Genomic DNA, 45544 nt, shown 5'->3' on the forward strand with positions numbered 1-45544 from the left:
TTGACAAGCACCCCCAGACCGTCAGCACAATCAAGCTTCGGGGTGCCCCACGCACGCCCGTGCGCAATGTCGCCGCCAGGCGACGAGCCGAACCCCCTACCGAGACTCAGCAAACCACCGAACCCACCGCCGCTGCCAAGGCGTCTCAACCGCCCGCGGATGATGCTCCGCCCGAACCCACTCCACAGCCTCCCGAGCCCCCACCCCACCCAACGTCACCAAACAAGCCAACACAGTCCCACTACGCCCAACCCCACCAAGACAAGCCACCTCCACCGCCTCCCCCGCAACCGCCCGCGCATGCAACCCCAAAATCTCCCGCCGAGCCCCCTCCCGATCCCTCGGCAACAGAAAGTCCGGCCACAGCACCCACCGCCGCTCCCACCCCAACGACGAGTCGTACTTAACCCGCATCCGCCGCGACCCCAAATACAACCCAAACTCCGGCTCCGGCCCCTCCGGCTTCGGCTTCCCCAACCCCCGAGCCCGCACCCGTGCCCCATCAGGAAGCACCAAAGTCCCCACCAACGCAGAATCCATCACGCCATGATCCCCCTATCCACCGTTCGACGGACCCAAGCCAGACCCGACAGGGCTAGGCTGCCCCAGGTGAGTGAAGACCCAGCCACGCCGGGCCCGGACCAGATGCGCGTGTCGGACGCCGATCGGGAGCAGGTCGCGCAGGTACTGCACCAGGCGCTGTCCGAAGGCCGCATCACGATCAACGAACTCGAAGAGCGGCTTTCCAGCGTCTACTCCGCGAAAACGTTCGCCGACCTGAAACCGGTGACCGCGGACCTGCCCGGCAGCGCCGCGGTCGCCACCGCCGCTTCGGCCTCGCTGCAGCCCGCCCCCTCGCGCGCGCTCGGGCTGCCGGACAGCCGCGTCGGCGGGCATCCCGGCTCGGCCGTGTCGATCGGCGTGATGTCCGGGGCCGTGCGCAAGGGCAGTTGGGTCCTGCCGCAGCAGCACACGACTTTCGCGTTCTGGGGCGGTGCCGAGATCGACCTGCGCAGCGCCCGGTTCGCGGAGAAGTCCTCCACGATCACCGCCGTCGCGATCATGGGCGGGATCGAGATCACCGTGCCCGACGACATCAACGTGAACGTCACCGGCATCGGCTTCATGGGCGCGTTCATGCTGGAGGACAAGTCCGGCGCGCCGCCGGCGCCGCCGACCGCCCCGACCGTGACGATCAACGGCATCGGCTTCTGGGGCGGCGTCGTGGTTTACCGCAAGCCGGCCAAGGACGTGAACGCGCCGCAGATCGAGTCCTGAACCCGGCTGCACACGGCACCGACAAAAACCGCCGCCGCCTGCCCGCGGCTGTGGACAACCGCGAGCCCGTGACCAGCTGTCCACAGATTCCGGTGAGCGCTCCGGCGCCTGCTGTCGCGCACCTACACTCAGCGGTATGACAGCTACCACCAGCCCGGCAGCGGCGCCGGAAACCCCGTCGCCGCTGACGGACGTCACTCGCGACGAAGCGAGCCTGCGGCGGTTCCTGCACGGGCTGCCCGGTGTCGACCAGGTCGGCGTCGAGCAGCGCGCGGCGGGGCTCGCGACCCGGAGCATCAAGAAGGAAGCCAAGCGGTGGGCGATCGACACCGCGGTGTCGATGGTCGACCTGACCACGCTCGAGGGAGCCGACACGCGCGGCAAGGTCCGCGGCCTCGCCGCCAAGGCGATGCGGCCGGACCCCGAGCGGCAGGACTGCCCGCGGGTCGCGGCCGTGTGCGTGTACCCGGACCTGGTGGAGACGGCCGTCGAAGCGCTCGCGGGTAGCGGGGTGCGGGTGGCGAGCGTCGCCACCGGCTTCCCGGCGGGCCGCACGAGCCGCGAGGTGAAGCTGGCCGACACCCGGATGGCCGTCGAAGCCGGCGCGGACGAGGTCGACATGGTGATCGACCGCGGAGCCTTCCTCGAAGGCCGCTATCTGGAGGTGTTCGACGAGATCCGCGCGGTCAAGGCCGCCTGCGGTTCGGCGCATCTGAAGGTGATCCTCGAAACGGGCGAGCTGGCGACGTACGACAACGTGCGCCGCGCGTCCTGGCTCGCGCTGCTGGCCGGCGGCGACTTCATCAAGACGTCCACCGGCAAGGTGTCGCCCGCCGCGACGCTGCCGGTCACGCACGTGATGCTGCAGGCGGTGCACGACTGGCACGAGCGCACCGGCGAACTGCGCGGCGTCAAGCCCGCGGGCGGGATCCGGACGACGAAGGACGCGATCAAGTACCTCGTCGCCGTGCACGAGGTCGCGGGCGAGCAGTGGCTCACGCCGGAGCTGTTCCGGTTCGGCGCGTCGAGCCTGCTCAACGACCTGCTGCTGCAGCGGCGCACCCAGGTGGACGGCCACTACAGCGGCCCTGACTACGTGACGGTGGACTGACATGGGCATCTTCGAATACGCGCCCGCGCCGGAATCGCGCGCTCTGGCCAATCTGAAAGAGCATTACAAGCCGTTCATCAACGGCGAATTCGTCGACGGCTCCGGTGAGCCGCTCAAGACGGTCAACCCGGCCACCGAGGAGATCCTCGCCGAGGTCGGCACCGCCTCGGCGTCCGATGTGGACACCGCGGTGAAGGCCGCGCGCAAGGCGTACACGTCGGTCTGGTCGAAAATGCCGGGCACGGAACGGGCGAAGTACCTGTTCCGCATCGCGCGGCTGATCCAGGAACGCTCGCGCGAGCTGGCGGTGCTGGAGACGCTGGACAACGGGAAGCCGATCAAGGAATCGCGCGATTCCGACGTGCCCACCGCGGCCGCGCATTTCTTCTACCACGCGGGCTGGGCGGACAAGCTCGGCTACGCGGGCTACGGCCCGGACCCGAAGCCGCTCGGCGTCGCGGGCCAGGTGATCCCGTGGAACTTCCCGCTGCTGATGCTGGCGTGGAAGATCGCGCCCGCGCTGGCCACCGGCAACACCGTGGTGCTCAAGCCCGCCGAGACCACCCCGCTGAGCGCGCTGGTGTTCGCCGAGATCTGCCAGCAGGCGGAGCTGCCGCCGGGCGTGGTGAACATCCTGCCGGGCGCTGGCGACATCGGAGCGTCCATTGTGGAGCATCCGGACGTCGACAAGATCGCGTTCACCGGCTCCACCGAGGTCGGCAAGCTGATCCAGCGCACCGTCGCGGGCACCCGCAAGAAGCTGACCCTGGAACTCGGCGGCAAGGCGGCGAACGTGGTGTTCGACGACGCCCCGCTGGACCAGGCGGTGGAGGGGATCGTCAACGGCATCTTCTTCAACCAGGGTCACGTCTGCTGCGCGGGTTCGCGGCTGCTGGTGCAGGAATCGGTCGCCGAAGAGGTGCTGGAGAAACTCCGCTACCGGGTTTCGACGCTGCGGCTCGGCGACCCGCTGGACAAGAACACCGACCTCGGCGCCATCAACTCGGCCGAGCAGCTGGCGAAAATCCGCGGCCTGGTCGAATCCGGCGACGCGGAAGGCGCGCAGCGCTGGACCAGTCCGTGCCCGGTGCCCGACCGCGGGTTCTTCTTCGCTCCGACGGTGTTCTCCGAAGTCCACCAGTCGATGCGGATCGCGCGCGAGGAGATCTTCGGCCCCGTGCTGTCGGTCCTCACCTTCCGCACCCCGGAAGAGGCCGTGGCGAAGGCGAACAACACGCCGTACGGGCTGTCCGCGGGCATCTGGACCGAGAAGGGTTCGCGGATTCTGTGGATGGCGAACCAGCTCCGGGCAGGCGTCGTCTGGGCCAACACGTTCAATCGCTTCGACCCGGCCGCCCCGTTCGGCGGCTACCAGGAGTCCGGTTTCGGCCGCGAAGGCGGACGCACCGGTTTGGAGGCCTACCTCAATGTCTGACCGGATTTCGGTGGCGAAAACCTACAAACTCTATCTCGGCGGGAAATTCCCGCGCTCGGAATCAGGCCGGGTCTACCCCGTCACCGATTCCAAGGGCGCCTTCCTGGCCAACGCGGCCCACGCGTCGCGCAAGGATCTGCGCGACGCGGTGTCCGCCGCCCGCAAGGCGTTCCCGGGTTGGTCGTCGGCAACTGCATACAACCGCGGCCAGGTTCTCTACCGGGTAGCCGAGGTCATGGAAGGCCGCCGCGCCCAGTTCGCCGCCGAGGTGGCCGCCTGCGAAGGCGTCGCCGCGAAGAAGGCCGAGTCCATTGTGGACGCAGCCATCGACCGCTGGGTCTGGTACGCGGGCTGGACGGACAAGATCGCGTCGGTCCTTGGCGCCGCCAACCCGGTAGCCGGCCCGTACTTCTCCTTCACCACCCCAGAACCCACCGGGGTCGTCGGGGTCCTGGCACCGCAAGAGTCCTCGCTGCTCGGCCTGGTGACGGTCCTGGCTCCCGTCCTGGCCACCGGCTCGACGGCAGTCCTGGTCTCCAGCGCGGACCGCCCGCTGCCCGCCATCACCCTGTCCGAGGTCCTGGCCACCTCCGACGTCCCCGGCGGCACCGCCAACATCCTCACCGGGCGAGCCGCGGAACTGGGCCCCTGGCTGGCCTCCCACGGAGACGTCAACGCCCTCGACCCGACCGGAGCCACCCCCGCCGACCGCGTCACCCTGGCACAGGAAGCCGCCGGGACGGTGAAGCGAGTCCTGTCCGTCCCTGACACCGAACCGGACTGGACCGCGGAGCCAGACCTGTCCCGCCTTCGGCGGTACCTGGAAGCAAAGACTGTCTGGCACCCCATGGGGGTCTGACTCCCCGATTCACCCCTGCCCTCCGTTCCGGCTAACCCCCGGAACGGGGGGCATTGTCTTTCCGGCAAGACAAACCCTGCGGCAAACACGTTTTCGTGCCTAGGTTGGGCGGCCAATCAGGAAGGATGTACGATGAGCCGCCTTGCGCCCCGCAAGCCGCAGCACCGCTTTTTCACCCGGATATTTCCGCGGTCACGCCCTCCATTAACATTCAAATTCGCGCAATTTCTCCACACTCTCGCCGATTTCCTGAGAGTCCGTTCGACCCCCACGACTTATCGTGCCCCATCGGTTACGGTGAATAGCGCCGCGAGGCACCGAACCGACCGTTGCGCGAAATGTCCATCGTGTCTTGGGGAGGGCGAGGACATGGACCAGCCTGCCGCGAACGCAGGGAAAAACTGGTTGCCGGACTTCACCATCACCGACGGCACCGGAGCATCGCCCGGCCCCGGCTTCACCATGAGCCGCGACGACGCCCGCAGCATGCTCAACCTCGCCAGGCAGGCGCGCAAGCAGTTCGGCGGAATGCGTAACCACGCGATGTACTTGGCCAGGCTGACTCCGCCCGCGGACGAGCCAGCGAGCAACGACTACAACAGGCGCTTGACCGGCGATGGCTCCCAGGAGGGCGCGTTCAGGGCAGGCCTGGCGAACGTCGACCTCATGCGCGGCTACGCGAACGAGCTTGTCCGGAAGCTAGAGCAAGCGCTCGAGATCACGGAAAGTTCCGACGAAACCGCGGCCGCTGAGGTGAAAGCGGCCGGTGACCCGACGGGGTTCGCCGGATGAACCGCCCATCACCAGCCTGGCTGCTCGTCATCGGCGGCGCGGTCGTCACCGCCGCGGGCTGCTCAGGAGGCAACGCTCCCGCGATTCCCGCTTCCTCGGCACCGTCGCCGGCCGCGGCTTCCCTGCCCTACGCGGGAGCGCCGAAGGTGGATCGGCCGCTGCCGCCGTCGGTGTTGTCCGGCGACCCCTGCCGCAACTCGCTGACCGCCGGGCAACTCAAGGAAATCCTGGGCGCCACCGATCCGCCCAAATCCGAAAACCTCCCCGCCACCGGGCCAGCCTGCCGGTGGGACCATCCAGAATCCGGTGCCGGGTTGAATGTTTTCTACGACATCCGCACCCACCAGGGCCTGAGCTCGGTCTACCAGAACACCAAACCCAAGACGACCACCTGGCGGCCGATTCCCTCGATCCAGGGATTCCCCGCAGTCGCGTTCTCGTCCTACACCGGTATTGGCTTTGACGATTCCTGCGACGTCAGCGTGGGCATCGCGGACGACTACACCGTCGATGCCGCGCTGAACCTCGGCAACGGCAAAGCCGGAAAAGCCGACCCGTGCGAGCTGACGACCAAGGTCGCCGACATGGTCATCGCGAATCTTCGGCAGCGAGCGGGTTCGTGATGGGTTTCCTGGAAATGATCGAGGACGTCGGCCACTGGGTCGGCGAGCACATCGACGATCTCGGCAAGTTCTACTCCGTCGCCCTCCGCGGCGACACCGGCGCCCAAGCCATGTCCGCGCCTGAACTGGCCGAGAAGGTGCTCGCCGGGCCGGGAACCGCTGCCTGGCACGAGGGCGCCGGGCAAGCCGTTCAGCTCGGCAGCCAGCATCACGAGGCCAGCGACTTGGTCGCCCGCATGAGCACCGGGCTGGAATCCGCGTGGACCGGCCGAGCCGCCGATGCTGCGCAGACCCGGATTCGCGCCTTGACGGAGATCGCGTCCGTGTCCGCGGCGATCTACACCACCAACGGGGCCAATCTGTCCGACGTCGCGCACGGGTTCGATGCCATGAAAACCTCCCTGCAGCCGATGCCCGGCCAACCGCCGCACTTGACCTTTCTCGATCGGGCTGCCCCTTGGGAGACCGACGCGGAGAAGGAGATCAACCAGTACAACGCGGTGGCCCAGCAGAACCTCGACCGCTACCAGGCTTACGTCCAGCACGCCCGCGCCGGCAGCCAGCAGCTGCAAACCGACTACGGGCGGCTCGACGACTTCGGCGGCCGGAGCACCACAATGGACGCCAAGCCGAAGCCGCGGCAAGGGCCCGAGAAAGCGCCGCATTTCCCCCAGCCCCGACACTCAGGACAGCCGCCGGACGCTCCTCCCCCGGCCTCCGCGCCACCGGTGAGCGGAGTGTCGGCGCCGCCGCCGGGGCCCGGCATAACGCAAGTGCCCGCCGAAAAATCCGGACCGAGCACGGCACCGCCGTCGAGAACCGGCGATCAGACGACGGCCTCCGGATGGACGCCGGATCCATCGACCCCCGGGATTCCGCCGACTGCCGCACCTCTCACCGGAACATCCGGAACATCCGGAAGCGACAGCAACGCGTGGTCGCCTGGGCCAGTCGGGATTCCCACGCAAGGCGGACGCGGGACCGCGGGCAACGTCGGCGGCCGTACCGGCGGAACCGCTGGAGGGGAAAGCAACCGCACCGGCATCCCCCGCAGCCGAACGGACGGCCCGCCCCGGCCAGGCATCGGCAGAGGGACCGGCGCAGGAGAAGAACCACGCGCCCCAGGCAACACACCGCGCGGCATAACCGGCGCCCCCGGATCCCGAGGCACCCCAGGCATGGCCGGAACAACCCCGCCCCGCGACAAAGACAAAACCGAAGACCCCCAAGAACACCGCCGCAAATACGGCCTGGACACCGACTCCGCCTTCTCCCTCACCGACGACGACGGCGAACGCACCGTCGACCCCCGCACCGGACTGCCTCCGACGCCTCCGACCATCGGCGGCTAAGGAGGCCCGCCGAGATGCCGATCCTCGAGAGACCGGTCCGGATGCCGCGGTTGGCATTTCTCGCCGTGTGGAGCCACGAGAAACTCGGCGACCCGCCCGTCGTGGTCGAGCACGCGCCGATGTTCATGACGGACGAGTTCTCCGAGAAGCTCCGCGTCCAGTCGTACGGCCTCCTCTCGAGGTTCGGGCTCGCGGCGAGCGGCGCGCCCAGCCCGCGGCTGCGCGACACTCTCGAACTGCTCGCCGAAGCGCGGCGCGAGGTGTACTCCTGGAGCGATTTCGGCAACCGGCGCGGGGACAACGGGGCGATTCTCGTCGCGGCGGCGGGGCGGGAGGCGGTGCGGCTCGTGACGGACAACCGGTCCGTGCAGCTCGAACCTGTTTCTCCGCGCGACATCGGCGGCAGTCTGGTCGATCTCCTGCCCTGCTGCGATCCCGCGAAACTCCGGCCGCTCAAGGTGCCCAAGGACTACTACGACAGCGCCTCCGCCGACCCCCTCGCTGAATCGTCGGCCAGCGCGGACGAATTGCGGCACCTGATGCGGGCCCGGCGCGACGCGGTGCACCTGATGCACGTCGCCGTCCGCGGGCCGGACGGAAGCCGGACGCACAGCACTCCGCTGTCCGCGATCGATCTCACCGGACGCGGGCGCGTGCTGAGTTTCGTCAGTCCCGACGGCGCCGGCGGGCTGCAGATCAACGTCTACTCCGGCACCCGCGCCCATCTCGTCGACGCGCTGACGCTGACGCTCGCCGAACTCGGCTGAGCGCGGACCCATCCGGCGGCAACATTTCGCGCCAACCCTCTATCCTTTCGCGAAATTCTCTGCCAACATGTGCCATTGGGGAAATTTCGACGCCCCGTGTCCGGCACAGGCGCTGTCAGCATGTCAGGAGGACTCCGCATGACCCTGCATCCCGCTCAGCCCGAAGAAGCACTCGCCCTCGAGTTCCTCGGAACCACCAGCGCGGGCGGCAACTGCCCCAACGCTTATCGCACCAACCGCGGCACGTACGTCGTCCAGGGGTACCGGGTCACCGACGCCCACGCGCTGCGGCAACTGCGCGAACGCGGCCTGCCGGACACCGAGACGGCCGTCGAAATCCCCGTCGGCCTGCTCAAGTTCTTCCCGCAGGAAGGCTGAGCACGACGACCGGCGCAGGCAAGGCAAGGGCATCTCGGCGATTCAGACGCACTAGCCGCCCAGGATTTCTCGAAACTCGACCCCAGGTGTGGGAAGATGCCATCGGGTTCGAGGAATTCCGCATGCGATAGCGAGGGCGAGTGCCTACCAGTTTCGAGAAACGCCGGGCAGAGCTTGGCGACCGCCTGCGCCGGCTCCGGGTCGACGCGGGCTACGAGACCGGAAAGGATTTCGCCAAGGCCATCGGCTGGAACGCGCCCAAGGTCAGCAAAATCGAAAACGGCAGGCAGACCGTCGGCGACGACGACCTCGACGCCTGGATCGCCGCCGTGGGCGGGCCGCCTGAGCTGGCCGAACAGCTGCGGGAGCAACTCGTCGGGGTCCGCGACGCGCACGCCAGCTGGAAAGACAAAGTCCGGGACGGACATCGCGCCAGACAAGAGGAATCCATTGCCAGAGAGGCCCGCGCGCTACGAATTCGCGCGGTCGACCTCCGAATTGTCTCCGGATTACTGCAAACTCCAGAGTACGCACGGCATACGCTGCTCGCCCACGCCCGGATCCACGGCGGCGGACAGGACATCACCGAGGCGGTCCGGGCCCGGATGCAGCGCCAGCAGATCCTCTACGAACCCGGCCGGACCATCGAACTGCTCACCTCCGAGGCCGCGCTGCGCTATCCGAACGCGCCGCACGAGGTGATGATCGCGCAGGTGCACAAGCTGCTCGCACTGCTCGGCACCCCGAACATCCGCTTCGGCATCATCCCCGCGGACGTCGTCCTGCCCTACCCGGTCACCGCGGACTTCTGGGTGGTCGACGACGTCGCGATGGTCGAAACCCCGGAGGGCGAGCACATCGCGAGCGACGCCGACCCGTACCACGAGGTCGCGGATCTACTGTGGACAGTCGCGGCCGAAGGCGACGCCGCCAGGGCGGTGCTGCTGCGGGTCCTCGATTCCCTCACCCGCGCAGCACCGCCCAGCCAAGCCCAATAATCCTTTACGCCGCAGGCGCTTCGCCGGCGGTCAGCGCGCCGACGTCGATGGTGTGGCTGTCCGCGCTGGCGTCCACCGCGCCGAAGGTCCAGTCCACGGTCACGTTCGGGTCGATCGGGTCCCCGTGCGGGTTGGAGTCGGCCGGAGCGGTCATGGTCACCGCGTTCGGCGTCTGCTGCTCGTCGTCGGACCCGATCGCGGTCCAGTGCAGCGGCGCGTACGCCGACGAACCGTTCGCGATCAGCACCGGCGGCGCGTCGGCCGGCGCCTCGTTGTTGACCAGGACGTCGTGCGCGCCGACCAGGTTGACGTCGGCCCGGCCGGACAGGACGCACCGCTCGCCCTCGTTCGCGGTGAACTGCAGCGCCGCCTGGCGCTGGCCCGCGCCGGCCCCGCCGTAGACGAGCTTGGCGCTGAACTGGTTCGCCGTGCACGGAAGCGCCGAAGAGTCCGGGCTCGCGGTCGTAGCGGCGGCCGTCCCGGCGAAGGCCGCGGCAGCGCCCCCGGCGACAGCGACGGCGATGGCAATACGGCGGATGTTCTTCATGATCTCGTCCCCTCTCGCGTTTTCCGGCGGCTCCGCACCGGCTTTCACGAGATAAGACGTCCCCGCCCGGTTCCCGATGGCCCGTTGTGTGATCACCCCTATCGGAGCAACCCCGGACGGCCCGCCGCGTCCGAAGAAAGGGTCAGATCAAGTCGTCTTTGCCGAGCGGCCGCCCCGGCAACGGGGTGACCGGACCCGCGCGCAGGCCGTCGATCATGATCGCGATGCTGCGGGCGGTCGCCAGTTCCGGCGTCTTCAGCCGGTGCGCGGGCAGCTGCCGCACGATGCGCGCGAACAGCACCGCGACGTCGCCCGCGCCCACGTCCTTGCGCAGCGCCCCCTCGGCCTGCGCCCGGACCACCAGGTCGTCGACCTCGAGCAACACCGCTTCGCGCAGGTGGGCCACCTCGGGATCGTCCTTGAGAATTTCGTGCGCCCGCTGCGAAAGCATCGCCAATTGCATCGACAGCTGCAGTTCCGCGCCGTGGTAGAGCAACTGCACCAACGCTTCCCACGCGGACGGCGCCTCCACCGACAGCCGCTTGGCGTTGTCCAGCACGCCCGCGAAGTTGTCCACCGCCACCGCGCGGATGAGCGCGTCGCGGTCCGGGAAGCGCCGGTAGAGGGTGCCCACGCCGACGCCCGCCGCGCGCGCGATCTCCTCCATCGGGACCTCGGGACCGTGGCTGGCGAAGATGACGCGAGCGGCGGCGATGATCTGGTCGCGGTTGCGTTGCGCGTCCGCCCGCAGCGGCGTCTCGGGGTCTGCACTCATAACCCGGCCTTCCCTCTTCCGGTTGGCGCGCATTCTCGCATGCCCGGCCAACTGCGCAAACGTGCCCGCAAGCCGGGCGGGACAGCAATTGTCACCCCGTTGCTAGTGGACGGCGATCCTCCACTTCGGTACCTTGGGCACTGAACCGGAATGTAATCTTCCACATTCATTCCGTAACGGGGCAAACCCACCACAGGGGGTTCAGATGACCGAAGTCGCCCAGCCCAGCCGCACCCGGCCGGAGCAGGCCGCTTTCCCCATGAAACGGACGTGCCCGTTCGCGCCGCCGCCGGACTACGACCGTTTCCGCGACGCTCGCGCGCACTACGTCGAGCTCGAACACACCGGTCAGCGCGCCTGGGTGCTGAACCGGCACGAGGACCTGCGGGCGATGCTGAACGACCCGCGGTTCAGTTCGGACCGCTTCAACCCCGGCTTCCCGGTCCTGTTCAAGGACGGCCAGCAGCGCCGTCCGAAGCTGCGCCCGTCGCTGATCGCGATGGACGCGCCGGAACACGGCCCGGCGCGGCGCAGCGTCGTCGGCGAGTTCACCGTCAAGCGGATGAAGGCGTTGCAGCCGCGCATCCAGGAGATCGTGGATCAGCACCTCGACGCGATGCTGGCCGGCGACCAGCCCGCCGACCTGGTGTCGGCGCTCTCGCTTCCGGTGCCATCGCTGGTGATCTGCGAGCAGCTCGGCGTCCCGTACTCCGACCACGACTTCTTCCAGAAGCACAGCTCGCGGCTCCTCAACCGGGAAACCGGCGTCGAGGAGCGCGGCAAATCGGTCGAAGCGATGCAGAACTATCTGTCCGACCTGGTGTCTGCGAAGGAAACCGCACCGGCGGACGATCTGCTCAGCCGCCAGATCGCGAAGAAGCGCGAGGAGGGCACCTACGACCACGACGACCTCGTGTCGATGGCGTTCCTGCTGCTCATCGCCGGGCACGAGACCACCGCGAACATGATTTCGCTCGGCACCGTCGCCTTGCTGGAGAACCCGGAGGCGCTCGCCGCGATCAAGGAGGATCCGGGCAAAACCCTCGACGCCGTCGAGGAATTGCTGCGCTACTTCACCATCGCGGAATTCGCCACCACTCGCGTCGCGCTCGAGGACGTCGACATCGCGGGCGTTACCATCAAGGCCGGAGAAGGCGTGCTCGGCCTGAGCTACGCGGCGAACTTCGACCCCGACGTCTTCCCCGAGCCCGAGCGGCTCGACATCACCCGCGGCGGCAGGCACCACGTCGCGTTCGGCTTCGGCGCGCACCAATGCCTCGGCCAGAACCTCGCGCGGATGGAACTGCAGATCGTGTTCGACACGCTCTTCCGCCGCATCCCGACGCTGCGCCTCGCCGCGCCGGTCGACCAGTTGCCGTTCAAACACGACTCCGGCGTCTTCGGGCTGTACTGCCTCCCGGTGACCTGGTGAAGGGGAAACGATGACTGCCACTGAAGAACTCAGCATGCCGGTCGCCCGCACCTGTCCGTTCGCCCAGCCGGAGCAGTACGTCCGGATGCGCGAGGAAAGCGCGCTCCACCGCGTGCAGATCCCTGGCGGCAAGCAGGCCTGGGTCGCCGCGCGGCACGAGGAAGCCCGGCAGATCCTCGGCGACCGCCGGTTCTCCTCCGACCGGTTCCTGCCCAATTTCCCGTTCCTGGCCGAGGGCGGGGCCGCGATCCTCACCAACTCCAAGCAGAAAGCCATGATCGGGATGGACGCGCCCGAGCACGGCGAGGCCCGCCGGGAGGTGCTCGGCGAGTTCACCGTGAAGCGGGTCGAGGCGATGCGGCCGCGGATCCAGGAGATCGTCGACGGCCTGATCGACGAGTTGCTCGCCGGGCCGAAACCGGCGGACCTGGTGGAAAAGCTGTCGCTGCCGGTGCCGTCGCTGGTGATCTGCGAACTGCTCGGCGTCCCGTACGGCGATCACGACTACTTCCAAGAGCGCACCATGGCGCTCATCCGCCGCAGCACCAGCATCGAGGATCGCAAGAAGGCGTCCGAGGAACTGCGCGGATACCTCAGCGGTCTCGTCGCGGCGAAGGAGAAGGACCCGACCGACGACCTGCTCGGCAGGCAGATCGTCAAGCGCCGCGCGGAAGGCAATTACGACCACGACGCGATGATCGGACTGGCCTTCCTGCTGCTGGTCGCCGGGCACGAGACCACCGCGAACATGATTTCGCTCGGCACCGTCGGGCTGCTGGAGAACCCCGGGCAGCGCGCGACGATCGAGGCCGACCCGGGCAAGACACTCCTCGCGGTCGAGGAACTGTTGCGCTACTTCACGATTGTCGAAGGCGCGACCGCGCGGGTCGCGACCGAGGACGTGGAGATCGGCGGCGTCACCATCAAGGCGGGCGAGGGCGTGCTCGTGCTGGGCTACGCCGCGAACTGGGACCCGGAGGTGTTCGAGAGCCCGGAGAAGCTCGATCTCGAACGCGGCGCGCGCCACCACGTCGCGTTCGGGTTCGGGCCGCACCAGTGCCTCGGGCAGAACCTCGCGCGGATGGAGCTGCAGATCGTGTTCGACACGCTCTTCCGCCGCATCCCGACGCTCACGTGCACGCTCCCGGCCGCCGAGCTGCCGGTGAAGAAGGACGCCACGATCTTTGGCCTGTACCAGTTGCCGGTGACCTGGTAGAGATCAGAGTGCTCCCACCACAAGCCAGGAAGAGGCCATCATGAAGATCATCGCGGACACCGGCAAGTGCGTCGGCGCCGGCCAGTGCGTGCTCACCGAGCCCGCGCTGTTCGACCAGAGCGAGGACGACGGCACGGTCATCGTCCTCAACGACACTCCGGACGGCGAACTGATCGAGAAGGCGCGCGAGGCCGTGAACATCTGCCCGAGCCAAGCGCTTTCGCTGGAGGAGTGACCCTCACGACGCGAGACGCACGGCGGTCACCTCGGCGGTCGAGTAATTCGTCGTCAGGTGGCCGCCGCGCGCGTCGATCGCGGCGGCGACCTCGGCTAGCACCTGGTCGCGCTGCTCCGGCGTCGCCACAGTGACGCCGCCCTGGGTGGCGAGCAAATCCAGCCACTCGTCGCGGCTGTAGTCCTGCGTCCAGTCGTAGCGCCGGAACTCGGCCTCGGCGAAATCGCCGGTCTCGGCCAACCCGGCCGCGGCTTTGTCGAGCATCGGCTGATAGGCGTCGGGGCTGGGGCTCTTCAGGTAGTTGCCGCTGAACGGCGAATCCGGCATCGCCCGGCGCAACGCGTCCGCCAGCGCGTGCGAAATTTCTTCCGGCGGCATGAAAACGTGCCAGAACGCGGCGAACCGGCCGCCCGGACGGAGCACTCGCGCGGCCTTCGCGGCTCCCGCGACCGGGTCGACCCAGTGCCACGCCTGCCCGGACACGAGGGCGTCGAACATCCGCCCCGCCGGGTCCCAATCCTCGAATTTCGCGACCTGGACCGGGAAACCGCGCCGGGCGAACTCCGCCATCCGCGCGTCCGGCTCCACGCCGAGCACCACGGCGTCGCGGGCGCGAAATTGCCGCCCCTCGATGCCGGTTCCGCAGCCGACGTTGAGAATTTCGTTCCCCGGGCTGGCTTCGAGGACGGCGGTCACCAGTTCGTCCGGGTAACGCGGGCGGGCCCGGTCGTAGCGCTCGGGATCGACGCCGAACGACTCCGCCATGGTCCGGTGCTGATGCGGTTCGGGACGGGGTAAAGTGGGCATGTGCCCACCATAGTGGGCAAGCGCCCACTATGGCTAGGAGGACCTTCGAGGTGCCCACCGGAATCCATCTCCGCGACGTCCGCGCCCAGCTTTTCGACGCCGCGGAAAGGGTTTTGCTGCGCGAGGGCCCGAGCGGCCTCACCAGCCGCGCGGTCACCGCCGAAGCGGATTGCGCGAAGGGCGTGCTCCACCGGCATTTCGAGGATTTCGACGCTTTCCTCGCCGCGCTGGTGCTCGACCGGATCCATCGCCTCGAAGCCCGCGCGGACGACCTGCGGCCCGGAACCGGCGACCTGGTCGAGACAGTGGCCGAAGTGCTCACCGAAGTCTTCTCGTCGGTCGCGGTGTCGATCGTCGCCCTGATCACCTTCCGAGACGAACTGCGGCACCGGCTCCGGGCCGCGCGACCGGGCCCGGGGATTCCGCTGGCCACCGACGCGGCGAACGTGCTCGCGGATTACCTTGCCGCGGAACGAGATCTCGGTCGGCTAGCTCCGGACGCGGACGTGCGGACGCTGGCTCCGACGCTCATCGGGGCTGGCCATCTGCTCTTCGCCGATCGCACCGGAGAGCCGCCGAGCGAGGAAGCGGTGCGGCAGATGGCGGCCACCGTCCTCGCCGGAGCCCTCCGCTGACTCACCCAATGCCGGTCGCGACCGCGGCCACCGACAGAGCCAACGCACCCAGCGCGCCCGCTGCTCCGTAACGCGTCATCGTGCGCCGGTCATCGCGGTTCCGGACATACAGCGCGACAGCCCCAGCGAAAGCGAGACCGCCGGCGATGAACCACGGGCCCCAGAGGTAGAGATACCAGTTGATCAGGTCGGACAGCGCGGGGTCGATGGCGACGGCTCCGGTCTTGACCAGCACACCCTGCACGACGAACAGCCCGCCGTGCCAGGTCAGCAGGATCGCCGCGGCCGCGCCGCAGAACACCATCGTGCGGCTTAGCCACCGGCCGCGCGGTTGAGTCAGGCTGACACCGATCACCGCACCGAAAACCTTGAGCAGACCGGTGATCACCAGGACAGCCACAAACCACGGCACCCGGTCCTGCGCGAGTTTGATCAGCGACGGGGACACCGTCGAGGTTGCGCCGAAGGTGTTTCCGGTCGCCCAGACGAAGCTGGGGATCGCGAACAACACTCCCCAGGCCGCGGCGGCGTAACCCGGCCATTTGCTCAGCTCGGCTTGCTTCAACGACATGCGTCAAGCGTCGCCTGGAACGGGGCGGAGGGGATCGGACGCGAGGGGGAAGCGCCTCCCCCGTGAGAGCGAGGTGCCGGTGCCGGATGAAACCAGCACCGGCACTTCCGCTCAGCCCAGCCGCAGCGTTGTCTTCGGGTCGAACGCGTGCGTCTCGCCCTCGCCGCGCAACGCCACCCGAACGTTGTCGCCGATGCGCGGCGGCGTCCGTCCGTCGACCCGGACCACGAACCGGTCGTCGCCGACCTTGCCGTGCAGGTACGCGTCCGCGCCGAGTTCCTCGACCAGCTCCACCACCAGCTCGAAGCCCTCGTCCGCCTCGCCGACCAGGCGCAGCGACTCCGGCCGGATCCCGAAGACGATCTCCGACAGCCCGGCCGCCGCTGTCCGCACCGCAGTGGGCAGCGGCACCACCAGGTCACCTAGCTGCACACCACCGTCGGACAGCGGCAGCGTCGCCAGGTTCATCGCCGGCGACCCGATGAACCCGGCCACGAACGAATTCGCCGGTTTCTCGTACAGCGACCGCGGCGCGTCGCATTGCTGCAGCACGCCGTCCTTCAGCACGGCCACCCGGTCGCCCATCGTCATGGCCTCGACCTGGTCGTGGGTCACGTAGATGGTCGTCGTGCCGAGCCGTTGCTGCAGTTTCGCGATGTTGGCTCGGGTTTCGACGCGCAATTTCGCGTCCAAATTGGACAGTGGTTCGTCCATCAGGAACACGCTCGGCTCGCGCACGATCGCCCGGCCCATCGCGACCCGCTGCCGCTGCCCGCCGGACAACGCCTTCGGCTTGCGGTCGAGAAAACGGGACAGGTCGAGCATCGTGGCGGCCTCGTCGACCCGCTTCTTGATGTCGGCGGCCGAGAAACCGCGCAATTTCAACGCGAAACCCATGTTGTCGGCGACCGTCATGTGCGGGTACAGCGCGTAGGACTGGAACACCATCGCGATGTCGCGGTCCTTCGGCGGCAGGTCGGTGACGTCGCGGTCGCCGATCCGGATCGCGCCCTCGTTGACGTCCTCCAGCCCGGCGAGCATCCGCAGCGCGGTGGACTTGCCCGACCCGGACGGTCCGACGAGCACGAGAAATTCGCCGTCCGGAACTTCGAGGCTCAACTGGTCGACCGCGCGGACGCCCGGGTTGCCGGGATAGACGCGCGACGCCTTGTCGTAGATCACTTCAGCGGACATCTGCGTTCTCCCTTACTTCACAGCGCCCATGGAAAGCCCGCGCACCAGGTGGTTCTGCGCGATCCAGCCCACGATCATCACCGGCAGCGAGGCCAGCAGCGCGGCGGCGGACAACTGGGCCCAGTACAAGCCCTCGCTGGTGATGAAGCCGACCAGGAACACCGGCACCGTGCCGGCCCGGGCGGCGGTGAGGTTGACCGCGTAGAAGAACTCCGTCCAGGAGAAGATCACGCAGATCAGCGCGGTCGCCGCGATGCCGGGCGCGACCACCGGCATGATGATCTTGCGCAGCAGCGTCGGCAGGTTCGCCCCGTCGATCCGCGCCGCCTCGATCATTTCGCCGGGCACTTCCAGGAAGAACGACCGCATCATCCAGATCGCCAGCGGCAGGTTCATCGCGGTGTACAGAATGATCAGCGCCCACACCGTGTCCAGCAGGTTTGTGTTCTGCGAGATCACGTACAGCGGGATGATCGCCGCGACGATCGGCAGCATTTTGGTCGACAGGAAGAAGCCCAGCGCGTTCTTCGTGCCCTTCACCGGGGCCAGCGACAGCGCGTAGGCGGCCGGGATTCCCAGCAGCAGCACGAGCAGCGTCGAAATCACCGTGACGAACGCCGAATTTCCCAGGTACGGCAGGAAGCCGCTGTTGAGCACGCCGGAGATTTGGTCGAACGTCGGGCTGAAGAACAGCTTCGGCGGATCGGTGTAGGCGTCGTTTTCCTGTTTGAACGCGGTGAGAATCATCCACAGCAACGGGAAAACGAAGAGGATCGCGATGATCCAGGTCGCGACGGTCAGCGTGCCCGGGCCGTAGCGGCGCTTCGTCTTGCGCGGCGGAGGCGGCGCGGTGTCGGTGGCGGCGGGCGAGGCGGTGGCGGTTGCGGTGCTCACTTGACTCCTCCGTCCACGGAGAACGCGCGGAACATCAGCCGCAGCGCGAAGGTCGCGACGATCATCGTCAGGATGACCACCACGACGCCCATCGCGGACGACTGGCCGATGTCGAAGCCCTCGAACGCGCGCTGGTAGATGTAGAACGGCAGGTTCGTGCTGGCCGTGCCCGGACCGCCTTGTGTCATCAGGAAAATCGCGTCGAAGCTGTTCACGATGTAGATCGCGCCGAGCAGCGTGGCCAACTGCAGGAAGCGCGACAGGTGCGGCAGCGTGATCGAGACGAAGGTGCGCCAGCGGCTCGCGCCGTCCACCGACGCCGCCTCCAGCACCTCCTTCGACTGGCTCTGCAGCCCGGCGAGGATCAGCAGCGTCATGAACGGCGTCCACTGCCAGATGATCTGCGCCATCACCGCGGCCATCGGGAACTGCGAAAGCCAGTCGGTGTCCGTGCCGAACACGAAGTGCAGCAACCCGAAACTCGGGTCGAACACCGTCGTCTTCCACAGCAGCGCGCCGGCGGCCGGGAGAATCAGGAACGGCGTGATCAGCAGCGTGCGGACGAATCCGCGGCCGAAGAACTTCCGGTCGAGCAGCACCGCGAGCCCGAGTCCGAGCAGCAGCGAGAGGAACACGCAGACCACGGTCAGCACCACCGTGTTCAGCAGTGCGCCGAGGAACGTCGTGTCGGTGAAGACGTCGACGTAGTTGCGGAAGCCGACGAAATGCCGCGAGCCCGGGCGCACCAGGTTCCACGACTGGAACGAGTAGAACAAGGTGAGCAGGAACGGAATCTGCGTCACCGCGATCACGAAGATCAACGCGGGCAGCAGCGGAAGCCGCCGTTTCCCGGTCGAGCCGGTCACTTTCTTCGCAGCGGGCTTCGCGGTCGCCGGCGCGGTTCCGGCGGGGACGGAGAGGGTGCTCATCGCTGCACCTCCTGATAGGACTTTCCGACGGATTCCGCGTATTTCTGCGATTGCGCGAGCGCGTCGGCGACGGAGGTCTGACCGGCGATCGCGGCGGACAGCTGCTGGCTCACCCGGGTGCCGAGGTCCTGGAACTCCGGGATCCCGACGAACTGGATGCCCGGGTACGGCACCGGGTTCACCATCGTCTTCTGCTGGTTGGCCGCCGCGATGCCGTCCAAAGTGGGCTGGGCGTAGGCTTTCGCGGCTTCCTTGTACTGCGGGATCTCATAGGTCGACTTGCGCGTGCCCGGCGGCACCCGGTTCCACCCGTAGGTCTCGCCGACCTTCTTCGCGTACTCCTTGTTCGTCATCCACGCCATGAACTTCCAGGCGTCGTCCTTGTTCTTGCCGACCTTCGGAATGCCCAGCGACCAGGTGTAGAGCCAGCCGCTCGCCTGCGTCTTCTCCACCGGCGCGGCGACGTAGCCGTTCTTGCCGCCGACGTGGCTGGTCTTCGGGTCTTCCGTGGTGCCGGTCATCGACGTGGCGTCGTACCACATCGCGGCGTTGCCCTGCGCGTATTTCGTGCCGCATTCGGTGAACCCGGCGCTGGAGGCGCCGACCTCGCCGTGGTCGCGCAGCAGGTTCACGTAGAAGTTCGCCGCCTGGGTGAACTCCGGGCTGGTCAGCTTCGCGTTCCAGTCCTTGTCGAACCATTGCCCGCCAAAGGTGTTCGCCATCGTGGTGAACGGCGCTAGGCTCTCGCCCCAACCCGGCTTGCCGCGCAGGCAGATTCCGGCGATACCAGCCTTCTTGTCGTCGAGTTTCGCGGCGAAACCGGCGATCTGCTGCCACGTCGGATGCGCCGGCATGTCCAGCCCGGCCTTCTGAAACAGGTCCTTGCGATAGACCACAAAGGACGATTCGCCGTAGAACGGCACCGCGTACATCTGGTTCTGATACGACAGCGACTGCCGGATGCTCGGGATGAAGTCGGCCTCGTCGTAGCCCGGCGTCGCCTTCATGTGCGGTTCGAGGTTCTCCAGCCAGCCGTTGGCCGCCCATTGCGGAGCCTCGTAATTGCTGATCATCACCACGTCGAACTCGCCGCCCTGGGTGGCGGTGGACGCGGTGATCTTCGCCCTCGCCTCGTTTTCCGGCAGGGAGACGAATTTGAGCTTGATCCCGGGGTTGGCCTGCTCGAACTCGCCCTTGAGCGAGATGGCGTCCTTCATCTGCGGATTGGACACGATCGCGACGACCAGTGTCCGCCCGCCGGTGCCGAGCGCCCCGGCTCCGGCGCATCCCGTCACTAACAACGCTGTCGCGGCAAGGAGGCACAGGAGTTTACGCACCGCCACCACCTCCGGGCAGCACCTGGATCTTGAGGCCGGATCCGCTGCGCATCTTCGCGAGCGCTTCGGGGTACTGCTCGAGCGGAAGGGTGTCGGTGATCAGCGTTTCGGTGTCGATGTAGCCGTTCGCGACGAGGTCGAGCGCGTTGCCGTAGCTGTTCAGCACGGCCATCGAACCGACGACGGTGATTTCGTCGTTGTAGATGCGGAACGGCGAAAGCGAAATCCGAGCCTCAGCCGGGGCGACGCCGAACACGAGCAACCGGCCACCGCGGTGAAGCGCGTTGAACGCGGCCTCGATCGCGGGTGCCGCACCAGTGCAGTCCACCGCGGCGTCGAAGCGTTCATCGTCCAATTCGGACACATCGGAAGCCACCGCCGCCGCACCGAGATCGGTCGCCCTCGGCAGCCGCGCGGCGTTGCGGTCGACCATCGTCACGTGCGCGCCCGCGCGGAGCAGGAGCTGCTGCATGATCAGGCCCATCGTGCCCGCGCCGACCACGAGGAAGCGTTCGCCCGCCTCCACGCCGATCCGGCGCACGCCGTGCACCGCGCAGGAAACGGGTTCGACCAGCGCGCCCTGCTCCCAGGTCATCGAGTCGGGCATCCGGTAGCAGGTGTCGGCGGGCACCGCGACGTACTCGGCGAAGGCGCCGTTGACCGTGTCGCCGGTGGCGTTCCAGTTCGCGCAGAGGTTGCCGTGCCCGGACCGGCACGGGGTGCAGTATCCGCAGTAGATCGACGGGTCGACCGCGACCCGGTCGCCGACCTTCCACTCGGCGGGCACGTCCGCGCCGAGTTCGACGATCTCCCCGGAGAACTCGTGCCCGGGAACGATGGGATACGGAGTCGGCGGGAAATGCCCGTCGGCGATGTGCAGGTCCGTGCCGCAGATCCCGCAGGCACCCACCTTCACGACGACCTGGCGCTCCCCGGGCTTCGGATCGGGAACCTCGCCGACCCGGATCTCCCCGGGCCGGTCCACGATCGCGGCGCGCATGCGTCATCACCTTCCAAGATGCTCATTTGAGCGATTTTGACTTATGCCGTAGGTAACATGCGTAGGCATTACAGGCCCCTGCCTGCGGATCCGTCAACCGGCAAAGCTCATTTTTGCGCTATCCTGCTCATGTGAGCAGGAAAAAGGGGCCACCGCCGCTGACCGAAACGCTGCTGCTGGCGACCATGGCCAGGCGGTTCTACGTGCAGGGCGCCTCGAAACTGGAGATCGCCGACGAGTTCGGCATGAGCCGGTTCAAGGTCGCGCGGATGCTGGACACCGCCCTCGACACCGGACTGGTGCGGATCGAGTTCGACCTGCCCGCGCCGATCGACGTCGAACTGTCCGACGACATCCGCCGCGCCTACCGGCTCGACCGCGTGCTCGTGCTCGAACGAGCATCCGAGACGGAGCCGCGCGAGATCGTCCGCAAGCAGGTCGGCGCGCTGGCCGCCCGGCTGCTGGAGGAGATCGCGACGCCGGACGACGTCATCGGGCTGTCCTGGGCGCGGTCGGTCAACGCGATGACCGAGGCGATCCGGACCCTGCCGCGCTGCCCGATCGTGCAGTTGTGCGGGGTGCAGGCCGGAATGGACATGCGCGGCCGCTCGGTGGAGACGGTCAGCCGCGTGACGTCGGTGTCCGGTGGCGATTCGTATCCGATCTTCGGCCCGCTCGTTCTGCCCGACCGGCGGACGACGGAGATCCTGCGGCACCAGCCGGGCATCGCGGAAACGTTCGCGCAGTTCGGAAAACTCACCAAGGCCGTGGTGAGTATCGGTTCGTGGGAGGCCGGGGAATCGACGGTGTACGACGCGCTGGACGAGGCCGAACGCGCCGCCATCGCCGCCAGGGGCGCGACCGCCGAGGTCGCCGCGCGGCTGTTCGACGCGGACGGCAACTCGCTCGGCACCGGGCTCGCGCACCACGTGCTGGCGATCAGCCACGAGGAGCTGATGTCGGTCCCCGAGGTGATCGCGATCGGTTACAGCCGCCCGAAAGCCGAGGCGGTGGACGCCGTACTGCGGTCCGGGCTGGTGTCGACGCTGGTCACCGACGCCGCGGCGGCTGTACCGCTGCTGGAGCTGGCACGGGCGAGGCCGTTGCCCTCGTGAGCGCTGGCGCCGGTTCTAACCGGCGCCGCCACTCACGAGACTCGAGTCTGCGCCTCCACCACCCGATCCCCGTACTCCTCCGCCCACCTTCCGAACCCCTCGATCGGCCCGAGAAAGCTCACCCCCAGCTCGGTAAGCCGATACGCCCCCTCCACGCGCTCGACGAGCCCGTCGCGTTCCAGCTTGCGCACCGCCTCGGTGAGCACCTTCGCGCTGATCCCGCCGATGCGCGTGCGCAATTCGCCGTGCCGCAACGGGCCGTTCTTCAATGCCCACAACACGACCGGATGCCAGGTGTTCGCCACCAGGTCGAACGCGAGCCGGGTGCGGCAGTCGGCGATGAACTCCATGGTTACCTTTCGGTTCCTGCGCTAGTCCATAACGTCGCTTCCGTACAACCACGCGACGACAGGAGACCTTCCCATGCGCATCGCCCTCTTCGGCACCGGTGGAATGGCGTCCGCCCTCGGCGGCCAATGGACCCGGCACGACCTGACCGTCTCAGGCCGCTCCCCTGATGGTGCTGCCGCCTTGGCAGCCGAGCTCGGCGCCGAGGCCGCGGACTGGGCCGACGCCGCCGCCCGCGCGGACGCCATCCTGCTGGCCGTCCCCACCACCGCCCTGGAAGCCCTGCTCACGCCGCTCGACCTGACCGGCAAGATCCTCATCGACTGCACCAACACCCCCGGCGCGACCGGCGAACCGGTGGCCGCCCGGATCGCCGAATACGCCCCCGGCGCGTCGGTGGTGAAGGCGTTCAACCTCGCCCACGTGGACGTCTGGCGCATGACCCCGCCGCTGTTCGAGGGCCGCCCGCTCGGTGTCCCGCTCTGCGGTGCCCCGGACGCCGTCGCGGTGGCAACGGAGCTGGTCCAAGACCTGGGCTGCACTCCCCTGCCCGCTGGCGGCTTGGAGCGAGCCGCCCTGCTGGAAGCCGCCGCCGGACTGGCGATCAGCCTGTGGGTCGACGGCTTGGACGCGCGTTCCATGCTCATGGCGAGCTGATCGGGCCTATCCTGGTGGCCTATGGGCGGATCAGCGGTCATTGTCGGCGGCGGAATCGGTGGTCTGGCCGCGGCGATCGGGTTGTCGCGAGTCGGCTGGCAGGTCACGGTCTTCGAACGCCTGCCCGGTGAACTGGACGACGCCGGTTCCGGCATTTCCCTGGCCGCCAACGGTGTTCGAGCCCTGGACGCGTTGGGAGCCGGCGCCGCTCTCCGCGCCGCCGGCTGCTTCCAGCGCACGGTAAGCACCCGCAACCCGCGCGGCACCTGGCTGGCCCGCATGGACGGAGCCGAACTCGAACGCGTCGCCGGAACCCCGATCGTCGGCATCGCACGGTACGAACTGCATCGGTTATTGCGGTCAATGCTGCCCTCGCCGGTGGTGCGAGATGAGGTCACCGCCGTCGAGGGCACCACCGTGCACACCGCGTCCGGCCGCCACGAGGCTGACGTCGTCATCGCTGCCGATGGCGTCAACAGCCAACTACGCAAGCGTTTCTTCCCCGCACACCCAGGGTCTGTCTACAGTGGATCTTCGGTCGTCCGCGCCATCACCGCTGAACCGATCGAACTGTCCTCTTCGGACTTCAACCTCACCTGGGGCCGGGGCGTCGAGTTCGGGCACATCGCCCTCGCAGACGGCCGAGCCGAATGGCACGCGGTGTTGTCCATCCCAGCGGACACTCGATACCCGGACCTGCTGGCCGAAATGCGCCGTCGCTTCGACTCCTGGCACGATCCGATCCCTGCGTTACTCAACGCGACCGAGCCGGAAGCCGTGCTGCACCACGATGTGTACGAGCTGGTGACGCCACTGCCGTCCTATGTGTCCGGTCGCGTTGCCTTCCTTGGCGATGCCGCACACGCGATGCAACCGAATCTCGGCCAGGGTGCCTGCCAAGCGCTGGAAGACGCCGTGACGCTGGCGCATGCCTTGTCGTCCGCCGACCTCGACTCTGCGCTCACCCGGTACGACGCCGACCGCCGCCCGCGCAGCCAGGCCATCGCCCTCGCTGCCCGGCAAACCGGCCGGATGGGCCAGCAACTGACGAACCCGGTGGGCATCGCGGCGCGGAATCTGCTGTTCCGCGCCATGCCAACATCGGTGATGGCCCGGTCGATGCTGCGCTACACCCGTTGGCAGCCACCCACCTTGGACGTCCGTGAGGGGAACCCTGAGGGACTCTGAGTCCCTCAGGGTTCCCCTCACGGACTTGAAGCAGGTTTAGAGCTGGTTGACGTTCACGACTCGGACTACTGCGGTGCCAACCTCATCCGAGGCGCGCAGATCGACCTCCGCGCTGATCCCCCAGTCATGGTCCCCAGCCGGATCGTCGAAGATCTGCCGCACCCGCCACACGTCCGGCTCCTGCTCGATCAGCAGCAAAGCCGGGCCCCGCGCGTCCGGGCCGGTTCCGAGTGAATCGTGCTCGTCGAAGTAGTCCTCGATCGCGTCTTCCCACGCGTCCGCGTCCCAGCCCGAACCGGAGTCCAGCGAGCCCAGGGTGTCGTAAGCCCGCCGCGAAGCCAGCTCCACCCGGCGGAACAACTCGTTGCGCACCAGCACCCGGAACGCTCGCTCGTTGCGCGTCACCGCGGGCGGCTCGGCAGGCGGACGATGCGACACCGGGCCTTCCTCGTCCGGATGCCGCAGCGCTTCCCATTCGTCCAGCAGGCTCGAGTCGACCTGGCGCACCAACTCGCCGAGCCATTCGATGAGGTCCTGCAGCGGTTCGGTCTTCGCCTCGTCCGGCACAGTGTGCCGCAGCGCGTCGTAGGTGTCGGCGAGGTAGCGAAGCACCAGGCCCTCAGAGCGGGCGAGCTGATAAAAGCCCACGTATTCCACGAAGTTCATCGCGCGCTCGTACATATCGCGCACCACCGACTTCGGCGACAGCTCGTAATCCGCCACCCACGGATGTCCGGCGCGATAAGACTGGTAAGCCGCGTTGAGCAGCTCCTCCAACGGTTTCGGGTATGTGACGGACTCGAGAAGCTCCATCCGCTCGTCGTACTCGATGCCGTCGGCCTTCATCGCCTGCACGGCCTCGCCGCGGGCCTTGAACTGCTGCTGCGACAGCACCGGCCGCGGGTTGTCCACAGTGGATTCCACAATGGACACCACGTCCAGCGCGTACGACGGCGACTCCATGTCGAGCAATTCCACCGCGGCCAGCGCAAACGGCGAAAGCGGCTGGTTCAAAGCGAAATCGAACTGCAGGTCCACCGTCAGGCGGACAATGCGCCCCTCGGCATCTGGCTCGGGCAGCCGTTCCACGACACCGGCGGCCAGCAGCGAACGGTAGATCTCAATCGCCCGCAGGATCAGCTTCCGCTGCGTCGGACGGTCCGAATGGTTGTCCTCCAGCAGGTGCCGCATCGCGTCGAAAGCGTTGCCGGGGCGCGAAATCACGTTCAGCAGCATCGAGTGGCTGACCCGGAAGCTGGACGTGAGCGGTTCCGGATCGGCCGCGATCAGCCGGTCGAACGTGCTCTCGGTCCAGTTGACGAAGCCCTCCGGCGCTTTCTTCCGGACGATCTTCTTTTTCTTCTTCGGGTCGTCGCCCGCCTTCTCCAGCGCCTTCGCGTTCTCCACCACGTGATCCGGGGCCTGCACGACCACATAACCGTCGGTGTCGTACCCGGCGCGGCCCGCGCGGCCGGCGATCTGGTGAAACTCGCGTGCCTTCAAATGCCGCTGCCGCACGCCGTCGTACTTCGTGAGCGCCGAGAACACCACTGTCCGGATCGGCACGTTGATGCCGACGCCGAGCGTGTCCGTCCCGCAGATCACCTTCAGCAGTCCGGACTGCGCGAGCGTTTCCACCAGCCGCCGGTACTTCGGCAGCATGCCCGCGTGGTGCACGCCGATGCCGTGCCGCACGAGCCGCGAGAGCGTCTTGCCGAACCCGGCGGAGAACCGGAAGTCGCCGAGCAGGTCGGCGATCGCCTCCTTCTCCGCCTTAGTGGTGACGTTGATGCTCATCAGCGTCTGCGCCCGCTCGATGGCCGCGGCCTGCGAGAAATGCACGACATACACCGGTGCCTGGCCGCCGTTGAGCAATTCGGACATCGTCTCGTGCAGCGGCGTGAGCGCGTACCGGAAGGTGAGCGGCACCGGCCGCTGCGCCGAGGTGACCACCGCGGTCGGCCGTCCGGTCCGCCGGGTCAGGTCCTTTTCGAAGAACGAAACGTCGCCGAGCGTGGCCGACATGAGCACGAACTGCGCGTTCGGCAGTTCGATCAGCGGGACCTGCCACGCCCAGCCGCGGTCCGGCTCCGAGTAGAAGTGGAACTCGTCCGCGACGACCTGGCCGACCGGGGCGTCGGCGCCGTCGCGCAACGCGATGTTCGCCAAGATTTCCGCGGTGCAGCAGATGATCGGGGCGTCCGCGTTGACACTCGAATCGCCGGTCATCATGCCGACCTGATCGGCCCCGAAGATCTCGATGAGCTGGAAGAACTTCTCCGAGACCAGCGCCTTGATCGGCGCGGTGTAAAAACTGCGTTTGCCGTGTGCGAGCGCGGTGAAGTGCGCGCCGACCGCCACGAGGCTTTTGCCGGAGCCGGTCGGCGTCGACAGGATCACGTTGGCCCCGGAGACGACCTCGATCACCGCCTCCTCCTGCGCGGGGTACAGCTCGATCCCCCGTTCGGCCGTCCACGTCGTGAAGGCTTCGAACAGGGCATCTGCGTCGGGAACCGCTGGCAGGAGGTCGGTGAGAGTCATCGTGTCGACCATCGTGCCATCCCGTCCCCGGCCGCGGGTGCAGGGGAGATCGCGGGTGCTTGCCCTAACCCGTAGGCTTCCGGTACCGCGCGCTGCCGGAGGGGACGGACAGGCGGGCGCGCACACGGGCGGTACTCGCGGAGGATTCGGCAATGGCACAGGACATCATCCCGATCGAACTCGGGCTGCCGCAGGGCGACGTGGTCACCCTCTGGGCCCCCCGTTGGCGGGAGGACGGCGAGGAGTGGGAAGCGTTCCTCGGCGACGAGGACGACCTGTACGCCTTCCCGGACGCCGCGCACCTCGCCGCTTTCGTGCGCACGGCCGAGCAGCACGACCTGCTCGACCACCCGGCGTGGGACGCGGTGCCCGCGCTGAACGTGCCCGAGCTGATCCCCGACGACGACCACTCCTACGACCTCGTCGGCGTGCCCGAACTGGTCGCCGAGGAGCCGGACTCGTGGACGATCGGCGAGCTGGCCGAGATCGTCGGCATCGTGCGTTCGCTCGCCGACGTGTGCGAGCTGGACGAGGTGCACGAGGTGCTCGACGCCTACGAGGGCTTCTCGCTGCTGGAGCAGGGCCGGCTGCCGTTCACCGGGCGCGAGGGCGAAGCGCTCTGGAACGACCTGTCGAAGGCCGTCTCCGAGAAGTGGGACACCGTGCTCGACGCGATCGACAACCTGGTGACCGTGCCGGACGTCGACGCCGCGGTGCTGGAGCAGACCGCCGAAGAGCTGGCCGCCTTCCACGAGGAGTCCGCTGAGGCGGAGGCCGGCGAAGAGGACGGCGGGCCGGAAGACCTCGAAGCGGTCGACGGCGAAGACGAGGACGCCGAAGACGAGCCGGTCGGTTTCTGGGGCGAGGTCGGCATCGACCCGATCAAGATCGTCACCTCCGGCGCGGAGTACTACACGCTGCGCTGCTACCTCGACGACAAGCCGGTGTTCCTCGGCAACGACGGCGAGATCGACGTGTTCAGCTCGCCGAAGGCGCTGCTCAAGGCGATCAAGGCCGGTGACGAGCTGGCCGACACCGACATCGCCGGCGTGTCCACTTGGGACGAGGTGCGGGAGAAGGCGGCGGCCGACGAGCTGGAGGTCGAGGTCGACACTGACAACACCTACGTCTTCCCCGGCCTCGACGAGGACATCGCCGAGGGCCCGGAGTCGATCGACCCGACCCAGCTGGAGCTGGCGGTCGAGCTGATCACCGACGCCGCCGAATGGGCGGGCGACGACACCGTCGAAACCGCGCTGGCGGCCAACGAAAGCCTCGGCTGGCTGGTGTCCTTCGTGCTGCGGCCGGACCCGAGCCGGCTCGAGCCGAGCGCTCCGTTCGACACCGAGCAGAGCGCCTGGCGCAAGCTGGTGGAGGACTTCGAGAACCGCCTCACGGTGGTCTGAACCCCTTAGAGGGCGTCGAACACGCTCTCGGCCGAGTCACCGGCGGAGAACATCTTCCAGGCGACGCCGGCGATCGCATCCGGATCCAGGGTGCGGCCGCCGGCGTCGCCGTATTTTTCCGGCTGCCCGACGACCATCCGGTGAATATCGCCGCGTTCGATCAGGCCGCCGATGATGAGGCTGCCCGCGTACACCCCGGTTCCGGCCAGCCCCTCGTGCAGCGTCCGCGCGTAGTTCCGCAACGCCGCTGACGACACCGCGAGCGCGCCGAGCGCGGGCATCGGCCGCACCGCGCTGAGCCCGCCGGCGAACAGAAATCCGCCGCTGCCGCGCTCCAGCATTCCCGGCAGCAGTTTGCCGACCACCTCGATCGCCGGATACACCCAGCTCATCGCCTTCTCGACGGCGTCCGCGGCCGCTTTGGTGATGTCCGTGGGAATGCTGTCCGGTTCGATCGCTGCCGGGCCGTAGTAGGCGACGTCGATGATGCCGAACCGTTCGGTGATTTCGTCGAGCGTCGCCCCGATCCCGTCGCGGACGTCGCCGACGAACGCTTCCGCGTTGTCGAGTTCGGCCAGGTAGGCCGGGTGCCGCTCAGCGGTACGCGAAACGAGCGCGACGTGGTATCCCTCGTCGGCGAACCGGTGTGCCATCGACATTCCGAGGCCGGGTCCGGCTCCGAGGACGACGGCGGTCGGGCGAGTGGTCATGGCTTGTCCTTCCCCAGGATTAAATCGAGGGCACCCTCGATTTCGTTCGCCAAGCTACCACAAAACCCGAGGGTGCCCTCGACTTTGTACGATGGGCCCCATGGCCACCGGATCGAAGCCGTTGCGCGCGGACGCCGCCCGCAACCGCGACAAGCTGCTGGCCGCCGCGACGCGCGCGTTCGGCGAGCACGGCCTCGACGCGCCGCTGGAGCAGATCGCCCGCAGCGCCGGGGTCAGCATCGGCACGCTGTACGCGCACTTCCCGACTCGGGACGCCTTTGTCGACGCGATCCTGCCCGCGCAGATTGCCGCGTTGGACGATCTGGCGACGAATGCGTTGGCCGAGCCGGACCCGTGGCAGGGCTTCACCAGCTTCCTCGACGGGCTGTTTGCCTTGCAGGCCAAGGACCACGGCCTCAGCGACGCCCTCGCCCGGCGATTGCCGCTGAGCCCGGCCGTATTGGAGGCATGCCGCGCCGGTTTCGAGCATGCCGCACGGATCATTGACCGGGCAAAGGAATCCGGTCAGCTGCGCGCCGATTTCGAACCCGCGGATCTCGCTCCGCTGGTCTCCGCGATGTCACAGCTGATCCGCGAATCACCCGAGACCTGGCGACGGCACTTGGCGTTCTTTCTCGACGGCCTGCGCGCTTAGTCCTTTTCGGACTCCGCGCGCGCCGGAACCAAACCTATTGCCAGCAGCGGGAAAACCGCCGCCACACAATAAGCCAGCGCATACCGGCTGTCCCCGATCACCAAGCCCAGCAACGGCGGCGTCAACGACGCGGCGATGTTCTGCGCGGTGTTCTGCGTCCCCATCGCCCGGCCCGACCACGCGACGCCGGCCAGCTCGGCCGACGCGGTGAAGCCGAGACCGTTGTCCGCCACCGTGATCACCGCCGCCAGCACCAGCGCGGCCAGCACCAGCCACAGCCCAGTCGCATCCCCGACCGCGACCAGCAGCATCACGACCACACTGGCGACAGCAAGCTGCCGCATCGGCCGCAACCGGCTGCCGACCCGGTCCGACCAATACCCCGACGCCAGCCGCCCGAGCGCGCCGAGCACCTGAGCCACCGCGACGAACACCCCGGCCTGCGCCGCAGTCCATTGATGCTGCGACACCAGATACACCGGCGCGAAGGCGGACACCGCGAACTGCGGCACCACCAACAGCGCGCTCGCGCCGTGCACGCGCCACAGCCACGGCTTCCGATATGGCGACGGCGGCCGCTCCCCCTTCGCAGCGCGCGGCGGCCGCGGCGGGTCCACGACGAACAGCGCCACCAAGAGCGCCACGCCCACCGCCAGCACGGCCGGAAGCAGCATCGCCGCCTGGAATCCCCACTGCGCGGCCAGCGGCGGCAGCCCCAGCGCGGCCACGCCGACGCCCAGCGGCTGCGCCGTCTGCCGGATCCCCATCGCGACGCCGCGCTCGGATTTGGCGAACCAGCCCATCACGACCCGGCCGCTCGCCGCGTTCACCGAAGCCGTGCACGCACCGGCCACGAGAAACACACCAAAGAGAAGGCCGACTGGGTGGTGCCACAGGGCGGCGTACACGAGGAGTAACCCCGAAACGCCCAGGCCGAGCGCCATGATGAGGCGCTCGCCGTAACGGTCCGCAGCCGCGCCCCAGGCAATCAGTGTCAGCAACAGGCCGATGCTGGGCGCCGCGACGACCGTGCCCGCCTGCGCCAGCGTCAGATGGTCGGCCTCGCGCATGGCGGGCACGAGAAACGGCAGCCCGTAAAGGAAGGAGCAGCTGGCGGTCTGCGCGGCGAGGCCGAGCGCGAGGATCAGCCACCGCCGCGAGCTGCCTTTTTGCCGCACCTGCTCCCCGGTCTCGACCTGCGCCATTCCGCCCACCGTCTCATTATTTGAGAAATATGTCTTACATAGTGAACGATAGTTGGCATGGCTAACGAACGCAACCGCCTTTCGGGGGCGGCCGCGTTCGGGGAGCCGGGATTCAGCCGAGCGCCGCGTACCCGGGTTTGACGACCTTCTCGATCAGCTCGAGCCGCTCGTCGAAATCGAGGAACGCGGATTTCATGGCGTTGATGGTGAACCAGCGGAAGTCTTCGAGGCCGAAGCCGAACGTCTCGGCCAGCGCGGCGAATTCACTGGTCATCGTGCAGCCGCTCATCAGCCGGTTGTCGGTGTTGACGGTGACGCGGAAGCGCAGCCGGGCGAGCAGCCCGATGGGATGCTCGGCCAGCGACGGCACTGTTCCGGTCTGGACATTCGACGAAGGGCAGATTTCCAGCGGGATGCGCCGGTCCCGGACGTAGCCCGCCAACCGTCCAAGATGGACATTTCCGTCGGCGTCGGCGGTGATGTCCTCCGCGATCCGCACGCCGTGCCCGAGCCGTTCCGCGCCGCAGTACTGGATTGCCTCGCCGATCGACGGAAGTCCGAACGCTTCGCCGGCATGAATAGTGAAGTGCGCATTGTTCCGGCGCAAATAGTCGAATGCGTCCAGATTTCGGGTGGGCGGGAATCCGTCCTCCGGTCCGGCGATGTCGAATCCGGCCACGCCGGCGTCGCGGTAGCGCACCGCGAGCTCGGCGATCTCGAGCGCGCGGGCGTGCTGGCGCATGCCGCACAACAGAGTCCGCACCCGGATCCGGCCACCGCCCGCGGCTACCCTCCGCATCCCTTCGGCGAAGCCTTCCTGGACGGCCTCAACCACTGCATCGAGTGACAGTCCGCGTTCCACGAACAGCTCCGGCGCATACCTCAGCTCGGCGTACACGACCCCGTCCGCGGCCAGGTCTTCCACCGCTTCGGCGGCAACCCTGACCAGCGCTTCCTCCGTTTGCATGACACCACACGTATGGGCGAACGTCTCGAGATACGACACGAGAGAACCGGAGTCGGCCGCGGCGCGGAACCAGCGGCCGAGTTCGTCGGGATCCGTCGCCGGAAGGTCCCGGTAGCCGAGATCCTCGGCGAGTTCGGCGACGGTGGCCGGGCGCAAGCCGCCGTCGAGGTGATCGTGGAGCAGGACCTTGGGGGCACGGCGCAGGATCTCCGCGCTCAGCGGGGTTACGTCCGACATGCTCCAACGGTAGCCTCGCTGTCATTCCCCTACCTGGCCGTAACCGAGAGCACCGGAACAACCCTCTGCTCAGCACTGTGCGCAAGGAATCGGCCATCCGGGTGGCGCGCCCCTTATCCGCGTTCCCCGGGGGCCATACGCACAGCAATTTTCTTCATCGATAAGCTCGGGTCAGTCCCTTCCATTTTCCCCGCCGACGAAGGACACCGCAGTGACCACTGACAACCACATTGCCGCACCGTCGTTCGACCGGATGCGCAACATGCTGGTGCGCGCGGCCGAGGTTCGTGAGAGCGAGCAGCAGCAGATCTTCGACGCGCTCGACGACATCTACGCCCGGCTCGCGCCGGTGGACTCCCTCGGCGCGGTGCGCAAGCGGCTGTCGGAAATGCCGGACCGGACCGAGGTCGGGGTGCTGGCGGAGCGCCTCGACGAGGCGATGACGCGGCTGGAGTCCCAAGACAACGCGATCGCCGCGCTCACGCACGCGGTGGAGAGCATCGTCGACAAGCTGGCGAAGCCCTTCGCCCAGCTCGACGGACGCCTCGACGGCGTGGCGGCGCGGTTCGAGGGCGTCGCGGGCCGGATGGACGGGCTCGAGGACAAGCTGCAGAACATCCACCGCAGGCTCGACGAGCTGGGCGGGCACCTGGACAAGCAGGACGCGAAGCTGGAGTCGCTGCCGCAGGCCACGCAGGGCCCGATCCGCGACCGGATCGAGATGGCCGAGACGTCGCTGCGCGAGCGGATCGAGACCACGGACCAGGAACTGCGCTCCCGCGTGGACGAACTGGACCGCGCGACGAAGGAACGCATCGCCACCGCGACCGACACGCTGAAGAGCGCGGTCTCCGACACCGGCGAGATGATCGACCCGGCCGCGCGCCTCGACTCGGTGGGCACGAAGCTCGAAACGATCACCCAGCGTCTCGACGACCTGTCCGGCCGGATCGACAAGGTCGAGGACGACGTCACCGGCCGCATCGGCGACCTGGACGGTTCCGTGCGCAGCGGCCTGTCGAAGGTCGAAAGCACGCTGGCGAAGCAGCCGGACACCGACTCGGTCGACTCGCTGGTGCGCCGCAGCAACGACGAATCGGTCCGCCGCATCGGCGGACAGCTGGACGAAGCGATGGCGACGTTCGCGGAGCTGATGCTCGGCGGCGGCCCCGCGGTGCAGCAGATCGCCCCGCCGCCGCCCGCCCCGCGGCAGCCGCGTCGCAGCTCGCGTAACGGGCGTTCGCCCAAGGCGGCTGACGCTAAGGCCAAGGCTGGCGGCGACGCGGACGAGTCGACTGACTGACGCTCTTCGCACGAAGCCCCCGTCCAGATTCTGGACGGGGGCTTCGTTGTTTCTAGCGGTCAGGGCCGAACGGTCTCCAGCACGATCCCCGTCGCGGCAGGTGCCTCCGCACCCACCTCGAACCCGCCCTCCAACGCGGCAAGGGCCGCCGGGATCGCCTCCGGAGTGTCCGTGTGCAGCTCCAGCAATGGCTGCCCCGCCACCACCGCATCGCCCGGCTTCGCGTGGCACAGAATCCCCGCCGCCGCCTGCACCGGATCTTCCTTCCGCGCCCGGCCAGCCCCGAGCCGCCAAGCCGCGACACCCACCGCATAGGCGTCCAGCGAGGTCAGCACTCCCGACTCCGGCGCGGCGACAACGTGCACGTGCGCCGGACGCGGCAGCTCAGCCGACGGGTCTCCGCCCTGCGCGGCGATCATCCGGGCCCACACCTCGTACGCCTCACCAGACGCCAGCACCGCGGCCGGGTCCACGGAAATGCCCGCGAGCGTAAGCATTTCCCGAGCCAACGCCACGGTCAGCTCGACCACGTCCGATGGACCGCCACCGCGAAGGACCTCAACAGCCTCCGCGACCTCCACCGCGTTCCCGACCGCACGCCCGAGCGGCGTGCTCATGTCGGTGATCAACGCCGTGCAAGCCACCCCGTGCGCCGTCCCGATGTCCACGAGCGTCCGTGCCAGAAGCTGCGCCTCCGGCACCGTCTTCATGAACGCCCCGGACCCAGCCTTCACATCTAGCACAAGGCCCGAAGCACCTTCGGCGATCTTCTTGCTCATGATCGAGCTGGCGATCAACGGCACCGACTCGACCGTCGACGTGACATCACGCAGCGCGTACAGCTTCTTGTCCGCCGGAGCCAGCCCCTCGGTCGCCGCGCAGACCACCGCGCCGACTGAGTTGAGCTGCGCCGCGATTTCGTCCAGTGAAAGAGCCGCGCGCCAACCCGGGATCGACTCCAGTTTGTCGAGCGTCCCGCCGGTGTGGCCGAGCCCCCGGCCGGACAGCTGCGGCACCGCGGCACCGCACGCCGCGACCAGCGGAGCCAGCGGCAAGGTGATCTTGTCGCCGACACCGCCGGTCGAGTGCTTGTCCACGGTCGGGCGCGCGACGTCCAGCGACAGCCGCGAGCCCGAGTCGATCATCGCGCCGGTCCAGCGCGCGATCTCGCCGTCGTCCATGCCACGCAAGAAGATCGCCATGGCCAGCGCGGCCATCTGCTCTTCCGCGACGAGCCCGTGGGTATAAGCGTCGACGACCCAGTCGATCTGTTCGTCGCTCAGCCGTCCGCCGTCCCGCTTGGCACGAATGACATCTACCGCGGTGAAAGTCACGGCAAATCCTCCGGCCCGAACGCGTCCGGCAGCACCTCCGACATCGGCAGCACTCCGCGAGGAGTGTCGACCAGACAAGAGGATCCGCCGAGTTCGAACAGAATCTGCCGGCAACGGCCGCACGGCATCAGCAGTTCGCCCGCGCCGCTGCGGCAAGCAACGGCAACCAAACGGCCGCCGCCGGACAGTCGCAATTGTCCGGCCATTGTGCACTCAGCGCACAAACCCAAACCGTACGAGGCGTTTTCGACGTTGCACCCGGTCACCTGACGGCCATCGTCCACAATGGCCGCGACGCCGACGTGCAGTCCCGAATAAGGCGCGTACGCGTGCGAAGCCGCCTTGACCGCCTCAGCACGCAACGCTTCCCAGTCCACTTCGGACATCAGTCGCCCTCACCTCGCCGGTACTGCGCACCGTCCGCCTTGGGTGGCCGAAGTCGTTGCGACGCAACGGCTAGCACGATCAGCGTCACGAAGTGCGCGGTGTACGGGATCAAGTCGCTCGGCAGCGTGTCGTTGGTCCAGTAGATCGCGTACAGAATCCCAGCGCCGACCACGCCGAGCGCGGCCGCGAGCCAGCGCTTCCGGATCAGCTGCACGATCACGATGATCGCGAGCAGAATGACCGCGCCGTACAGCAACGCCAGCACCGCGTCGCCGCCACCGGCGAGCTGCAGACCGTCGGAGTACCCGAACAGCGCGGCGCCGCCGAGCAGCCCGCCCGGCCGCCAGTTGCCGAAGATCATCGCGGCCAGACCGATGTACCCGCGGCCGTTGGTCTGGTTCTCCAGGTAGTCCGCGCCGCCCTTGAGCAGCACCAGCGAAGCACCGCCCATGCCGGCGAAGCCGCCGGAGATCAGCACTCCGACGTACTTGTAGCGGTACACGTTCACGCCGAGCGACTCCGCCGCGACCGGGTTCTCGCCACACGAACGCAGCCGCAGGCCGAACCGCGTGCGCCAGAGAACCCAGTAGCTCACCGGAATCAGCACGATCGCGAGCATGGTCAGCGGCGCGACACCGGTCACCAGCCCGCGCAGAATGCCCGCGACATCAGACAGCCCGACGCGCTGCTGGTTCTCCAGCGAGCCCAGCCAGTCCGACAACCCGGCCGCCGAATAGGTGTCGAACTTCGGCACCGGCGGCGACTGGCGCGGGTTTCCCGACAGCGGCTCGAAAATCAGGTTCGCCAGATACTTCGCGACGCCGAGCCCGAGCAGGTTGATCGCGACGCCGGAGACGATGTGGTTGACGTTGAACGTCACCGTCGCCACCGCGTGCAGCAGCCCGCCCAGCGCACCGAACGCGATCGCGGCCAGCAGGCCGACCCACGCGCCGCCGTAATACGCACCCCAGGCCGCGCCCCAGGTGCCGAGGATCATCATGCCTTCGAGGCCGATGTTGATCACGCCCACGCGCTCGGCCCACAGCCCGCCCAGCGCACACAGCAGGATCGGCAGCGCCAGGCGCAGCGCGGTCGACGCGGTGTTGCTGGACGTCAGCGCCGAAACGCCGGTGGCGTACGACGCGGTGGACATGACCGCGATCGCGACCACGGCCCAGATCACGCCGCGCAGCCAGCCGGGGATCCGCTGCCGCTTGCGCTTGACCGGCATCGGCGTCCCGGATTCCGGACCCGGCCGGGAGAACTCCGTCGTGGTGGTCACACCGCACCGCCTTCCGCGACCGAGGCGCCCTTGCGGCCGTTGCCGGCGAGCGCCCTGCCCACCCTTCGCTGTTCCGCGGCGAGGTCGGCCCGGCGCACGATCTCGTACGCCACGACGACCGAGAGCACGATGACGCCCTGCATGATCGTCGCGATTTCCTTGGACACGTTGATCTGCTCCAGCGACACCGCGGAGGTGTCCAGGAACGCCCACAGCAGCGCGCCGAACGCGATGCCGCCGGGGTGGTTGCGGCCGAGCAGCGCGACCGCGATGCCGGTGAAGCCGTACATCTGGGTCGCGGTGATGCCGTAGCTGTAGTCGCGGCCGAGCAGTTCCGGCATGGCGACCAGACCGGCCACCGCACCGGAGAGCAGCATCGCGATGAGCGTCATCTTCTTCGCGCTCACGCCGCCGGCCGCGGCGGCCGTCGAGGACTCGCCGCTCGCCTTCAGCTCGAAGCCGAACCTGGTGCGATTCAACATGAACCAGTACGCGCCGCCGATCACGATCGCGATGAACACGAACCCGAACAGCGTGCCCGAACCGAGCGGGATGCCCGGGATCCGGCCGGACGGCGCGATCACCCTGGTCCCGATGTTGTTGCCGGTCTGCACGCCGAACTGGTCGGCGTTGATGAGGAACGCGATGATGCCGGCGACGATCGAGTTCAGCATGATCGTCGAGATGACCTCGCTGACGCCGCGGGTCACCTTGAGCACCGCCGGGATCGTCGCGTACAGCGCGCCGGAAACGATGGCCACCAGCAGGATCACGATGGTGTGGATGACCGGCGGCAGCTGCAGCGCCCCGCCGACGATCGCGGCGATCACCGCGGCGAACCGGTACTGGCCCTCGACGCCGATGTTGAACAGGTTCATCTGGAACCCGATCGCCACGGCGAGGCCGGACAGGTAGTACACCGTCGCGAGGTTCACCGTGTCGACCGCGGTGGAACCCTTGAACAGCTGGCCGATCATCGTCCCGTACGCCTGCAACGGGTCGGCGCCGGAGATGACGAGCGCGATCGCGGACAGGATCACCGCGAACGCGATCGCGAGCAGAGGCGGCAACAGCCGCGTGCGCCACGAACTCATGAGTCTTCACCTTCTTCGGCGCCGGTCATGGCGGAACCGAGTTCCTGCGGAGTGACAGTGGCGGGGTTGGCCTCGCTCACGAGCCGCCCGCGCAGCATCACGCGAATGGTGTCGGACAACCCGATCAGCTCGTCGAGGTCCGCCGAAATCAACAGCACGGCAAGGCCGTCGGCACGCGCCTGGCGGATCTGCTCCCAGATCAACGCCTGCGCGCCGACGTCGACCCCGCGCGTCGGGTGCGAAGCGATCAGCAGCACCGGGTTCCCGGACAATTCGCGGCCGACGATCAGCTTCTGCTGGTTTCCGCCGGACAGCGCGGCAGCCGGAACGTCGATGCCGGGCGTGCGGACGTCGTACTCGCGCACGATCCGCTCGGTGTCCTCGCGCGCGCCCGCGATGTTGAGCAACTGCCCGCCGGACACCGGTTCGCGCGTCTGGTAACCGAGAATCCGGTTGACCCACAACGGTTGCGTGAGCAGCAGGCTGTGCCGCGTGCGGTCCTCGGCGATGTAGCCGATGCCCGCCTCGCGCCGGGCGAGCGTGCCCAGCTTGACCAGGTCGTGCGTCTTGCCGTCCGGCGGAGTCAGCTCGATGTGGCCGCCGCTCGCCTTGCGCATTCCCATGATCGTCTCGACCAGTTCGGTCTGGCCGTTGCCCTCGACGCCCGCGATGCCGAGCACCTCGCCCGCGTGCACGGTGAAGGAGATGTGGTCCAGCACGTTGCGCTCGGAGCCCTCGGCGGACAGCCGCAGCTCGCGCACCTGCAGGACCTCGCGGTCGGTCACCGTCGACTCGCGCGTCTCCGGGCTCGGCAGCTCCGAACCGACCATCATCTCGGCCAGCTCGCGGCTGGTGATCTTCTTCGGATCCGCGGTGCCGACCGTGGTGCCGCGCCGGATCACGGTGACTGTGTCGGCGATCGCGCGCACCTCGTCGAGCTTGTGCGAGATGAAGAGGAACGTGTACCCGTCGGCCTGCATCTCGCGGACGGTGGCGAACAACGCGTCCACTTCCTGCGGCACGAGCACGGCGGTCGGCTCGTCGAGGATGATGATTTTCGCGCCGCGGTAAAGGACTTTCACGATCTCGACGCGCTGGCGGTCGGCGACGCCGAGTTCCTCCAGCAGCGCGTCCGGCTTCGCGTGCAGCCCGGTCCGCTTCGACAGTTCCGCCAGCCGCGCCCGCGCCGCGCGGCCGATGCCGTGCAGCGGCTCCGCGCCAAGGAACACGTTTTCCGCGACGGTCAGGTTGTCGGCGAGCATGAAGTGCTGGTGCACCATGCCGATCCCGGTGCGGATGGCGTCCTGCGGGTTGCGCAGTTTCACCTCGGCGCCGTTGATGGCGATGCTGCCCTCGTCGGGCTGCTGCATGCCGTACAGGATCTTCATCAGAGTCGACTTGCCCGCGCCGTTCTCGCCGCACAGCGCGTGCACCTCGCCCGCCGCGACGGTGAGGTTGACGTCGGAGTTCGCGACGACGCCGGGGAACCGCTTGGTGATCCCGGTCAGCTGAACGGCCGGCACGCCCCGGTCGGGGACGGCTTCGGCCTCGATCTCGGTCATCGGAGGGGACATCCCGTTCTGTCGAAACGCGTGAGGGCTCGGAAGGAAGATCCTTCCGAGCCCTGCCGCGTCGTGAGCGTTTACTTGGCCGGCTTGTCCGAAACCTTGATGGCGCCGGACACGATCTGGGCCTTGTACCCGTCGAGCACGTCCTTGATGTCGTCGACCTTGCCACCGGAGGTGGAGTAGCCGACGCCGTCGGACTTGAGGTCGAAGCGCTTCGGCACCGTGCTCAGGTCGCCCTTCGCGACGGCCTGCAGGTACTCGAACACAGCGACGTCGACGCGCTTGATCATCGAGGTGATGATGATGTCCTTGTCGGCGGCGACCGTCTTCTGGTTGTACTGGTCGGAGTCGACGCCGATGGCCAGCGCGTTGTTCTGCTTGGCCGCGTCGAACACGCCCTTACCGGAGGCGCCGGCGGCGTGGTAGACGACGTCCGCGCCGCGCGAGATCTCGGCGGCGGCCTTCGCGTTGCCCTTCGGCGGGTCCTGGAAGCCGGAGAAGTCGCCGGCCGGCGTCAGGTACTCGTCCTCGACCTTGATCTTGCTCGAAACGGCCTTCGCGCCCTGCAGGAAGCCCGCCTCGAACTTCTGGATCAGCGGGGTGTTCACGCCGCCGACGAAGCCGACGTGGCACTTCTTGCTCTTGTACGCGGCGGCGACGCCGGCCAGGAACGAGCCCTGCTCCTCGGCGAAGACCAGCGGCGTGACGTTCGGCAGGGTGATCGAGTCGTCGTCGACGATCGCGAACTTGGTGTTCGGGTACTTGGTGGCGACAGCCTTGACCGACTGCGCGTAGGCGAAACCGACCGCGACGATCGGGTTCAGGCCCTGCTGCGCCATCTGCTCGAGGCGCTGCTGCTTGGCGGCTTCGCTCTCGCTCGCGCTCGCGGTGCTCTCGTTGACGGTCGGGACGCCGAGGTCGGACTTCGCCCGGTCGGTGCCCGCGGCGGCCGCGTCGTTGAAGGAAGCGTCACCGCGACCGCCGACGTCGAAGGCCAGGCCAACCTTCAGCTTGCTGCCGTCGACCTTGCCCGAGGCGGCGCTGCTGCTCGTGGCTGCGGCCGGAGCGGCGGGCGGCTTCGGGGCGGTAATGCAGTTCGAGCCCGCGTTGCCGTCCGAACCGGACGCGTTGTTGTTGCTTCCCCCGGTGTCCTTCGCGCACCCGGCCAGTGCAAGCACCCCAGCCATGGTCGCGGCGGCCAGCGCGGTTCCACGCATGCGACGCAACGTGTGTCTCCCTCCCCGCTGATCCAGCGGACGATCCAGGAACGGCCCGGTCACGGTCGCCCGGGCTCAACTGGCAGACCGTACCCAACCGCCGGGTAACCGCCATAGGAACGGCACGCTACGTAACACAAACGTTTACTCGGAGGCTCGATCCGCGACCATTCCGGCGCCGACCGTGATCAAGAGCCGCCGCCCCGCCCTCCGCGATCACGCACCGTGGCCCCGCTTCCGCCCGGGAAGGGTCCGTGAAGGACTCGTTGAGGGAATCTGATTCCCGGAAGGAGCCCTTCACGGCCAGCTCAGACGTGCTCCAGACCACACGTCCGAGTGGTCTGCCGTGGTCACCGGTGTCTGGTCCATCACAGAGAGGAACCCGGAGGTGAGCCGCGCGTATGGGTCGGGTCTAGCATCCATGCATCCACGCTCGATGGCCCCTGATCTCGGCACCGTCGCCGGAGTTGTCCCCAGTGGACCGACCCCGGCCGCGGGTGCGGACCTCACCGGTCACCCGGGCACGACAGTCATGACGTTGGAGGCCGTTCACCGATGTCCACCACGGCGAGCACTGCCACCGAAAGCGGGGCAGGAGCTAGCGATCGGGCGGGTGCCTCACGCCGGCAGGGAACTTTCTACCGGGGCGACCCCGGCATGTGGTCCTGGGTGCTTCACCGCATCACCGGCGTGCTGACCTTTTTCTTCCTGTTCGTGCACGTGCTCGACACCGCGCTCGTGCGCGTGTCGCCGAACACCTACGACCAGGTCATCGAGACGTACAAGACGCCGATCGTGAACCTGCTCGAGGTCGGCCTTGTCGGCGCGGTGCTGTTCCACGCGCTCAACGGGCTGCGCGTCCTGCTGGTCGACTTCTGGGCCAAGGGCCCGAAGTACCAGAAGACGATGCTCTGGGTCATCGGCGTCGTGTGGGTGGTCGTGATGGTTCCGGGTGCGTTCTTCATGCTGAAGCGCACCGTCGAGACGCTTTTCGGGGGTGCCTGATCCCATGGCCGACGCTCTGATCCTCGACAAGCCGCGCTCGCCGCGGCGTCCGTCCGCCCGGCGCAGCAACTTCGAGCTCTACAGCTGGCTGTTCATGCGCATCTCCGGGCTCGCGCTGATCATCCTGGTGCTGGGCCACCTGTTCATCATGAACATCCTCGACGGCGGCGTGCACCGCATCAACTGGGGCTTCGTCGCCGGCCGCTGGGCCTCGCCGTTCTGGCAGTTCTGGGACCTGGCGATGCTGTGGCTCGCCGAGATCCACGGCGGCAACGGCCTGCGCACGATCATCGACGACTACGCGCGCAAGGACTCCACCCGGTTCTGGCTGAAGATCCTGCTGTACGTCTCGATGGCGCTCATCCTGGCCGTCGGCACGATGGTGATCTTCACGTTCGACCCCGAGATGCCTGCCTCCTGAGGCGCACCCACCACTAGCTAGCGGAGTCTTTCCCTATGCAGTTCCACAAGTACGACGTGGTGATCGTCGGCGCGGGCGGCGCCGGCATGCGCGCGGCCATCGAGTCCGGCCAGCGCGCCCGCACCGCGGTCCTCACCAAGCTGTACCCGACCCGGTCCCACACCGGCGCGGCACAGGGCGGCATGTGCGCCGCGCTGGCGAACGTCGAAGAGGACAACTGGGAGTGGCACACCTTCGACACCGTCAAGGGCGGTGACTACCTGGTCGACCAGGACGCCGCGGAGATCATGGCCAAAGAGGCCATCGACGCCGTCCTCGACCTGGAGAAGATGGGCCTTCCGTTCAACCGGACGCCCGAGGGCAAGATCGACCAGCGCCGGTTCGGCGGGCACACCCGCGACCACGGCAAGGCCGCGGTGCGCCGCGCCTGCTACGCCGCGGACCGCACCGGGCACATGATTCTCCAGACGCTGTACCAAAACTGCGTCAAGCACGGCACCGAGTTCTTCAACGAGTTCTACGTGCTCGACCTGGTGCTGTCCGAGGGCGAGGACGGCAACCCGATCGCGTCCGGCGTGGTCGCCTACGAGCTGGCCACCGGCGAACTGCACGTGTTCCAGGCGAAGTCGATCGTGTTCGCCACCGGCGGCGCGGGCAAGATCTTCAAGACCACCTCGAACGCGCACACCCTCACCGGCGACGGCCTCGGCATCATCTTCCGCAAGGGCCTTCCGCTGGAGGACATGGAGTTCTTCCAGTTCCACCCGACCGGCCTCGCCGGCCTCGGCATCCTGATCTCCGAGGCGGTGCGCGGCGAGGGCGGCATCCTCCGCAACGCCGACGGCGAGCGGTTCATGGAGCGCTACGCCCCCACCATCAAGGACCTCGCGCCGCGCGACATCGTCGCCCGGTCGATGGTCCAGGAGGTGCTGCAGGGCCGCGGCTGCGGGCCGAACAAGGACTACGTCGTCCTCGACGTGACCCACCTTCCGGTCGAGGTTCTCGAGACCAAGCTGCCGGACATCACCGAGTTCTCCCGCACCTACCTGGGCGTCGACCCGGTCAAGGAGCCGGTGCCGGTGTTCCCGACGTGCCACTACGTCATGGGCGGCATCCCGACGAACATCCACGGCGAGGCGCTGCGCGACAACGAGCACGTCATCCCGGGCCTGTACGCCGCGGGCGAGGTCGCGTGCGTGTCCGTGCACGGCTCGAACCGGCTGGGCACGAACTCGCTGCTGGACATCAACGTCTTCGGCCGTCGCGCGGGCATCGCCGCCGCGGAGTACGCGCTGGCGCACGAGCACGTCGAACTGCCGGAGGACCCGACCACCCTGGTCGAGGAGCAGCTGGCCGGTCTGCTGTCGGAGCACGGCGACGAGCGCGTCGCCGACATCCGCAAGGAAATGCAGCAGACGATGGACTCGCACGCTTCGGTGTACCGCACCGAGGACACGCTGAAGCAGGCGCTGACCGACATCCAGGCGCTCAAGGAGCGCTACCAGCGGATCACCGTGGCGGACAAGGGCAAGCGGTACAACACCGACCTGCTCGAGGCCGTCGAGCTGGGCTTCCTGCTGGAGCTGGCCGAGGTGCTGGTCGTCGGCGCGATCGCGCGCAAGGAGTCCCGCGGCGGCCACGCCCGCGAGGACTACCCGAACCGCGACGACACGAACTTCATGCGGCACACCATGGCCTACAAGCAGGGCGAGGGGCTGTCGTCCGACATCCGGCTCGACTACAAGCCGGTCACCTTCACCCGCTACGAACCGATGGAGCGGAAGTACTGATGACGACGGCCACCCCAGAGGCGCCCTCCGCCAAGGCGTCCGACGAGCACACGCCGATCCAGGTCACGCTGAAGATCCTGCGGTTCAACCCGGAGGTCGACCAGGAGCCGCACTGGGAGTCCTACGACGTCCCGGCGCAGCCGACCGACCGCGTGCTGAACCTGCTGTTCTACGTGAAGGACTACATCGACGGCACGTTCTCCTTCCGCCGCTCGTGCGCGCACGGCGTGTGCGGTTCGGACGCGATGCAGATCAACGGGATCAACCGGTTGGCCTGCAAGGTGCTGCTGAAGGACCTGCTCGAGAAGAACGGCAAGAAGACCGAGATCACCATCGCCCCGATCAAGGGCCTGACGACGTTGAAGGACCTCTACGTCGACATGGACCCGTTCTTCGAGGCGTACCGGGCGATCAAGCCGTACCTGATCACCTACGGCAACGAGCCGACCCGCGAGCGGATCCAGTCCCAGGCCGACCGCAACCGGTTCGACGACACCACCAAGTGCATCCTGTGCGCCTGCTGCACGTCGTCCTGCCCGGTCTACTGGAACGACGGCTCGTACTTCGGCCCGGCGGCGATCGTGAACGCCCACCGCTTCATCTTCGACTCCCGCGACGAGGGCGCCGAAGAGCGGCTGGACATCCTGAACGACGGTGAAGGCGTGTGGCGCTGCCGCACGACGTTCAACTGCACCGACGCCTGCCCGCGCGGCATCCAGGTGACGAAGGCGATTCAGGAAGTGAAACGCGCCCTCCTCTTCAAGCGCGTCTGATCCTCCGAACGTACGTGAGGGGAACCCTGAGGGACTCTGAGTCCCTCAGGGTTCCCCTCACGGCTGTTTAGCCGACCTATCCACAAGGCCGCGGGTTGTCCACAGAATGGATTTGGCCAACCACGAAGCGCTGCCGGGTGCGGCAGCATTTGCCGGGTGAAACAACGAGGCCGCTGGGCCGCACACCCCGAAACGCTCACGCAGCACAGCACGCACCAAGTGATCCGGGCGATGACCCTGGAATCACTGGACATGAGCAGCAGAGTCATCTATCGAAGATGCCTGCCCGGGGGACCATGGCGACGGTTGTTGCCCGGAGTCATCCTCCTGCACAACAACGACCCCACACCGGACCAACTGGTGCATGCGGCCCTGTTGTACGCGGGCGAATCAGCGATCGTCACCGGCGAAGAAGCCTGCCTGCGGTACGGCCTGCGTCTTCCGGACGCTGAAGGCCCACGGCACATCCACCTGCTGGTTCCGCATCGACAGAAGCTGAACAGCTCTGAGTTCGTCACCATCGAACGGACGAGGCACCTCCCGGCACCGTGGCTGCGCGCTGGCGTCCCGCTCGCACCCCTGGTCAGAGCCACCACGGATGTGGTCCGGCGGACACGCGACTCCGAGACCGTCAGCCGCATCCTGATCGAAGCGATCCAGCGAGGACGTTGTTCACCGCAAGCCCTGGCAGAAGAGCTTGATCGCGGCACCAAACGGGGGACCGCGATCCCCCGGCGGCTTCTCGCCGAATGGTCGGACATCCGGTCAGTCGCCGAAGCCGAGGCACAGAAATTAGCCAAGAGCCTTCCGAATCCGCCAACTCATCAGAACGCCGCGCTTTACGACCGCTCGGGCCACTACGCGGGGCGACCTGATTTCTGGTGGGACGATGTCGGATTGGCGTGGGAGATCGACTCGATGGAATTTCACTTTCGCTCGAACGATTACGCACGAACGTTGCATCGAAATACTCGCTACGCGGCACTGGGTATTGCCGTGGTGCAGACTCTGCCGTCCCGTTTGCGCACCGAGCCAAACGCAGTTCTGGACGAACTCGGCGACGCGTACCATGCCGCCGAGGCCCGCCCTCGGCCACCGGTCTCCCTCCGCCCCGCTGGCTAGTACGTGAGGGGAACCCTGAGGGACTCTGAGTCCCTCAGGGTTCCCCTCACGTAC

General features: G+C 67.8%; 44 protein-coding genes, 1 tRNA gene and 2 pseudogenes. 26 read left to right on the forward strand and 21 right to left on the reverse strand.

The window, feature by feature from the left end; all coding sequences use genetic code 11:
- Window positions 1–96 precede the first annotated feature (96 nt).
- A complete protein-coding gene (locus ACFXI3_RS36455) occupies window positions 97–540 on the reverse strand; it encodes a protein tyrosine phosphatase (protein ID WP_378405842.1) in 444 nt (147 codons plus the stop codon).
- Window positions 541–645: 105 nt separating this feature from the next.
- On the opposite strand from ACFXI3_RS36455, the gene ACFXI3_RS36460 reads away from it, so the two are divergent.
- The 10 genes from ACFXI3_RS36460 (at window position 646) to ACFXI3_RS36505 (ending at window position 9593) form a co-directional block, all read left to right on the forward strand.
- Window positions 646–1278, forward strand: a complete 633-nt coding sequence (locus ACFXI3_RS36460; protein ID WP_344270758.1) for a DUF1707 domain-containing protein — start codon at window positions 646–648, stop codon at window positions 1276–1278.
- 136 nt (window positions 1279–1414) lie between these two features.
- On the forward strand, window positions 1415–2389 hold the full coding sequence (gene deoC, locus ACFXI3_RS36465) for a deoxyribose-phosphate aldolase (RefSeq protein ID WP_378405844.1): 975 nt from the start codon (window positions 1415–1417) through the stop codon (window positions 2387–2389).
- Window position 2390: 1 nt separating this feature from the next.
- Window positions 2391–3824, forward strand: a complete 1434-nt coding sequence (locus tag ACFXI3_RS36470) for an aldehyde dehydrogenase family protein (RefSeq protein ID WP_344270702.1) — start codon at window positions 2391–2393, stop codon at window positions 3822–3824.
- Window positions 3817–4683 (forward strand): aldehyde dehydrogenase family protein, encoded by an 867-nt coding sequence (locus ACFXI3_RS36475; protein ID WP_378405846.1) that lies wholly within the window; start codon window positions 3817–3819, stop codon window positions 4681–4683. The genes ACFXI3_RS36470 and ACFXI3_RS36475 overlap by 8 nt, the downstream gene beginning before the upstream one ends.
- Before the next feature lie 369 nt (window positions 4684–5052).
- Entirely contained in the window at window positions 5053–5475 is a 423-nt protein-coding gene (locus ACFXI3_RS36480) for a hypothetical protein (protein WP_378405848.1), read from the forward strand.
- Window positions 5472–6098: a DUF3558 domain-containing protein gene (locus ACFXI3_RS36485; RefSeq protein ID WP_378405850.1), complete on the forward strand. Its 627-nt coding sequence runs from the start codon at window positions 5472–5474 to the stop codon at window positions 6096–6098. The genes ACFXI3_RS36480 and ACFXI3_RS36485 overlap by 4 nt, the downstream gene beginning before the upstream one ends.
- Entirely contained in the window at window positions 6098–7450 is a 1353-nt protein-coding gene (locus ACFXI3_RS36490; protein WP_378405852.1) for a hypothetical protein, read from the forward strand. Before ACFXI3_RS36485 ends, ACFXI3_RS36490 begins: the two co-directional genes overlap by 1 nt.
- A 14-nt stretch (window positions 7451–7464) precedes the next feature.
- Window positions 7465–8217: an ESX secretion-associated protein EspG gene (locus ACFXI3_RS36495; protein ID WP_378405853.1), complete on the forward strand. Its 753-nt coding sequence runs from the start codon at window positions 7465–7467 to the stop codon at window positions 8215–8217.
- A gap of 138 nt (window positions 8218–8355) precedes the next feature.
- Complete coding sequence (locus ACFXI3_RS36500) at window positions 8356–8595, forward strand: hypothetical protein (protein ID WP_344270684.1); 240 nt, start codon at window positions 8356–8358, stop codon at window positions 8593–8595.
- 140 nt (window positions 8596–8735) lie between these two features.
- Entirely contained in the window at window positions 8736–9593 is an 858-nt protein-coding gene (locus ACFXI3_RS36505; RefSeq protein ID WP_344270681.1) for a helix-turn-helix transcriptional regulator, read from the forward strand.
- A 4-nt stretch (window positions 9594–9597) separates the two neighbouring features.
- On the opposite strand, the gene ACFXI3_RS36510 is transcribed toward ACFXI3_RS36505, so the two are convergent.
- Together ACFXI3_RS36510 and ACFXI3_RS36515 are read right to left on the reverse strand one after the other, a co-directional pair.
- The gene (locus ACFXI3_RS36510) at window positions 9598–10236 is read right to left on the reverse strand and encodes a DUF4232 domain-containing protein (RefSeq protein WP_378405855.1); all 639 of its coding nucleotides are present in this window, start codon (window positions 10234–10236) and stop codon (window positions 9598–9600) included.
- A 46-nt stretch (window positions 10237–10282) separates the two neighbouring features.
- Window positions 10283–10915, reverse strand: coding sequence for a helix-turn-helix domain-containing protein (locus ACFXI3_RS36515; RefSeq protein WP_344270676.1), 633 nt, complete (start codon window positions 10913–10915; stop codon window positions 10283–10285).
- A gap of 205 nt (window positions 10916–11120) precedes the next feature.
- Between ACFXI3_RS36515 and ACFXI3_RS36520 the strand changes: the two genes are divergently transcribed.
- The 3 genes from ACFXI3_RS36520 to ACFXI3_RS36530 are packed head-to-tail and all read left to right on the forward strand — an operon-like array spanning window position 11121 to window position 13798.
- Entirely contained in the window at window positions 11121–12347 is a 1227-nt protein-coding gene (locus tag ACFXI3_RS36520) for a cytochrome P450 (protein ID WP_344270675.1), read from the forward strand.
- A gap of 10 nt (window positions 12348–12357) precedes the next feature.
- Entirely contained in the window at window positions 12358–13563 is a 1206-nt protein-coding gene (locus ACFXI3_RS36525; RefSeq protein ID WP_378405857.1) for a cytochrome P450, read from the forward strand.
- A 40-nt stretch (window positions 13564–13603) separates the two neighbouring features.
- Entirely contained in the window at window positions 13604–13798 is a 195-nt protein-coding gene (locus tag ACFXI3_RS36530; RefSeq protein ID WP_116201635.1) for a ferredoxin, read from the forward strand.
- A 3-nt stretch (window positions 13799–13801) separates the two neighbouring features.
- Here the strand turns inward: ACFXI3_RS36530 and ACFXI3_RS36535 are convergent, their stop codons facing one another.
- Window positions 13802–14605 (reverse strand): class I SAM-dependent methyltransferase, encoded by an 804-nt coding sequence (locus tag ACFXI3_RS36535; protein WP_378405859.1) that lies wholly within the window; start codon window positions 14603–14605, stop codon window positions 13802–13804.
- Window positions 14606–14655: 50 nt separating this feature from the next.
- Between ACFXI3_RS36535 and ACFXI3_RS36540 the strand changes: the two genes are divergently transcribed.
- Entirely contained in the window at window positions 14656–15240 is a 585-nt protein-coding gene (locus tag ACFXI3_RS36540) for a TetR family transcriptional regulator (protein WP_378405861.1), read from the forward strand.
- Between the two features lies 1 nt (window position 15241).
- Here ACFXI3_RS36540 and ACFXI3_RS36545 read toward each other — a convergent pair whose 3' ends face one another.
- From ACFXI3_RS36545 to ACFXI3_RS36570, 6 genes are all read right to left on the reverse strand, one after another.
- A complete protein-coding gene (locus ACFXI3_RS36545; protein ID WP_378405863.1) occupies window positions 15242–15811 on the reverse strand; it encodes a DUF3995 domain-containing protein in 570 nt (189 codons plus the stop codon).
- Window positions 15812–15922: 111 nt separating this feature from the next.
- Window positions 15923–17005, reverse strand: coding sequence for an ABC transporter ATP-binding protein (locus ACFXI3_RS36550; RefSeq protein ID WP_378405865.1), 1083 nt, complete (start codon window positions 17003–17005; stop codon window positions 15923–15925).
- A 12-nt stretch (window positions 17006–17017) separates the two neighbouring features.
- Window positions 17018–17806 carry a carbohydrate ABC transporter permease gene (locus ACFXI3_RS36555; protein WP_344270755.1) on the reverse strand — a complete coding sequence of 263 codons (789 nt, stop codon included), beginning with the start codon at window positions 17804–17806 and terminating at the stop codon, window positions 17018–17020.
- A gap of 89 nt (window positions 17807–17895) precedes the next feature.
- Window positions 17896–18828, reverse strand: a complete 933-nt coding sequence (locus ACFXI3_RS36560; RefSeq protein ID WP_344270655.1) for a sugar ABC transporter permease — start codon at window positions 18826–18828, stop codon at window positions 17896–17898.
- Window positions 18825–20165, reverse strand: coding sequence for an ABC transporter substrate-binding protein (locus tag ACFXI3_RS36565; RefSeq protein WP_377926152.1), 1341 nt, complete (start codon window positions 20163–20165; stop codon window positions 18825–18827). Before ACFXI3_RS36565 ends, ACFXI3_RS36560 begins: the two co-directional genes overlap by 4 nt.
- Window positions 20158–21165 (reverse strand): zinc-dependent alcohol dehydrogenase family protein, encoded by a 1008-nt coding sequence (locus ACFXI3_RS36570; protein ID WP_378405867.1) that lies wholly within the window; start codon window positions 21163–21165, stop codon window positions 20158–20160. The genes ACFXI3_RS36565 and ACFXI3_RS36570 overlap by 8 nt, the downstream gene beginning before the upstream one ends.
- Window positions 21166–21350: 185 nt before the next feature.
- Here ACFXI3_RS36570 and ACFXI3_RS36575 point away from each other — a divergent pair.
- Window positions 21351–22274, forward strand: a pseudogene (locus tag ACFXI3_RS36575) (sugar-binding transcriptional regulator); the annotation flags it as partial.
- Window positions 22229–22311 (forward strand) — tRNA-Asn (locus ACFXI3_RS36580). The pseudogene ACFXI3_RS36575 and the gene ACFXI3_RS36580, both read left to right, overlap by 46 nt.
- A 1-nt stretch (window position 22312) precedes the next feature.
- On the opposite strand, the gene ACFXI3_RS36585 is transcribed toward ACFXI3_RS36580, so the two are convergent.
- Entirely contained in the window at window positions 22313–22630 is a 318-nt protein-coding gene (locus ACFXI3_RS36585) for a helix-turn-helix domain-containing protein (protein WP_344270649.1), read from the reverse strand.
- A gap of 73 nt (window positions 22631–22703) precedes the next feature.
- On the opposite strand from ACFXI3_RS36585, the gene ACFXI3_RS36590 reads away from it, so the two are divergent.
- Window positions 22704–23285, forward strand: coding sequence for an NADPH-dependent F420 reductase (locus ACFXI3_RS36590; RefSeq protein ID WP_378405869.1), 582 nt, complete (start codon window positions 22704–22706; stop codon window positions 23283–23285).
- Between the two features lie 21 nt (window positions 23286–23306).
- Complete coding sequence (locus tag ACFXI3_RS36595; protein WP_378405871.1) at window positions 23307–24473, forward strand: FAD-dependent monooxygenase; 1167 nt, start codon at window positions 23307–23309, stop codon at window positions 24471–24473.
- Window positions 24474–24509: 36 nt separating this feature from the next.
- Here the strand turns inward: ACFXI3_RS36595 and ACFXI3_RS36600 are convergent, their stop codons facing one another.
- Window positions 24510–27014, reverse strand: coding sequence for a DEAD/DEAH box helicase (locus tag ACFXI3_RS36600; RefSeq protein ID WP_378405873.1), 2505 nt, complete (start codon window positions 27012–27014; stop codon window positions 24510–24512).
- A gap of 152 nt (window positions 27015–27166) precedes the next feature.
- Here ACFXI3_RS36600 and ACFXI3_RS36605 point away from each other — a divergent pair, with 152 nt between their 5' ends.
- Entirely contained in the window at window positions 27167–28420 is a 1254-nt protein-coding gene (locus ACFXI3_RS36605) for a primosomal protein (RefSeq protein ID WP_378405875.1), read from the forward strand.
- 5 nt (window positions 28421–28425) lie between these two features.
- Here ACFXI3_RS36605 and ACFXI3_RS36610 read toward each other — a convergent pair whose 3' ends face one another.
- Complete coding sequence (locus ACFXI3_RS36610) at window positions 28426–29130, reverse strand: SDR family NAD(P)-dependent oxidoreductase (RefSeq protein ID WP_378405877.1); 705 nt, start codon at window positions 29128–29130, stop codon at window positions 28426–28428.
- A 100-nt stretch (window positions 29131–29230) separates the two neighbouring features.
- Here ACFXI3_RS36610 and ACFXI3_RS36615 point away from each other — a divergent pair, with 100 nt between their 5' ends.
- Window positions 29231–29785: a helix-turn-helix domain-containing protein gene (locus ACFXI3_RS36615; protein ID WP_344270633.1), complete on the forward strand. Its 555-nt coding sequence runs from the start codon at window positions 29231–29233 to the stop codon at window positions 29783–29785.
- Here the strand turns inward: ACFXI3_RS36615 and ACFXI3_RS36620 are convergent.
- Both ACFXI3_RS36620 and ACFXI3_RS36625 read right to left on the reverse strand, forming a co-directional pair.
- A pseudogene (locus ACFXI3_RS36620) lies at window positions 29782–31002 on the reverse strand (MFS transporter); the annotation flags it as partial. The gene ACFXI3_RS36615 and the pseudogene ACFXI3_RS36620 overlap by 4 nt on opposite strands.
- A gap of 100 nt (window positions 31003–31102) precedes the next feature.
- Window positions 31103–32194 (reverse strand): adenosine deaminase, encoded by a 1092-nt coding sequence (locus ACFXI3_RS36625; RefSeq protein ID WP_378405879.1) that lies wholly within the window; start codon window positions 32192–32194, stop codon window positions 31103–31105.
- A gap of 211 nt (window positions 32195–32405) precedes the next feature.
- On the opposite strand from ACFXI3_RS36625, the gene ACFXI3_RS36630 reads away from it, so the two are divergent.
- Window positions 32406–33497: a PA containing protein gene (locus tag ACFXI3_RS36630; protein WP_344270625.1), complete on the forward strand. Its 1092-nt coding sequence runs from the start codon at window positions 32406–32408 to the stop codon at window positions 33495–33497.
- A gap of 59 nt (window positions 33498–33556) precedes the next feature.
- On the opposite strand, the gene ACFXI3_RS36635 is transcribed toward ACFXI3_RS36630, so the two are convergent.
- The 6 genes from ACFXI3_RS36635 to ACFXI3_RS36660 all read right to left on the reverse strand — a co-directional run bounded on the left by ACFXI3_RS36635 (window position 33557) and on the right by ACFXI3_RS36660 (window position 40379).
- Complete coding sequence (locus ACFXI3_RS36635) at window positions 33557–34831, reverse strand: thymidine phosphorylase (protein WP_378405881.1); 1275 nt, start codon at window positions 34829–34831, stop codon at window positions 33557–33559.
- Window positions 34828–35217 (reverse strand): cytidine deaminase, encoded by a 390-nt coding sequence (locus tag ACFXI3_RS36640; RefSeq protein WP_067589577.1) that lies wholly within the window; start codon window positions 35215–35217, stop codon window positions 34828–34830. Before ACFXI3_RS36640 ends, ACFXI3_RS36635 begins: the two co-directional genes overlap by 4 nt.
- Window positions 35217–36449 (reverse strand): ABC transporter permease, encoded by a 1233-nt coding sequence (locus ACFXI3_RS36645; protein WP_344270746.1) that lies wholly within the window; start codon window positions 36447–36449, stop codon window positions 35217–35219. The genes ACFXI3_RS36640 and ACFXI3_RS36645 overlap by 1 nt, the downstream gene beginning before the upstream one ends.
- 47 nt (window positions 36450–36496) lie before the next feature.
- Complete coding sequence (locus ACFXI3_RS36650) at window positions 36497–37594, reverse strand: ABC transporter permease (protein ID WP_378405883.1); 1098 nt, start codon at window positions 37592–37594, stop codon at window positions 36497–36499.
- Window positions 37591–39156, reverse strand: coding sequence for an ABC transporter ATP-binding protein (locus ACFXI3_RS36655; RefSeq protein WP_344270611.1), 1566 nt, complete (start codon window positions 39154–39156; stop codon window positions 37591–37593). The genes ACFXI3_RS36650 and ACFXI3_RS36655 overlap by 4 nt, the downstream gene beginning before the upstream one ends.
- A gap of 80 nt (window positions 39157–39236) precedes the next feature.
- Complete coding sequence (locus tag ACFXI3_RS36660) at window positions 39237–40379, reverse strand: BMP family ABC transporter substrate-binding protein (protein WP_344270608.1); 1143 nt, start codon at window positions 40377–40379, stop codon at window positions 39237–39239.
- Window positions 40380–40934: 555 nt separating this feature from the next.
- On the opposite strand from ACFXI3_RS36660, the gene sdhC reads away from it, so the two are divergent.
- The 5 genes from sdhC to ACFXI3_RS36685 all read left to right on the forward strand — a co-directional run bounded on the left by sdhC (window position 40935) and on the right by ACFXI3_RS36685 (window position 45490).
- Window positions 40935–41384 (forward strand): succinate dehydrogenase, cytochrome b556 subunit, encoded by a 450-nt coding sequence (gene sdhC / locus ACFXI3_RS36665; RefSeq protein ID WP_078870582.1) that lies wholly within the window; start codon window positions 40935–40937, stop codon window positions 41382–41384.
- A 4-nt stretch (window positions 41385–41388) separates the two neighbouring features.
- Window positions 41389–41805 (forward strand): succinate dehydrogenase hydrophobic membrane anchor subunit, encoded by a 417-nt coding sequence (locus ACFXI3_RS36670; protein WP_037712346.1) that lies wholly within the window; start codon window positions 41389–41391, stop codon window positions 41803–41805.
- Between the two features lie 35 nt (window positions 41806–41840).
- Complete coding sequence (sdhA, locus tag ACFXI3_RS36675) at window positions 41841–43595, forward strand: succinate dehydrogenase flavoprotein subunit (protein ID WP_344270599.1); 1755 nt, start codon at window positions 41841–41843, stop codon at window positions 43593–43595.
- Window positions 43595–44368, forward strand: coding sequence for a succinate dehydrogenase iron-sulfur subunit (locus ACFXI3_RS36680; protein ID WP_344270596.1), 774 nt, complete (start codon window positions 43595–43597; stop codon window positions 44366–44368). The genes sdhA and ACFXI3_RS36680 overlap by 1 nt, the downstream gene beginning before the upstream one ends.
- 156 nt (window positions 44369–44524) lie before the next feature.
- Window positions 44525–45490, forward strand: a complete 966-nt coding sequence (locus ACFXI3_RS36685; RefSeq protein ID WP_378405886.1) for a hypothetical protein — start codon at window positions 44525–44527, stop codon at window positions 45488–45490.
- Window positions 45491–45544 lie beyond the last annotated feature (54 nt).

The sequence above is a fragment of the Amycolatopsis sp. NPDC059235 genome (assembly GCF_042754125.1).
Taxonomy (GTDB): domain Bacteria; phylum Actinomycetota; class Actinomycetes; order Mycobacteriales; family Pseudonocardiaceae; genus Amycolatopsis; species Amycolatopsis albidoflava.

Coding starts and splice junctions, on each gene's coding strand:
- ACFXI3_RS36455 (WP_378405842.1), bottom strand. CDS start 540: ATGGATTCTGCGTTGGTGGGGACTTTGGTGCTTCCTGATGGGGCACGG.
- ACFXI3_RS36460 (WP_344270758.1), top strand. CDS start 646: ATGCGCGTGTCGGACGCCGATCGGGAGCAGGTCGCGCAGGTACTGCAC.
- deoC (WP_378405844.1), top strand. CDS start 1,415: ATGACAGCTACCACCAGCCCGGCAGCGGCGCCGGAAACCCCGTCGCCG.
- ACFXI3_RS36470 (WP_344270702.1), top strand. CDS start 2,391: ATGGGCATCTTCGAATACGCGCCCGCGCCGGAATCGCGCGCTCTGGCC.
- ACFXI3_RS36475 (WP_378405846.1), top strand. CDS start 3,817: ATGTCTGACCGGATTTCGGTGGCGAAAACCTACAAACTCTATCTCGGC.
- ACFXI3_RS36480 (WP_378405848.1), top strand. CDS start 5,053: ATGGACCAGCCTGCCGCGAACGCAGGGAAAAACTGGTTGCCGGACTTC.
- ACFXI3_RS36485 (WP_378405850.1), top strand. CDS start 5,472: ATGAACCGCCCATCACCAGCCTGGCTGCTCGTCATCGGCGGCGCGGTC.
- ACFXI3_RS36490 (WP_378405852.1), top strand. CDS start 6,098: ATGGGTTTCCTGGAAATGATCGAGGACGTCGGCCACTGGGTCGGCGAG.
- ACFXI3_RS36495 (WP_378405853.1), top strand. CDS start 7,465: ATGCCGATCCTCGAGAGACCGGTCCGGATGCCGCGGTTGGCATTTCTC.
- ACFXI3_RS36500 (WP_344270684.1), top strand. CDS start 8,356: ATGACCCTGCATCCCGCTCAGCCCGAAGAAGCACTCGCCCTCGAGTTC.
- ACFXI3_RS36515 (WP_344270676.1), bottom strand. CDS start 10,915: ATGAGTGCAGACCCCGAGACGCCGCTGCGGGCGGACGCGCAACGCAAC.
- ACFXI3_RS36520 (WP_344270675.1), top strand. CDS start 11,121: ATGACCGAAGTCGCCCAGCCCAGCCGCACCCGGCCGGAGCAGGCCGCT.
- ACFXI3_RS36525 (WP_378405857.1), top strand. CDS start 12,358: ATGACTGCCACTGAAGAACTCAGCATGCCGGTCGCCCGCACCTGTCCG.
- ACFXI3_RS36530 (WP_116201635.1), top strand. CDS start 13,604: ATGAAGATCATCGCGGACACCGGCAAGTGCGTCGGCGCCGGCCAGTGC.
- ACFXI3_RS36535 (WP_378405859.1), bottom strand. CDS start 14,605: ATGCCCACTTTACCCCGTCCCGAACCGCATCAGCACCGGACCATGGCG.
- ACFXI3_RS36545 (WP_378405863.1), bottom strand. CDS start 15,811: ATGTCGTTGAAGCAAGCCGAGCTGAGCAAATGGCCGGGTTACGCCGCC.
- ACFXI3_RS36550 (WP_378405865.1), bottom strand. CDS start 17,005: ATGTCCGCTGAAGTGATCTACGACAAGGCGTCGCGCGTCTATCCCGGC.
- ACFXI3_RS36560 (WP_344270655.1), bottom strand. CDS start 18,828: ATGAGCACCCTCTCCGTCCCCGCCGGAACCGCGCCGGCGACCGCGAAG.
- ACFXI3_RS36570 (WP_378405867.1), bottom strand. CDS start 21,165: ATGCGCGCCGCGATCGTGGACCGGCCCGGGGAGATCCGGGTCGGCGAG.
- ACFXI3_RS36585 (WP_344270649.1), bottom strand. CDS start 22,630: ATGGAGTTCATCGCCGACTGCCGCACCCGGCTCGCGTTCGACCTGGTG.
- ACFXI3_RS36590 (WP_378405869.1), top strand. CDS start 22,704: ATGCGCATCGCCCTCTTCGGCACCGGTGGAATGGCGTCCGCCCTCGGC.
- ACFXI3_RS36595 (WP_378405871.1), top strand. CDS start 23,307: ATGGGCGGATCAGCGGTCATTGTCGGCGGCGGAATCGGTGGTCTGGCC.
- ACFXI3_RS36600 (WP_378405873.1), bottom strand. CDS start 27,014: ATGACTCTCACCGACCTCCTGCCAGCGGTTCCCGACGCAGATGCCCTG.
- ACFXI3_RS36605 (WP_378405875.1), top strand. CDS start 27,167: ATGGCACAGGACATCATCCCGATCGAACTCGGGCTGCCGCAGGGCGAC.
- ACFXI3_RS36610 (WP_378405877.1), bottom strand. CDS start 29,130: ATGACCACTCGCCCGACCGCCGTCGTCCTCGGAGCCGGACCCGGCCTC.
- ACFXI3_RS36615 (WP_344270633.1), top strand. CDS start 29,231: ATGGCCACCGGATCGAAGCCGTTGCGCGCGGACGCCGCCCGCAACCGC.
- ACFXI3_RS36625 (WP_378405879.1), bottom strand. CDS start 32,194: ATGTCGGACGTAACCCCGCTGAGCGCGGAGATCCTGCGCCGTGCCCCC.
- ACFXI3_RS36640 (WP_067589577.1), bottom strand. CDS start 35,217: ATGTCCGAAGTGGACTGGGAAGCGTTGCGTGCTGAGGCGGTCAAGGCG.
- ACFXI3_RS36645 (WP_344270746.1), bottom strand. CDS start 36,449: ATGCCGGTCAAGCGCAAGCGGCAGCGGATCCCCGGCTGGCTGCGCGGC.
- ACFXI3_RS36650 (WP_378405883.1), bottom strand. CDS start 37,594: ATGAGTTCGTGGCGCACGCGGCTGTTGCCGCCTCTGCTCGCGATCGCG.
- ACFXI3_RS36655 (WP_344270611.1), bottom strand. CDS start 39,156: ATGACCGAGATCGAGGCCGAAGCCGTCCCCGACCGGGGCGTGCCGGCC.
- ACFXI3_RS36660 (WP_344270608.1), bottom strand. CDS start 40,379: ATGCGTGGAACCGCGCTGGCCGCCGCGACCATGGCTGGGGTGCTTGCA.
- sdhC (WP_078870582.1), top strand. CDS start 40,935: ATGTCCACCACGGCGAGCACTGCCACCGAAAGCGGGGCAGGAGCTAGC.
- ACFXI3_RS36670 (WP_037712346.1), top strand. CDS start 41,389: ATGGCCGACGCTCTGATCCTCGACAAGCCGCGCTCGCCGCGGCGTCCG.
- sdhA (WP_344270599.1), top strand. CDS start 41,841: ATGCAGTTCCACAAGTACGACGTGGTGATCGTCGGCGCGGGCGGCGCC.
- ACFXI3_RS36680 (WP_344270596.1), top strand. CDS start 43,595: ATGACGACGGCCACCCCAGAGGCGCCCTCCGCCAAGGCGTCCGACGAG.